The 57,215-nt window shown below is 59.9% G+C and carries 54 protein-coding genes and 1 pseudogene (1 of these 55 running past the window's edge); 32 read left to right on the forward strand and 23 right to left on the reverse strand.

Annotated elements, in window-relative coordinates; all coding sequences use genetic code 11:
- Positions 1 to 290: 290 nt before the first annotated feature.
- Entirely contained in the window at positions 291 to 1,490 is a 1,200-nt protein-coding gene (gene tyrS / locus CQ041_RS23125) for a tyrosine--tRNA ligase (protein ID WP_105524678.1), read from the reverse strand.
- Between the two features lie 209 nt (positions 1,491 to 1,699).
- Here tyrS and CQ041_RS23130 point away from each other — a divergent pair, with 209 nt between their 5' ends.
- The gene (locus CQ041_RS23130; RefSeq protein ID WP_105524680.1) at positions 1,700 to 3,112 is read left to right on the forward strand and encodes a peptidoglycan DD-metalloendopeptidase family protein; all 1,413 of its coding nucleotides are present in this window, start codon (positions 1,700 to 1,702) and stop codon (positions 3,110 to 3,112) included.
- Between the two features lie 3 nt (positions 3,113 to 3,115).
- Positions 3,116 to 4,207 (forward strand): anhydro-N-acetylmuramic acid kinase, encoded by a 1,092-nt coding sequence (locus CQ041_RS23135; protein WP_105524682.1) that lies wholly within the window; start codon positions 3,116 to 3,118, stop codon positions 4,205 to 4,207.
- 77 nt (positions 4,208 to 4,284) lie between these two features.
- On the opposite strand, the gene erpA is transcribed toward CQ041_RS23135, so the two are convergent.
- Positions 4,285 to 4,635, reverse strand: coding sequence for an iron-sulfur cluster insertion protein ErpA (gene erpA, locus CQ041_RS23140; protein ID WP_003176443.1), 351 nt, complete (start codon positions 4,633 to 4,635; stop codon positions 4,285 to 4,287).
- Between the two features lie 165 nt (positions 4,636 to 4,800).
- On the reverse strand, positions 4,801 to 5,835 hold the full coding sequence (argC, locus tag CQ041_RS23145; protein WP_105524684.1) for an N-acetyl-gamma-glutamyl-phosphate reductase: 1,035 nt from the start codon (positions 5,833 to 5,835) through the stop codon (positions 4,801 to 4,803).
- Positions 5,836 to 5,971: 136 nt separating this feature from the next.
- Between argC and hemJ the strand changes: the two genes are divergently transcribed.
- The 12 genes from hemJ (at position 5,972) to coq7 (ending at position 17,255) form a co-directional block, all read left to right on the forward strand.
- Entirely contained in the window at positions 5,972 to 6,400 is a 429-nt protein-coding gene (gene hemJ, locus CQ041_RS23150) for a protoporphyrinogen oxidase HemJ (RefSeq protein ID WP_105524686.1), read from the forward strand.
- A gap of 24 nt (positions 6,401 to 6,424) precedes the next feature.
- Entirely contained in the window at positions 6,425 to 7,387 is a 963-nt protein-coding gene (locus CQ041_RS23155; RefSeq protein WP_105524688.1) for a nitronate monooxygenase family protein, read from the forward strand.
- Positions 7,388 to 7,421: 34 nt separating this feature from the next.
- Positions 7,422 to 8,372, forward strand: coding sequence for a DUF805 domain-containing protein (locus CQ041_RS23160; protein ID WP_105524690.1), 951 nt, complete (start codon positions 7,422 to 7,424; stop codon positions 8,370 to 8,372).
- Positions 8,373 to 8,435: 63 nt separating this feature from the next.
- The gene (locus CQ041_RS23165) at positions 8,436 to 9,224 is read left to right on the forward strand and encodes an SDR family oxidoreductase (protein ID WP_105524692.1); all 789 of its coding nucleotides are present in this window, start codon (positions 8,436 to 8,438) and stop codon (positions 9,222 to 9,224) included.
- A gap of 445 nt (positions 9,225 to 9,669) precedes the next feature.
- A complete protein-coding gene (locus CQ041_RS23170; protein WP_240995292.1) occupies positions 9,670 to 10,599 on the forward strand; it encodes a glycosyltransferase family 2 protein in 930 nt (309 codons plus the stop codon).
- A gap of 74 nt (positions 10,600 to 10,673) precedes the next feature.
- Entirely contained in the window at positions 10,674 to 11,495 is an 822-nt protein-coding gene (locus tag CQ041_RS23175) for an ABC transporter permease (protein WP_105524694.1), read from the forward strand.
- On the forward strand, positions 11,485 to 12,852 hold the full coding sequence (locus CQ041_RS23180) for an ABC transporter ATP-binding protein (protein ID WP_105524696.1): 1,368 nt from the start codon (positions 11,485 to 11,487) through the stop codon (positions 12,850 to 12,852). Before CQ041_RS23175 ends, CQ041_RS23180 begins: the two co-directional genes overlap by 11 nt.
- Before the next feature lie 97 nt (positions 12,853 to 12,949).
- A complete protein-coding gene (locus CQ041_RS23185; RefSeq protein ID WP_105524698.1) occupies positions 12,950 to 13,729 on the forward strand; it encodes a TylF/MycF family methyltransferase in 780 nt (259 codons plus the stop codon).
- Positions 13,730 to 13,806: 77 nt separating this feature from the next.
- A complete protein-coding gene (locus tag CQ041_RS23190) occupies positions 13,807 to 14,661 on the forward strand; it encodes a bifunctional 2-polyprenyl-6-hydroxyphenol methylase/3-demethylubiquinol 3-O-methyltransferase UbiG (RefSeq protein ID WP_105524700.1) in 855 nt (284 codons plus the stop codon).
- 88 nt (positions 14,662 to 14,749) lie between these two features.
- The gene (locus tag CQ041_RS23195; RefSeq protein WP_105524702.1) at positions 14,750 to 16,036 is read left to right on the forward strand and encodes a glycoside hydrolase family 99-like domain-containing protein; all 1,287 of its coding nucleotides are present in this window, start codon (positions 14,750 to 14,752) and stop codon (positions 16,034 to 16,036) included.
- Between the two features lie 114 nt (positions 16,037 to 16,150).
- Positions 16,151 to 16,489: a histidine triad nucleotide-binding protein gene (locus CQ041_RS23200; protein ID WP_105524704.1), complete on the forward strand. Its 339-nt coding sequence runs from the start codon at positions 16,151 to 16,153 to the stop codon at positions 16,487 to 16,489.
- 118 nt (positions 16,490 to 16,607) lie between these two features.
- Positions 16,608 to 17,255: a 2-polyprenyl-3-methyl-6-methoxy-1,4-benzoquinone monooxygenase gene (gene coq7 / locus CQ041_RS23205; RefSeq protein WP_105524706.1), complete on the forward strand. Its 648-nt coding sequence runs from the start codon at positions 16,608 to 16,610 to the stop codon at positions 17,253 to 17,255.
- A gap of 109 nt (positions 17,256 to 17,364) precedes the next feature.
- Here coq7 and CQ041_RS23210 read toward each other — a convergent pair whose 3' ends face one another.
- A complete protein-coding gene (locus CQ041_RS23210; protein WP_005792019.1) occupies positions 17,365 to 17,787 on the reverse strand; it encodes an OsmC family protein in 423 nt (140 codons plus the stop codon).
- Between the two features lie 238 nt (positions 17,788 to 18,025).
- Between CQ041_RS23210 and crp the strand changes: the two genes are divergently transcribed.
- Positions 18,026 to 18,670 (forward strand): cAMP-activated global transcriptional regulator CRP, encoded by a 645-nt coding sequence (crp, locus tag CQ041_RS23215; protein WP_105524708.1) that lies wholly within the window; start codon positions 18,026 to 18,028, stop codon positions 18,668 to 18,670.
- On the opposite strand, the gene CQ041_RS23220 is transcribed toward crp, so the two are convergent.
- The 13 genes from CQ041_RS23220 to CQ041_RS23280 form a co-directional block, all read right to left on the reverse strand.
- Entirely contained in the window at positions 18,667 to 19,362 is a 696-nt protein-coding gene (locus tag CQ041_RS23220) for a lipoate--protein ligase family protein (RefSeq protein ID WP_105524710.1), read from the reverse strand. The two genes, crp and CQ041_RS23220, sit on opposite strands and share 4 nt — an antisense overlap.
- Before the next feature lie 59 nt (positions 19,363 to 19,421).
- Positions 19,422 to 20,258, reverse strand: coding sequence for an indole-3-glycerol phosphate synthase TrpC (gene trpC / locus CQ041_RS23225; protein ID WP_105524712.1), 837 nt, complete (start codon positions 20,256 to 20,258; stop codon positions 19,422 to 19,424).
- A complete protein-coding gene (gene trpD, locus CQ041_RS23230; RefSeq protein ID WP_105524714.1) occupies positions 20,255 to 21,304 on the reverse strand; it encodes an anthranilate phosphoribosyltransferase in 1,050 nt (349 codons plus the stop codon). The genes trpC and trpD overlap by 4 nt, the downstream gene beginning before the upstream one ends.
- Positions 21,305 to 21,313: 9 nt before the next feature.
- Entirely contained in the window at positions 21,314 to 21,907 is a 594-nt protein-coding gene (locus CQ041_RS23235) for an aminodeoxychorismate/anthranilate synthase component II (RefSeq protein WP_105524716.1), read from the reverse strand.
- A 9-nt stretch (positions 21,908 to 21,916) separates the two neighbouring features.
- Entirely contained in the window at positions 21,917 to 23,398 is a 1,482-nt protein-coding gene (trpE, locus tag CQ041_RS23240) for an anthranilate synthase component I (RefSeq protein WP_105524718.1), read from the reverse strand.
- 67 nt (positions 23,399 to 23,465) lie between these two features.
- The gene (locus CQ041_RS23245) at positions 23,466 to 24,284 is read right to left on the reverse strand and encodes a phosphoglycolate phosphatase (RefSeq protein ID WP_105524719.1); all 819 of its coding nucleotides are present in this window, start codon (positions 24,282 to 24,284) and stop codon (positions 23,466 to 23,468) included.
- Complete coding sequence (gene rpe / locus CQ041_RS23250; protein ID WP_105524721.1) at positions 24,281 to 24,955, reverse strand: ribulose-phosphate 3-epimerase; 675 nt, start codon at positions 24,953 to 24,955, stop codon at positions 24,281 to 24,283. The genes CQ041_RS23245 and rpe overlap by 4 nt, the downstream gene beginning before the upstream one ends.
- Positions 24,956 to 25,124: 169 nt before the next feature.
- Positions 25,125 to 25,949, reverse strand: a complete 825-nt coding sequence (locus CQ041_RS23255; RefSeq protein ID WP_105524723.1) for an ABC transporter permease — start codon at positions 25,947 to 25,949, stop codon at positions 25,125 to 25,127.
- 13 nt (positions 25,950 to 25,962) lie between these two features.
- Positions 25,963 to 27,210 carry an ABC transporter permease gene (locus CQ041_RS23260; protein ID WP_105524725.1) on the reverse strand — a complete coding sequence of 416 codons (1,248 nt, stop codon included), beginning with the start codon at positions 27,208 to 27,210 and terminating at the stop codon, positions 25,963 to 25,965.
- 165 nt (positions 27,211 to 27,375) lie between these two features.
- A complete protein-coding gene (locus CQ041_RS23265) occupies positions 27,376 to 28,416 on the reverse strand; it encodes an ABC transporter substrate-binding protein (RefSeq protein ID WP_105524727.1) in 1,041 nt (346 codons plus the stop codon).
- A gap of 43 nt (positions 28,417 to 28,459) precedes the next feature.
- Positions 28,460 to 29,572, reverse strand: coding sequence for an ABC transporter ATP-binding protein (locus CQ041_RS23270; protein WP_105524729.1), 1,113 nt, complete (start codon positions 29,570 to 29,572; stop codon positions 28,460 to 28,462).
- Positions 29,573 to 29,798: 226 nt separating this feature from the next.
- Positions 29,799 to 30,428, reverse strand: coding sequence for a response regulator transcription factor (locus tag CQ041_RS23275; RefSeq protein WP_105524730.1), 630 nt, complete (start codon positions 30,426 to 30,428; stop codon positions 29,799 to 29,801).
- Between the two features lie 18 nt (positions 30,429 to 30,446).
- Positions 30,447 to 32,441 (reverse strand): histidine kinase, encoded by a 1,995-nt coding sequence (locus tag CQ041_RS23280; RefSeq protein WP_105524732.1) that lies wholly within the window; start codon positions 32,439 to 32,441, stop codon positions 30,447 to 30,449.
- A gap of 77 nt (positions 32,442 to 32,518) precedes the next feature.
- On the opposite strand from CQ041_RS23280, the gene CQ041_RS23285 reads away from it, so the two are divergent.
- Complete coding sequence (locus CQ041_RS23285; protein WP_105524734.1) at positions 32,519 to 33,493, forward strand: alpha/beta hydrolase family protein; 975 nt, start codon at positions 32,519 to 32,521, stop codon at positions 33,491 to 33,493.
- A gap of 77 nt (positions 33,494 to 33,570) precedes the next feature.
- Here the strand turns inward: CQ041_RS23285 and CQ041_RS23290 are convergent, their stop codons facing one another.
- Genes CQ041_RS23290 through CQ041_RS23300 form a run of 3 tightly spaced genes read right to left on the reverse strand, consistent with a single transcriptional unit; the run spans position 33,571 to position 36,036 of the window.
- A complete protein-coding gene (locus CQ041_RS23290) occupies positions 33,571 to 34,338 on the reverse strand; it encodes a TerB family tellurite resistance protein (RefSeq protein ID WP_105524736.1) in 768 nt (255 codons plus the stop codon).
- Position 34,339: 1 nt separating this feature from the next.
- The gene (murU, locus tag CQ041_RS23295) at positions 34,340 to 35,014 is read right to left on the reverse strand and encodes an N-acetylmuramate alpha-1-phosphate uridylyltransferase MurU (protein WP_105524738.1); all 675 of its coding nucleotides are present in this window, start codon (positions 35,012 to 35,014) and stop codon (positions 34,340 to 34,342) included.
- Positions 35,011 to 36,036, reverse strand: coding sequence for an aminoglycoside phosphotransferase family protein (locus CQ041_RS23300; protein WP_105524740.1), 1,026 nt, complete (start codon positions 36,034 to 36,036; stop codon positions 35,011 to 35,013). Before CQ041_RS23300 ends, murU begins: the two co-directional genes overlap by 4 nt.
- A gap of 130 nt (positions 36,037 to 36,166) precedes the next feature.
- Here CQ041_RS23300 and CQ041_RS23305 point away from each other — a divergent pair, with 130 nt between their 5' ends.
- The 12 genes and pseudogenes from CQ041_RS23305 to CQ041_RS26645 all read left to right on the forward strand — a co-directional run.
- Complete coding sequence (locus CQ041_RS23305) at positions 36,167 to 38,977, forward strand: LPS-assembly protein LptD (protein WP_105524742.1); 2,811 nt, start codon at positions 36,167 to 36,169, stop codon at positions 38,975 to 38,977.
- Positions 38,952 to 40,292 carry a peptidylprolyl isomerase gene (locus CQ041_RS23310; protein ID WP_105524744.1) on the forward strand — a complete coding sequence of 447 codons (1,341 nt, stop codon included), beginning with the start codon at positions 38,952 to 38,954 and terminating at the stop codon, positions 40,290 to 40,292. The genes CQ041_RS23305 and CQ041_RS23310 overlap by 26 nt, the downstream gene beginning before the upstream one ends.
- Positions 40,289 to 41,278 (forward strand): 4-hydroxythreonine-4-phosphate dehydrogenase PdxA, encoded by a 990-nt coding sequence (pdxA, locus tag CQ041_RS23315; protein ID WP_105524746.1) that lies wholly within the window; start codon positions 40,289 to 40,291, stop codon positions 41,276 to 41,278. Before CQ041_RS23310 ends, pdxA begins: the two co-directional genes overlap by 4 nt.
- The gene (rsmA, locus tag CQ041_RS23320; RefSeq protein ID WP_105524748.1) at positions 41,275 to 42,087 is read left to right on the forward strand and encodes a 16S rRNA (adenine(1518)-N(6)/adenine(1519)-N(6))-dimethyltransferase RsmA; all 813 of its coding nucleotides are present in this window, start codon (positions 41,275 to 41,277) and stop codon (positions 42,085 to 42,087) included. Before pdxA ends, rsmA begins: the two co-directional genes overlap by 4 nt.
- Positions 42,088 to 42,206: 119 nt before the next feature.
- Entirely contained in the window at positions 42,207 to 42,587 is a 381-nt protein-coding gene (gene apaG, locus CQ041_RS23325) for a Co2+/Mg2+ efflux protein ApaG (protein ID WP_105524750.1), read from the forward strand.
- Positions 42,587 to 43,435, forward strand: a complete 849-nt coding sequence (locus CQ041_RS23330; protein WP_105524752.1) for a symmetrical bis(5'-nucleosyl)-tetraphosphatase — start codon at positions 42,587 to 42,589, stop codon at positions 43,433 to 43,435. Before apaG ends, CQ041_RS23330 begins: the two co-directional genes overlap by 1 nt.
- A gap of 8 nt (positions 43,436 to 43,443) precedes the next feature.
- Positions 43,444 to 43,773, forward strand: a complete 330-nt coding sequence (gene glpE / locus CQ041_RS23335) for a thiosulfate sulfurtransferase GlpE (RefSeq protein WP_105524753.1) — start codon at positions 43,444 to 43,446, stop codon at positions 43,771 to 43,773.
- 284 nt (positions 43,774 to 44,057) lie between these two features.
- Positions 44,058 to 45,980 carry a PrkA family serine protein kinase gene (locus CQ041_RS23340; protein ID WP_105524755.1) on the forward strand — a complete coding sequence of 641 codons (1,923 nt, stop codon included), beginning with the start codon at positions 44,058 to 44,060 and terminating at the stop codon, positions 45,978 to 45,980.
- Positions 45,981 to 46,080: 100 nt separating this feature from the next.
- Positions 46,081 to 47,352 (forward strand): YeaH/YhbH family protein, encoded by a 1,272-nt coding sequence (locus tag CQ041_RS23345; protein ID WP_017739509.1) that lies wholly within the window; start codon positions 46,081 to 46,083, stop codon positions 47,350 to 47,352.
- On the forward strand, positions 47,349 to 48,914 hold the full coding sequence (locus tag CQ041_RS23350) for a SpoVR family protein (RefSeq protein WP_105524757.1): 1,566 nt from the start codon (positions 47,349 to 47,351) through the stop codon (positions 48,912 to 48,914). Before CQ041_RS23345 ends, CQ041_RS23350 begins: the two co-directional genes overlap by 4 nt.
- 63 nt (positions 48,915 to 48,977) lie before the next feature.
- Positions 48,978 to 50,207 carry a multifunctional CCA addition/repair protein gene (locus CQ041_RS23355; RefSeq protein ID WP_105524759.1) on the forward strand — a complete coding sequence of 410 codons (1,230 nt, stop codon included), beginning with the start codon at positions 48,978 to 48,980 and terminating at the stop codon, positions 50,205 to 50,207.
- Between the two features lie 8 nt (positions 50,208 to 50,215).
- A pseudogene (locus tag CQ041_RS26645) lies at positions 50,216 to 50,302 on the forward strand (outer membrane lipoprotein carrier protein LolA); the annotation flags it as partial.
- On the opposite strand, the gene folK reads toward CQ041_RS26645, so the two are convergent.
- Entirely contained in the window at positions 50,298 to 50,816 is a 519-nt protein-coding gene (gene folK / locus CQ041_RS23360) for a 2-amino-4-hydroxy-6-hydroxymethyldihydropteridine diphosphokinase (RefSeq protein ID WP_105524761.1), read from the reverse strand. The pseudogene CQ041_RS26645 and the gene folK sit on opposite strands and share 5 nt — an antisense overlap.
- Positions 50,807 to 51,160 carry a dihydroneopterin aldolase gene (gene folB / locus CQ041_RS23365; RefSeq protein ID WP_105524763.1) on the reverse strand — a complete coding sequence of 118 codons (354 nt, stop codon included), beginning with the start codon at positions 51,158 to 51,160 and terminating at the stop codon, positions 50,807 to 50,809. The genes folK and folB overlap by 10 nt, the downstream gene beginning before the upstream one ends.
- 74 nt (positions 51,161 to 51,234) lie before the next feature.
- On the opposite strand from folB, the gene plsY reads away from it, so the two are divergent.
- The gene (gene plsY / locus CQ041_RS23370; RefSeq protein ID WP_105524764.1) at positions 51,235 to 51,804 is read left to right on the forward strand and encodes a glycerol-3-phosphate 1-O-acyltransferase PlsY; all 570 of its coding nucleotides are present in this window, start codon (positions 51,235 to 51,237) and stop codon (positions 51,802 to 51,804) included.
- A gap of 32 nt (positions 51,805 to 51,836) precedes the next feature.
- On the opposite strand, the gene tsaD is transcribed toward plsY, so the two are convergent.
- The gene (tsaD, locus tag CQ041_RS23375) at positions 51,837 to 52,862 is read right to left on the reverse strand and encodes a tRNA (adenosine(37)-N6)-threonylcarbamoyltransferase complex transferase subunit TsaD (RefSeq protein WP_105524765.1); all 1,026 of its coding nucleotides are present in this window, start codon (positions 52,860 to 52,862) and stop codon (positions 51,837 to 51,839) included.
- Positions 52,863 to 53,064: 202 nt separating this feature from the next.
- Here tsaD and rpsU point away from each other — a divergent pair, with 202 nt between their 5' ends.
- The 3 genes from rpsU to rpoD form a co-directional block, all read left to right on the forward strand.
- A complete protein-coding gene (gene rpsU / locus CQ041_RS23380; protein WP_002551877.1) occupies positions 53,065 to 53,280 on the forward strand; it encodes a 30S ribosomal protein S21 in 216 nt (71 codons plus the stop codon).
- Between the two features lie 425 nt (positions 53,281 to 53,705).
- Positions 53,706 to 55,679, forward strand: coding sequence for a DNA primase (gene dnaG / locus CQ041_RS23385; protein WP_105524766.1), 1,974 nt, complete (start codon positions 53,706 to 53,708; stop codon positions 55,677 to 55,679).
- Positions 55,680 to 55,746: 67 nt separating this feature from the next.
- Positions 55,747 to 57,215, forward strand: partial view of an RNA polymerase sigma factor RpoD gene (gene rpoD / locus CQ041_RS23390; RefSeq protein WP_105524767.1) — the 5' portion only. It continues 379 nt past the right edge of the window; only the first 1,469 of its 1,848 coding nucleotides appear in the window; it begins with the start codon at positions 55,747 to 55,749; the stop codon falls past the right edge of the window.

Raw genomic sequence — 57,215 nt, forward strand, 5'->3', positions numbered from 1 at the left:
CAGCCTCATTTGCTGTCAAGTGATTATTTTCAGAAGTTTTCGAAGAATTCTTCAACAACTTCAACCACTTGCGCTTCCGATCACTCGTTAGCGGGAGGCGAATTCTACAGCGTTACACGCTGCTGTCAACACCTCTTTTTCAACTTCCTGATCACTTCGATGAACTGAAGCAACCTGCTGCCGAAACCTACATAACTCATTGTTTACCAAGGAGTTTTCCGCTTCGACTGCGCCGGAAGTGGGGCGAATTATAGACAGATATAATTCGCCGTCAACACCTGATTTCCGTTTTATTCGGATTTGAGCGTAATACGCGCAAATGCCTTCTTGCCCGCCTGACAAACGTGGGTAGCGCCCAGCTCGTATATAAAGGTGCGATCCACGACCTCACCATCTATACGTACACCACCGGAACCCAACAGATCGCGAGCAACCGCCGAGTTCTTGACCAGGCCGGCCTTATTGAGCACAGCCGCAATGGGCATTGCCTCGGCAGCAGACAGCTCGATTTCAGGCAGATCGTCAGGCAGCTCACCGTCCTTCATACGATTACCGGCCGCGCGGTGAGCATTGGCCGCAGCCTCTTCACCGTGAAAGCGCGCCACAATCTCTTCCGCCAGCAGAATCTTCACATCACGCGGATTCGCGCCCGCTGCCACATCAGCACGCAGCGCATTGATCTCATCCATCGAGCGGAAGCTCAACAGCTCGAAGTAGCGCCACATCAGCGCGTCAGGAATGGAAACCAGCTTGCCGTACATCACACCTGGCGCTTCCTGAATACCAACATAGTTGCCCAACGACTTGGACATCTTCTTGACGCCATCCAGCCCTTCCAGCAACGGCATGGTGAGAATGCACTGAGCTTCCTGCCCATAGGCGCGCTGCAACTCCCGCCCCATCAGCAGGTTGAACTTCTGATCGGTACCTCCGAGCTCCACATCTGCACGCAACGCCACAGAGTCATAGCCCTGAACCAGCGGATAGAGAAACTCATGAATCGCGATTGGCTGATTGGTGGAGTAGCGCTTGTCGAAGTCGTCACGCTCCAGCATCCGCGCCACGGTGTACTGGGACGTCAGGCGAATGAAGTCTGCCGGCCCCATTTGATCCATCCAGGTGGAGTTGAACGCCACCTCGGTCTTGGCCGGGTCGAGAATCTTGAAGACCTGGGTCTTGTAGGTCTCGGCGTTATCGAGCACCTGCTCACGGGTCAACGGCGGGCGCGTGGCGCTCTTGCCGCTCGGGTCACCGATCATGCCGGTGAAGTCACCTATAAGGAAGATGACCTGATGCCCCAGCTCCTGGAACTGACGCAGCTTATTAATAAGCACGGTGTGACCCAGGTGCAGATCCGGCGCGGTCGGATCAAAGCCAGCCTTGATACGCAGGGGCTGGCCACGCTTGAGCTTCTCGATCAGCTCAGCTTCGACCAACAGTTCTTCCGCACCACGTTTTATCAGCGCTAGCTGCTCTTCAACCGACTTCATAACAGACCCGCAAGGCTCAGATTCAAAAGGGAACCAACCATACAAGATCAGGGACTAATTACAAGTTTTGCCCTGCGCACGGACACCGTTCAGCAAGCCCAGCGTTCGCAAGCTTGCACCACAGATGATTTGGTTATATTTTATACAGTTATTTCATCTTCATCATGTCATTCATCTTTTCCATTTCATCTTCAAAGTCAAAATTACCTATGACCACTGAACCGTCTAAAGCGCCGCCGCTTTACCCGAAGACCCACCTGCTCGCCGCAAGTGGTATCGCCGCCCTTCTCAGCCTGGCACTCCTGGTATTCCCTTCCAGTGACGTAGAAGCCAAACGGACATCCCTGAGCCTTGACCTGGAAAGTCCCGTTGAACAACTCACACAAGATCAAGACGCTTCCGACACGCAGCAAGCCACAAATGCTTCAACCGAATCACCGTTCGCCCAAATAGAAAGCACGCCCGAAGATACCCAACAAGCTGCCCAGGCCCAGCCGGCACCCGCCGCCGCAAAGAGCCCGCAACATCGCGAAGTCCTCGTGACGAAAGGAGACACGCTCTCCACGCTGTTCGAGAAGGTAGGCCTCCCCACCGCGACTGTTAACGAAGTGCTGGCCAGCGACAAACAAGCCAAGCAATTCACCCAGTTGAAACGCGGCCAGAAACTTGAATTCGAACTGTCTCCCGACGGCCAGTTGAACACCCTGCACACCAATGTCAGCGACCTTGAAAGCATCAGCCTCACCAAGGGCGCCAAAGGCTTCGCGTTCAATCGCATCACCACCAAGCCAGTGATGCGCTCTGCCTACGTACACGGCGTGATCAATAGCTCCCTGTCGCAATCGGCGGCCCGCGCGGGCTTGTCCCACAGCATGACCATGGACATGGCCAGCGTGTTCGGCTACGACATCGACTTCGCCCAGGACATCCGCCAGGGCGACGAATTCGACGTGATCTATGAACAGAAAGTCGCCAACGGCAAGGTGGTCGGCACCGGCAATATTCTTTCCGCACGGTTCACCAATCGCGGCAAGACCTACACCGCCGTGCGCTACACCAACAAGCAAGGTAACAGCAGCTACTACACCGCCGACGGTAACAGTATGCGCAAGGCCTTCATCCGCACGCCGGTGGACTTCGCACGCATTAGCTCGCGTTTCTCCATGGGTCGCAAGCATCCAATTCTGAACAAAATCCGCGCCCACAAAGGCGTCGACTACGCCGCCCCCCGCGGCACCCCGATCAAGGCCGCCGGTGACGGCAAGGTGCTGCTGGCCGGGCGTCGTGGTGGCTACGGGAATACCGTGATCATCCAGCACGGCAACACGTACCGCACGCTCTATGGCCACATGCAAGGCTTTGCCAAGGGCGTGAAGACCGGCGGCAACGTCAAGCAGGGCCAGGTCATCGGTTACATCGGCACCACTGGTCTGTCTACCGGCCCGCACTTGCACTATGAGTTCCAGGTCAATGGCGTGCACGTCGACCCGCTGGGCCAGAAACTGCCGATGGCCGACCCGATCGCCAAGGCCGAACGCGCGCGCTTCATGCAACAGAGCCAGCCACTGATGGCCCGCATGGATCAGGAACGTTCTACCCTGCTTGCCTCGGCGAAACGCTAAACCATGCCGCTCTATATAGGCGTGATGTCCGGGACCAGCCTTGATGGCCTGGACATTGCCCTGATCGAACAAGACACGGCGATCAGACTGATCGCCACGCACTACACCCCCATGCCTGATGCTTTACGCACTGAGCTACTGGGCTTGTGCGCCAGCGGTCCGGATGAGATCGCTCGCTCGGCGATCGCCCAACAGAACTGGGTAACCCTCGCCGCCCAGGGCATTCACACCTTGCTGGACCAGCATAACCTCAAGCCTCAGGACATCCGGGCGATTGGCAGTCATGGCCAGACCATCCGCCATGAACCCGCGCGTGGCTTCACCGTGCAAATCGGCAACCCGGCGCTGCTCACCGAACTCACCGGCATCAGCGTTGTGAGCGACTTTCGCAGTCGCGACGTCGCTGCCGGCGGTCAGGGCGCGCCGCTGGTACCGGCATTCCACGAAGCACTGTTTGGTGAAAGCACCGGCAATCGAGCGGTATTGAACGTAGGAGGGTTCAGCAACCTGAGCCTGATCGAGACAGGCAAGCCTGTATCCGGTTTCGACTGCGGACCCGGCAATGTGCTGCTGGACGCCTGGATCCACCTGCAACGGGGTGAGCACTTTGATCGCGATGGTCAGTGGGCAGCCAGCGGCAGGGTCGAGCCTCAGTTGCTCAATACCCTGCTCAGCGATTCGTTCTTCTCGACCAAAGGCCCGAAAAGCACCGGTCGTGAAGTCTTCAACCTGGCTTGGCTGCAACAGCATCTTGCCCCAATGCCGACCTATCGACCTCAGGATATCCAGGCGACACTCCTGGAATTGACCGCCCTGACCATCGTCGAGTCGCTGCAAACCGCTCAGCCCCAGACCGAAACCCTGCTGGTCTGCGGTGGCGGTGCCCACAACGGCGCACTGATGAGCCGACTGGCCAGCTTGCTTGCACCCACTCAGGTGAGCAGCACCGCTACTCACGGCGTGGACCCGGACTGGGTCGAAGCCATGGCTTTTGCATGGCTGGCCCATTGCTGCCTTGAAGGCATTGCCGCCAACCGGCCCAGCGTTACCGGCGCACGCGGGCTTCGAGTACTCGGCGCAATCTACCCCGCCTGACCCGCCATCAAATCAGCTGACAGCAAAACGCCGCTTGGCCTGTCACAGCCAAGCGGCGTTTTCGTCTGCGCGCTCGATCAGATCGAGAACGAAGACCCGCAACCACACGTCGTCGTGGCATTCGGGTTCTTGATCACGAAACGCGAGCCTTCCAGACCTTCCTGGTAGTCCACCTCGGCGCCTGCCAGGTATTGGAAACTCATTGGGTCGACGACCAGGCTCACGCCCTCGCGTTCGACGATGGTGTCGTCATCCGCCACATCTTCATCGAAGGTAAAACCGTACTGAAACCCTGAACAACCGCCGCCCGTAACAAATACGCGCAGCTTCAAGCGATCATTACCCTCTTCATCGACCAGGCTCTTCACCTTGTGCGCAGCACCGTGGGTGAATTGCAAAGCCGTGGGGGTGAAGGATTCAACGCTCATGCTGATAATCTCCCGGCGTAGCGCCGCCCTATGCGTAATGCCGGGCATTATCCGCTTCTCCTAGAAAAGCGGTCAACTATTGTTACGGTATATCAATCTGCCCAGCCGCCATCAAAAACACAAAAGGCCCGATCGACGGGCCTTTTGCACATCAGCCGCGCAGGCTCAAGGCAGCATGCCCGCGTGGGACAGGCCCAACTTCTCATCCAGGCCGAACAGGATGTTCATGTTCTGCACCGCCTGGCCCGACGCACCCTTGACCAGGTTGTCGATCACCGATAGCACCACGACCAGGTCGCCATCCTGGGGACGATGTACGGCAATCCGGCACACATTGGCACCGCGCACGCTGCGAGTTTCCGGGTGGCTGCCAGCAGGCATCACGTCGACGAACGGCTCATTGGCGTAACGCTTTTCAAACAACGCTTGCAGGTCTATCGAGCGGTCAACCACGGTTGCGTACAACGTGGAGTGAATACCGCGGATCATCGGCGTCAGGTGCGGCACGAACGTCAGGCCCACATCCTTGCCTGCCGCGCGACGCAGCCCCTGGCGGATTTCCGGCAAGTGACGGTGCCCTTTAACCGCATAGGCCTTCATGCTTTCCGACGTCTCGGAGTACAGCGAACCTACCGCCGCACCACGACCAGCGCCACTGACACCCGATTTGCAGTCAGCGATCAAACGCGACGCATCCGCCAGCCCGGCCTCGAGCAGCGGCAGGAAACCCAGCTGCGTTGCGGTCGGATAGCAACCCGGCACCGCAATCAGGCGCGCTTGCTTGATCTGCTCACGATTGACTTCCGGCAGGCCATAGACCGCCTCCTCCAGCAACTCTGGGGCACCGTGCGGCTGGCCGTACCACTTGGCCCACTCATCGGCGTCCTGCAGACGGAAGTCTGCCGACAGGTCGATGACCTTGGTACCGGCTGCCAGCAATTCGCCGGCCAGCGCATGGGCAACACCATGAGGCGTGGCAAAAAACACTACGTCGCAAGCGCCCAGGGTCTTGATGTCCGGAACACTGAATGCCAGGCCGTCATAGTGGCCTCGCAGGTTCGGGTACATATCGGCCACGGCCAGCCCGGCCTCGGATCGGGAAGTGATGACCACCACCTCAGCTTGCGGATGCTGAGCCAACAGACGCAGCAATTCGACACCGGTGTAACCCGTGCCGCCGACGATACCGACCTTGACCATAAACCTGCCCTCAACGAACCCACTGGAAAGCCGTCGATAATAGGGGCCGTATCGTCCTGCGACAACCGTCAACGTGACGTACGGGCTAATGAGCCACTACTATCTTCAGTTACCGTGAACCTGGGAATAACTAGAAATGCTCTATCTATGGATCAAAGCCTTCCACATCGTCAGCATCGTCTGCTGGTTTGCCGGGCTGTTCTACCTGCCGCGCCTGTTCGTCTACCACGCCCAAAGCGAGGACACCGTCAGCAAAGAGCGTTTCAGCGTCATGGAGCGCAAGCTGTACCGCGGCATCATGGGGCCAGCAATGATCGCCACCTTGTTATTCGGTGGCTGGCTGATTTACCTCAACCCTGCCATCTTTCAATCGGGCGCCTGGATCCACGCCAAACTGACGCTGGTCGTGTTGCTCATCGGCTACCACCATATGTGCGGCGCCCAGGTGAAACGCTTTGCCCGTGGCGAAAACACCCGCAGCCATGTCTTTTATCGCTGGTTCAATGAAGTCCCGGTGCTGTTATTGCTGGCTATCGTAATTTTGGTCGTGGTCAAACCGTTCTAACTTCAATCACTCGGGGTACCTGAAATGTCGCTGCCCGCTTTGCTTGAACAACGTCTGCGCCTGCCCGTGGTGGTGGCGCCGATGTTCCTGATTTCCAACCCGCAACTGGTCCTGGCGTGCTGCCGCAATGGTGTCGTCGGGAGCTTCCCGGCACTGAACCAGCGTGAGAGCAGTGGCTTCAAGGCCTGGCTGGAAGAAATCGAAGCGGGCCTGGCGCAACTGGAAAACCCCGCGCCGTATGCCGTCAACTTGATCGTGCATAACAGCAATCCCCGGCTGGAGGCTGACCTCGCGATCTGCGTCGAGCACAAAGTGCCCATCGTCATCACCAGCCTGGGGGCGGTAAAAGAATTGGTCGATGCGGTGCACAGCTATGGCGGGCTGGTCTTCCATGACGTCACTACTCGGCGCCATGCGGAAAAAGCCGCCGAGGCCGGTGTGGATGGCCTGATTGCGGTGGCAGCAGGGGCCGGCGGCCATACGGGGACTTGGAGCCCGTTCGCGCTCATCGCCGAGATTCGACAGTTCTTCGATAAAACCCTGCTGCTGGCCGGTTGCCTGAACCATGGTCACGAAATTCTCGCCGCCCAGTTGCTGGGGGCAGACCTTGCCTATTTCGGCACGCGCTTTATCGGCACCACCGAAAGCCACGCGCCACAAGCCTATAAACAGATGCTGCTCACATCGCGGGCCGCCGACATCGTGCACACTCCTGCAGTATCCGGCGTGCCCGCCAGCTTCATGCGCCAGAGCCTGGAAAACGCCGGGGTCGATCTCAGTGCCCTGCAGGTCAAGGGCGAAGCAGGCGCCGGCTCCAAGCTCAAGCCTTTGGGCGACGAAGCCAAGGCCTGGAAAACCGTGTGGTCCGCCGGCCAAGGCGTAGGCGAAATTGACGATTTGCCCAGCGTTGATGAACTCGTCGCTCGCCTGGATGACGAATACCGCAAGGCGCATGTGCAGGCAACCCGGTTGCGCTGGCCGCGCTGAGCCAACCTTTAAATGACGTGACAAGGATGCCCGCATGAGCGACAACCGTTTCAAGATTGTATTTGATGGGGCCCTGCTCCCAGGTGTTGAAAGCACCACGGCAAAACTGAACCTGGCCGAACTGTTCAAGAGTGACGTCAACGCCATCGAGAGTCTCTTCACCGGCCGCCCGGTTGCGCTCAAACGTGACCTGTCACACCCGGATGCCGAAACCTACCTCGCGGCACTCAAGAACGCCGGTGTCGATGCTCGTATCGAAGCCGAACAACCCTTGGCATTCAACCTCGCCGAAACCCACGAAACCGATTCCGGTGCGTCCGATTCATCACACCCTGCCGCCTCCCCTTACGCTCCGCCGCGGGCTGCCGTTGGCGATGAGCTGCCGGAGTTTGCTCCCCTCAAGGTACTGACCATCCACGGGCGTATCGGCCGCCTGCGCTTCCTGGCCTGGACGCTGGTGCTGAGCCTGGCACTCTTTGCCGTGATCGGCGCGGTGTTCCCCATCACCCTGGCCATTTCCGTCGGATCGCCAACGGTCGCACTCGTCATCGGCTCGCTGGTGGGCATTGCGGTTTTCGTCGCGTTCCTGTGGGTCAGTATCCTGATTACGGTGCAACGCCTGCATGACCTCGGCTGGTCCGGATGGTTGTGGTTCCTGAACCTGGTGCCCATCATAGGCAGCATCTTCCCGCTGCTGCTGATAGTGCTACCGGGCAACGCGGGCGCCAACCAGTACGGCGCGCCACCGCCGCGCAACTCCACCGCGGTCAAGGTCCTCGCGTTCTTGTGGCTGGCATTCATTCCAGTGGTCATCGCCTCCGGGGTCATCCTAAACATGACCGGCTACCTGGACCAGTTGGAAGACAGCGTGGACAGCGGCTACGAAACCAGCGCCATGAGCGCAGACGAGGCCGCCACCGTCGAGGAAGACGATGCGCAAAGTGCTGACGACGCAGCCGAACCTGTAGACTCTCCAGAACAGTGAAGAAACGCCCGCCGCCTGTGATGCCGTTATCACAGGCTTCGCGGCGTTGCGATGGAGAAACGCATGACCCGTTACGCTCTGATCACCGGCGCCTCCAGCGGCATCGGCCTGGCCTTGGCCGAAGCCTTGGCCCGTCGAGGCCGCAGCTTGATTCTGGTGGCCCGCCAGCGTGATCAGTTGGAAAGCATTGCACTCGAATTGACCCAGCGCTTTGGCGTCGAAGTGCTGTTCCGCGCCTGCGACCTGGGCGAGCCGTTGCGCTTGTCCGGGTTCCTGCTGGAGCTTGAAGAAGGCGAGCGGCAAATTGATCTGCTGGTCAATTGCGCCGGCATCGGCACCAGCGGGCCGTTCCTGGCCCAGGATTGGATGACTGAACAAGACCTCATCGAAGTCAACATCCTGGCCCTGACGCGCATGTGCCACGCACTCGGCAACACCATGGCCTTGCAAGGCGGCGGGCAGATTCTCAACGTCGCGTCGATCGCCGCCTTTCAGCCCGGCCCGTGGATGAGCAGTTACTACGCCAGCAAGGCCTATGTGCTGCACTTCTCGGAAGGTTTGCGTGAAGAGCTGAAAACCTGCGGCATCAAGGTCTCGGTCCTCTGCCCTGGCCCGACACGCACGGCATTCTTCGGCACCGCCCAGATGGATACCGCCAAGCTCGAGCGCAGCGACAAGCTGATGAGCCCGGAAGAAGTGGCGCTCTACACCGTCCGCGCCCTGGAAAAGAACAAAGCCATCATTGTTCCTGGCCGACGCAACCGCTGGATCACTTTCAGTCCACGCCTGAGCCCGCGCTGGCTGACGCGCAAGATTGCGGGCGCCATCAACAAGGCTTACCTCTTGCGCTGAAGTTTGCTCCCCTGCGCCCTGCCCCGCTCGACTAACACCAGCAGTTTCCAGAGCGGGGAACTGCGCCTGAAAAAAACGAATGACCTATGACTGTAGGAAGTTTACATATAACAATATCAGCCGCACCGCCACAACCGTTATAGCGTCTTAACCACTAACTAGCACTGCCTATATCCGAAGGAATTAGACTACTGGCAATATGCCAACAAACAGTTTTTTACATTCTTTAATCAAAACCACTTCCCTCCCAATAAAACCCACGCATCAAATCATCTGCGCACACTAGGAAACATGGCAATCATCTGCTACGTTTCAATAACACGGGGGCACGTATCAGCTCTGATACCTTCAGCACATCTCGTAGTATGCGTTCTGAGACACTCCACTGAATGGATGAATTTGGCTGCCTCCTACCAAAGCGCTCAATTCAGGGGAGGTGTTCACTATGCCCGCCTTATCGTCTGTTGCAATACTCATGTGCACCTACAACGGCGAGTCTTTTTTAACGGAACAACTGGAGTCATTCAAACAACAAACTCACACACGCTGGAAGCTGGTGGTCTCGGACGACGGCTCTGCCGACAGTACCCTGAAGATCCTGCAAGACTTTCATCGACGCTGGGGCAGTGAGTGTATCAGGATCATTCCGGGGCCCAAGCAGGGCTATGTTAAGAACTTTCTTTCTTTGACGCGCAGGTCAGACATTGAAGCGGATATTTATGCATGGTCCGATCAAGATGACATATGGGGCAACGATAAACTAAAAACCGCGATCGCCTGGCTGGACACCATTGCCCCTGGCATTCCAGCGTTGTACTGCGGCCGCACCCAACTCATCTCCGAGAGGGGTGCACCGATCGGTTACTCTCCCTGCTTTTCGCGCTCCCCTCATTTCACCAACGCATTGGTACAGAATATCGGGGGTGGCAACACCATGGTCTTCAATCAGGCAGCACGGCGCTTGATTCAAGAGACCCACTCGTCTTTGATCATCCCCTCCCACGACTGGTGGGCCTACCTCCTGATATCCGGTGCAGGCGGTACCGTGTATTACGACTCAGCACCACAACTCTTATACCGCCAACATGGCGATAATCTGGTGGGAAGCAATTCCAGCTGGCGGGCCCGTCTGCATCGTATTCGAATGTTATTCCGTGGGCGCTTCTATGAATGGAACACGCAGAACATTCTCGCGCTGGAGAGCATGCGCGAGCACTTGAGTAGCGAAAATCAAAATACGTTGACGTTCTTCATGCGTTTTCGAACTCAAGCCTTACCCTTCAGGCTAATCAATCTATTCCGCTCTCATTTGTATCGACAAACCCTGCTCGGCAATCTGGGCCTGATCGCCGCAGCTGCATTGAAGAAACTATAGCCGATGAATACTTCGAGCACGCGCAACAACTTCAAGCCTGACAGGCGCCCACTGCATGATGAGGTGCCGGGCTGATGCAACGTCACTCAATTGCCCCCACCGAGCTTATCGACAGTTTTTGGCGTAATCGAAAACTTATAACCGCACTTATCAAACGAGAAGTGGTAGGACGCTACCGCGGCTCAATGATGGGGCTGGCCTGGTCGTTCTTTAATCCGATACTCATGCTGATCATCTACACCCTGGTATTCTCCGGCGTGTTCAAAGCACGCTGGGGATCGAACGGCCAGGAAGAGGGTGTCGATTTCGCGATCATTCTGTTTGTCGGACTGATGGTCCACGGGCTATTTGCCGAGTGCATTAACCGCGCGCCGGGACTCATCCTGTCCAACGCAAACTATGTAAAAAAAGTGGTCTTCCCCCTGGAGATCCTGGCTTGGGTCGCCTTTGGCTCCGCACTGTTCCATATGGCGGTCAGCTTCAGTGTCTTATTGATCGCCAAACTCATCATTCACCAACATATTCCCCTCACGGCCGTCTACTTCCCGTTGGTTATCTTCCCGCTGTTCCTGGGCACCCTGGGACTGACTTGGGCCATTGCAGCAGTGGGCGTCTACGTCAGAGACATGGCTCAAGTCACGCAACTGTTCACCACCGTCATGCTGTTTGTATCCGCCGTGTTCTTTCCTATCTCGGCGCTGCCGGAACGTTACCAATTCTGGCTGCATCTCAATCCCCTTGCGGTAGTGATTCAAGAGGCCAGAAACGTACTGCTGATCGGCCACCCCCCCGACTTCACAGCCCTGACGCTGCTGTTCATCATCGGCGCCGCCATGGCCTGGGCGGGGTTCGCTTGCTTTCAAACCACACGCAAGGGGTTTGCCGATGTGCTCTGAAATCATCATAAAGGTCGACCATCTCAGCAAGCGTTATGAGATGTATGCACACCCGCAGGACCGACTGAAGCAGATGCTTTTTCCAAGGCTCCAACGGACCCTGGGGCTGCCGGTGAAAAGCTACTTTTGCGAATTCTGGGCGCTCAACAACATCAGCTTCGAGGTAAAGAAAGGCGAGACCATCGGGATAGTGGGATTGAACGGTTCGGGGAAATCCACGCTGCTCAAGCTGATTTGCGGAACACTCTCAGCGACCCGGGGCTCGATTCAAACACACGGGAAAATCGTCGCGTTGCTCGAACTGGGAACAGGCTTCAATCCGGAATTTACCGGCAAGGAAAACATCTACCTCAACGGTTCGATTCTTGGCCTGACCAAAGCAGAAATAGACAGCAAATACGCCTCTATCATCGCGTTTGCCGACATCGGTGACTTTATCAATCAGCCGGTGCAGCGCTACTCGTCAGGCATGTATGTGCGCCTCGCGTTTGCCGTCATCGCCAATGTCAATGCAGACATCCTCGTGATCGACGAAGCCCTTGCCGTGGGCGACGTACTGTTTGCGCAAAAATGCATGCGTTTCCTTCACGACTTCAAAAAGTCAGGGACCGTTTTTTTCGTCAGCCATGACGCCGGCGCGGTCATCAACTTGTGCGATCGTGCGCTGTGGTTGGAAAAAGGCCAGTTAAAGGCCATTGGCTCGGCAAAAGACATCTGTGAACAGTTCTTGGCAAAACGGTACCACTCAACGCTGGTCGATAAACGCCCATCGGACAAACCCATCGAGTTCACGCCCCCGTCCGCCTCAAGACACGATATGCGCAGTGCCTTCATCAACCACTCAAACCTGCGCAATGACCTCCAGGTCTTCAACTTTTCCGCTGAAACAACAACCTTCGGCAACGACGGCGCAATCATTACCCATGCAGGTATTCAAGACCTGCAGGGCCGTCAGTTGTCTTGGGTCGTCGGGGGAGAAAGGGTCCAAATCGTCATTGAGGCGACGGTTCTACAGCCAAGCCAGAGCCTGATCATCGGCTTTAACCTGAAGGACAGACTCGGCCAGGTACTGATTGGTCAAAATACCTACGTGGAAACATGCCTGGCTCCCATTTCCGCCATCTCTGGGGACCGAGTGCGCGGCGTATTCACCTTCCGTTTCCCTGTATTGAAAGTTGGACATTACACAGTCGACGTCGCCATCGCAGAGGGTTCGCCCAGCGAAGCAACGCAGTTGCAGTGGATAAATGACGCCTTCGTTATCGAGTCAACAAGCTCGAGCATCAGCAGTGGGCTTATTGGCATACCTTTCGATGCCATTGAACTGGTTAATACAAGTGAGCAGCCGAACGAATGAATAGGCGCACAGCATCCTCAACCAAGGTAGCAATCCTATGAATGAGCAGCGACCAGAAACACGACTTTCACTTTTACGCTCCCCCTGCAAACTATTCATGAAGCGCACTGACGATACCTACCTGACCACAGAGCGTAATCGACTTATCAATAAACACTTGGAATTAATACAAGACTGCATCTGTGGACTAATACATGAGGACGCTCCGCTCAAGGTCTTGGGCAACGCCCCGTTCGATCTTCAAACCCGGGAATATGGTTGGGACTGGCCCTCCATGGCCCACACCATGATAGGAAAAAAGCGCCTGGCCAACGTGCGGGCCCTGACCGAAAGTGTCCTGGGCAACAAGGTCCCGGGAGACTTGATCGAAACCGGTGTCTGGCGCGGCGGCGCCTGCATCATGATGCGCGCAGTACTCGATGCCTACGGCGTCACTGACCGCCGTGTGTGGGTGGCCGACTCATTCGAGGGGCTGCCGCCGCCCAACCAGGAAAAGTACCCGGCCGACACAGGCGACACGTTCCACACGTATGACGAACTCAGCGTGTCCATGGAACACGTCATGGGTAACTTCAGCAAATATGGCTTGCTTGACGAGCAAGTTGTTTTTCTCAAGGGCTGGTTCAAGGACACCCTCCCAACTGCACCTATCCAACAATTGGCGTTGCTGCGCCTGGACGGCGATATGTACGAGTCAACAATGGACGCCTTGGAGGCTTTATATGACAAGGTTTCGCCGGGCGGCTTCGTCATCATCGATGACTATCACGTCGTCCCGGCCTGCAAGCAAGCGGTGAACGACTTCCTGACATCCCGCGCCTTAAACCCCGAGTTAAAGGAAATTGACGGTGTCGGCATTTATTGGCAAGTCCCGTAATTGATGCCTGCGATAAACATGACCTGAACTCGCCGGTATTTTTCAATGGCGCAGTTATCGACCCAGGGGATCGTTATATGAATCAGCGTCACACCTATGAATATGATGTAGACAGCCGTTCCGCCACGGCGCCTGCTAACGTGGTGCGGATGGTGGGTGCCAGGAAACGCGTATTGGAAGTGGGCTGCGGACCGGGCTCAATCACCAAAATTCTCGTCACCGAAAACCAGTGCACCGTCACAGGGCTTGAACGGGACGGTGATGCAATAAAAAAAGCATTGCCCTTCTGCGAGCGCCTGTTTCAAGCCGACCTCAACACTGAGGATTGGCCGACACTGCTGGACGGCGAGGAACCGTTTGATGTGGTCGTCGCCGCCGATGTACTTGAGCACCTCTACGACCCCTGGACCACATTGAAGCGAATGGTCCCGTTGACTGGCAACGACGGTTATCTGGTGATCTCCCTCCCCCATGCAGGGCATGCCGCGGTCATTGCTTGTTTGATCAACGGCAACTTCGAATACCGCGACTGGGGCTTGCTCGACCGCACGCATATACGCTTTTTTTGCCTGAAAAACATCGAAGACTTGTTTGCCCAGGCCGACCTGAAAATCCTGGAGGTCGCCTATGTCATCAAACAACCTGAAGAAACAGAGTTCGCCGCGCAGTGGCTTGAACTGCCATCCGCCACCCAGCAATGCCTGCGACTGAGCCCCCACGCAACCACCTATCAAGTAGTGGTTAAAGCCGTGCCGATGGACAGGCCAGGCGCCCCCTTGAGATTAAAGGCTGACGCTGACGCCACACATAAGCTTCAGATTATTCATCCCCTCTTCGCATCGTCTGCAAAGCGTCTCGTCGGCTCATACCTGTCCCCACAGTTCAAACAGACCTTGCGCACTTCACTAGGAAAACTAGGCATAAAAATATGACACGCACCTGAACAACCACCCCGAGCGTTTAGATTCGCTATTGAGTTTTTGGCGACCATCCAACGGCTGCTGACAGGACTGAAAACACATGGCTCAAGCGACCCCTAACAATAATCCGAGACTCATTGCCTTTTACCTTTCCCAGTTTCATCCCACGCCCGAAAATGACCGATGGTGGGGCAAGGGTTTCACTGAGTGGACCAACGTCACCAAGGCAACGCCACAATTCGAAGGCCATTTGCAGCCACACTTGCCCACCGACTTTGGCTTCTACGACCTGCGCGTCAGGGCCACACGGCATGATCAGATTACGACGGCAAAGCAATATGGCATTGATGGCTTCTGTTACCACTATTACTGGTTTTCCGGACAACGAATATTAAATGCCCCTCTGGACGACATGCTGTCGGACCCCGACAGTGACATGCCATTCTGCTTATGCTGGGCGAATGAAAACTGGACGCGCCGCTGGGATGCCGCCGAGCATGAAGTCCTGATCGCACAACAATACCTGCCTGATGACGATATCAACTTCATAAAATCCCTCGTGCCGTTCTTTAACGATGCACGTTATATCCGCGTCGATGGGAAGCCTTTGCTGATTGTGTATCGCCCTCAACACCTGCCCGACGCCTGCCAAACATTGAATAACTGGCGACACTATTGTCGCGCTGCCGGCATGGGTGAGATCCACCTCTGCGCAGCGCTGACCCACGGCAACCAAAACTACAAGGCTTACGGGTTTGATAGCGGCGTCGAATTCCCGCCACATAACCTCGGCCCTTCGAACATCAACGACCACATCAGTTTTCACAGTGCGTTCAAAGGGAATGTTTTCCAGTACGCCACCGTTGCCCAGCACTACCTTGATCGCACTGACGGACCGGACAGCGGCGATGTGTTCAAAACAGTCTTTCCCTCCTGGGACAATACCGCTCGAACCAAAGAGCGAGCCCTGATCGTTATCAACGGCACACCCGACAACTATGAATTCTGGCTGGCATCCGTCATCGACAGGGCCCAACAGAAACAGGGCGACCAACTGGTTTTCATCAACGCCTGGAATGAATGGGCGGAAGGTTGCCACCTTGAACCGGATCGCACCTTCGCAAACGGTTTCCTCCAGGCGACCCTGGATGCAAAAAATGGCGAACGCCGTTACTCGCATTTCCCCGCGACGGGCCTGCCAAGCACTAAAGCACGCGTGTTCCGAGACGAAGCCGCGGCGCTTTTCAGGTATCACCGCAGCGTTGCATTTTCTGCACTCAAGGAAGCGATCAAGCGCCGGCGGCGCCTGCACAAAGCCCTGTTCCCGTTCGTCATATTCCTGCGATGTCTTCGCGCAAGGCTTTCCAGGTATTCAGAGAAGACCTGAACCTCGGCACTTCGTGGCGCATGCCAGGAGAAACCAGGCAGTCCCGGTACCGCTTGGCGCACCCGGACTGCCTGCGTACACTCCCCCTGCCCCTCTACCAATGGAGAAACAGCTGTGGATACTCTGTTCACCAAGATCATCAACAGGGAAATACCCGCCAACATCATCTACGAAGATGACCAGGTCCTGGCCTTTCACGACATTGCCCCGCAGGCGCCGGTGCATTTCCTGGTGATCCCGAAGAAACCCATCCGCACCTTGAATGACCTCACCGAGGACGACAAGGCACTGGCCGGTCATATCCTGTTCACTGCCCAGCGGCTGGCCGTGGAGCAAGGGTGTGAAAAAGGTTTTCGCGTGGTCATGAACTGCAACGAAGAAGGCGGGCAGACCGTTTATCACATTCATATGCATGTGCTGGGTCAGCGCCAGATGAACTGGCCACCGGGCTGAAGTGCAGCCGGCGTTTGCGGGTGCAAGGTCGCTGCCTCCAGGGGCAAATTGACTCAGCGCAAACGCTTCGCCTTGTCTTGCGGTAAACTGACCGCCGAGATTCTTCCCGGAGGTCAGCATGACTACCCAACGTCACTACTCGCCGATTGACCGTCTGTTGCTGCAAGCCGACATGGCGATGCGTACGCTGTTGCCGTTCAGCGGCCAACCGTACCGCCCATCCCCCGCCATCGTGCAGCCCGACGCACCGATGAGCGAGACCGAGACTCGCCACGTCGCCGGCCTGATGCGCATCAACCATACCGGTGAAGTCTGTGCCCAGGCGCTCTACCAGGGCCAGGCGCTGACTGCCAAGCTGCCGCAAGTGCGCGCAGCCATGGAACACGCTGCCGAGGAAGAGATCGACCACCTGGCCTGGTGCGAGCAACGTATCCGCCAACTGGGTAGCCACCCCAGCGTGTTGAATCCGTTGTTCTACGGTTTGTCGTTCGGGATCGGCGCCGCTGCAGGCTTGATCAGTGACAAGGTCAGCCTGGGCTTTGTCGCGGCGACCGAACACCAAGTGTGCAAGCACCTGGATGAGCACCTTGAGCAACTGCCAGCCGAAGACCAAAAGTCGCGGGCGATTCTTGAACAGATGCGCATTGACGAGGAACACCACGCAGAAAGCGCGCTGGATGCCGGCGGCTTCCGTTTTCCGGCGCCGGTGCGGTTTGGCATGAGCGTGTTGGCCAAGGTCATGACCAAAAGCACCTACCGCGTGTAGGATCGAGCCTGCTCGCGAAGGTCGTCAACGATGACGCGTACCCAGTGGATAAACGCGTTGCCTGGACGTTTTTCGCGAGCAAGCCCGCCCTGCAGGGGTAGTGCAGCGATCAGCCCAGCTCGATGATTTCGTAATCATGAGTGATGGCCACACCGGCCGCGCCGAGCATGATTGACGCCGAGCAGTACTTCTCAGCCGACAGCTCGATGGCCCGCTTGACCTGAGCTTCCTTCAGCGCCCGCCCCTTTACCACGAAATGCATGTGGATCTTGGTGAACACCTTGGGATCTTCCGTGGCTCGCTCGGCTTCCAGGAAGGCTTCGCAGCTTTCCACGGCCTGGCGGGATTTCTTCAGGATGCTGACCACGTCGAAATTGCTGCAACCGCCGACACCCAGCAGCAGCATTTCCATCGGGCGTACGCCCAGGTTACGGCCACCGGCTTCCGGCGGGCCGTCCATGACCACCACGTGGCCACTGCCCGACTCACCGAGGAACATGGCTTCGCCCGCCCATTGGATGCGTGCCTTCATCGCCCAGACTCCACTGTAAAAAAAGGGTCGCCAGCTTAGCACAGGGTCCGAGCACCACAGCGCTCCCATCCAAGCCGATCAATGAAGGCGTTAGCCGACACATTGGCGAATCGAGTCAGAATGTGTCTGGTAAGCTGGCGCCAAATCAGTGGCGTATTGCTACCATTCATACAACGTGTATCAATGCCGATACCGACATAACTCCGACCTCTTCGCGCTGTCTCTTCGGGATACACCCATGGCTGCCCTTAGTCCCACCCCCAAGATCAAGAATCTCGACAAACTGCTGGCGCACTGCCAGCGTCGCCGTTACCCGGCCAAACACAACATCATCTGTGCCGGTGAGCGTTCTGAAACCCTGTACTTCATTATCAAAGGCTCGGTCACCATCCTGATCGAGGATGAAGACGGCCGTGAAATGATCATCGCCTACCTCAATACCGGGGATTTCTTTGGGGAGCTGGGCTTGTTCGAACAACCGGGCAAGGAACAGGAACGCAGCGCCTGGGTACGCGCCAAGGTCGAGTGCGAAGTCGCCGAGATCAGTTACGCCAAGTTTCGCGAGTTGTCCCAGCAGGATCCTGACATCCTTTACGCCCTCAGCGGCCAGATTGCCCAGCGCCTGCGCGACACCACGCGCAAAGTCGGCGACCTGGCGTTTTTCGATGTCACCGGTCGAGTTGCGCGTTGCCTGCTGGACCTGTGCAAGCAACCTGACGCCATGACCCACCCCGACGGCATGCAGATCAAGGTCACCCGCCAGGAGATCGGGCGGATTGTCGGTTGTTCAAGGGAAATGGTCGGGCGCGTGCTCAAGGACCTCGAGGAGCGCAACCTCGTGCACGTCAAAGGCAAGACGATGGTGGTATTCGGTACCCGCTAAACCGGCAGGAACGCGGCCAGCATCTGACGGTACAGGGTATCCAGGCGACTGATGGCGTCCGGCGCCGGGAATGCTTCGTGCAGCGCGATATGGCTGTCGGCGCGGACCCGCTGGTCCAGGCCGCACGCCTCATTGAAGCGGTTGACCGCCGCGATCAGTTCTTCGCGATTGTTTTCCAGTAATAGCGCACCGTGCACCAACCCCACCGGGCGGCCAGCACTTTGTCGCCAGCGCTGGGCGGTGCCGACCATCTTGCGGCCGTTGAGGTTGACGTTGTAGCGACCGTCGCAAAACGCGCCGTCGACCTCACCGACGGACGCATCACCACCCAACTCGATCAGCAAATCGCAGATGGGTTGGCATAAACGCAAGTAGCCGGTTTCGATACGATTCTGGTCGCCTTCACTGCGCGGCGGGGCGTAGACCAAGGCGATATTGACCGTGGCATTCGACTGCGGCACGGGCTCTCCGCCGGTTTCACGCAGCAATACTGGCCAACCAGCGTCGGCCGAGACTTGGCTGGCTGTCTCAAATGCCGGCAAGCGGCTCAAGCGACGAGGCATGACCAAGGCTTGGTCGCCGGGTTGCCAGAACAGCAACCCAAAGTCCCGCTCACCCGCGCAAACAGCCGCCAGCAGGTCTTGCTCGGCGGCGAGGCCGGCTTCAACAGTCATCGACATGGGCTTGATCATCGAACACCGACCTATCTGGATAAATACAGAACCAAATGTGGGAGCTGGCGCGTTTCAAATCAATCCAGGGTCGAACCACTCACTGCCACACCACGCTCCGGGAAGAACAGGCGCTGCAATTCGGCCCCCGGGTTCTCGGCGCGCATGAAGGTCTCACCCACCAGGAACGAGTAAACCCCGCTGATCTCCATCAGCTCCACATCAGCACGGTTGACGATGCCACTCTCGGTAATCACCAAGCGGTCGCGCGGGATGCGCGGCAGCAGGTCGAGGGTGTTTTCCAGGCTGACTTCGAAGGTGTGCAGGTTACGGTTGTTGACGCCTACCAACGGGGTGTCGAGGGTTTTCAGGGCGCGTTCCAGCTCATCGCCGTCGTGCACTTCCACCAACACATCCAGGCCAACGCTTTTGGCCACGGCCGCCAGCTCGGCCATCTTCACGTCATCCAGGGCGGAGACGATCAACAGCACACAGTCGGCGCCCAGGGCACGGGCTTCGACGATCTGGTACGGGTCAACCATGAAGTCCTTGCGGATCACTGGCAACTTGCACGCGGCGCGGGCCTGCTGCAAGAACAGGTCGGAGCCCTGGAAGTAGTCGATATCGGTCAGCACCGACAGGCAGGTCGCCCCGCCCTTCTCATAGCTCTTGGCAATGTCTTCAGGAATGAAGACTTCACGAATCACGCCCTTGCTAGGCGAAGCTTTCTTGATTTCAGCAATGACGGCGGGTTGCTTTTCCTTGGCTTGCTTGATCAGCGCATTGGCAAAGCCACGCGGTGCATCGGCGGCTTTCGCCTGGGCTTCCAGCTCGGCCAGGCTGACGCGTGCACGACGCTCAGCGACTTCTTCGGCCTTGCGGGCGAGGATTTTTTCCAGAACGGTCGGCACACTCATCCTTCATTCTCCATCTTGAATACTGCGGTGAATGCTCCCAGCTCTTCGAGCTTTTCGCGAGCCAGACCGGTGTGCAGCGCATCGTGGGCCAATGCCACACCTTCCTTCAGACTATAGGCGTGGTCGGCTGCGTAAAGTGCCGCGCCAGCATTCAGAACAATCATTTCTGCCGCTTTTTGGCCGTTCTCGGTCTTGCGCCGCCCGAGGGCATCGCGAATCAACTCAAGGGATGCCGCCGGGCTTTCCACCGCCAGGCCGTGCAGGCTCTGGCTCTTCATCCCGAGGTCTTCCGGCTCGACCCAGTATTCAGTGATCTGGTCATTCTTCAGCTCCGCCACAAAGGTCGGCGCCGCCAGGCTGAATTCGTCCAGGCCATCCTTGGAGTGCACCACCAGCACGTGTCTGCTGCCCAACCGTTGTAACACTTCGGCCAAAGGCCGGCACAGCGCCTGGCTGAACACGCCGACCACCTGGTGCTTCACACCGGCCGGATTCGTAAGCGGGCCGAGCATGTTGAACAGGGTACGCAGGCCGAGGTCCTTGCGCGGGCCAGCGGCGTGCTTCATCGCGCTGTGGTGGGTCTGGGCAAACATGAAGCCGATGCCGACGTTGTCGATGCAGCGCGCCACTTGTACCGGCGTCAGGTTCAGGTAAATGCCGGCTGCCTCCAGCAGGTCGGCGCTGCCGCTCTTGCCGGATACCGCACGGTTACCGTGCTTGGCCACGGTGCAACCCGCCGCCGCGACCACAAAGGACGACGCCGTCGATACGTTGAAGATGTTCGCGCCGTCACCACCGGTGCCGACCACATCCACGACGCCGTCGAGGGTCTTGAGCTCGACCTTGTCCGCCAGCTCGCGCATCACCGAGACGGCGCCGACGATTTCGTCGATGCTCTCGCTCTTCATGCGCATCGCCATCATGAAGGCGCCGATCTGCGCGTCGGTGCATTGACCGGTCATGATCTCGCGCATCACATCGCTCATTTCAGCGGTGGTCAGGTCCAGGTGGCCGACGATACGGCTCAGGGCAGTCTTGATATCCATGGAAAGTCCTTAGCGCGTGCCGCCGGTCTGCTTGAGAAAGTTGGCGAACAGCTCGTAGCCCTGCTCGGTGAGAATCGATTCAGGGTGGAATTGCACCCCTTCGATGTTCAATGTCTTGTGGCGCAGGCCCATGATTTCGTCGACCGAGCCGTCTTCCAGCTGGGTCCAGGCGGTCAATTCCAGGCAGTCGGGCAGTGTTTCGCGCTTGACCACCAGCGAGTGGTAACGGGTCACGGTGACCGGGTTGTTGAGGGCCTGGAAGACACCCAAGTCCTTATGGAACACCGGGCTGGTCTTGCCGTGCATTACCTGGCGCGCGCGCACCACGTCACCGCCAAAGGCCTGGCCGATGGACTGGTGGCCCAGGCACACGCCCAGGATCGGCAGCTTGCCGGCGAAATATTTGATCGCTTCGAGGGAAATACCCGCCTCGGTCGGCGTGCACGGCCCCGGTGAAACCACGATGCGCTCAGGGTTCAGCGCGGCGATTTCGGCCACGGTCAGTTCGTCGTTGCGCACCACCTTGACCTCGGCACCGAGTTCACCCAGGTACTGCACAACGTTGTAGGTAAAAGAATCGTAGTTATCAATCATCAGCAACATGGGGAAACCTCAGGAATTGGGGGTCTGTTCAGCCAGCGCAACGGCGCGGAACATCGCGCGGCGCTTGTTCAGGGTTTCTTCCCATTCGAGGGCCGGCACCGAGTCGGCGACGATCCCGCCACCGGCCTGCACGTGCAGCTCCCCGTCCTTGATCACGGCGGTGCGGATCGCGATCGCCGTGTCCATGTTGCCGTTCCAGGCGAAATACCCCACGGCGCCGCCGTAGACACCGCGCTTGACCGGTTCCAGCTCGTCGATGATTTCCATCGCCCGGATCTTCGGCGCACCCGACAACGTACCCGCAGGCAAAATCGCCCGCAGCGCGTCCATCGCGGTCAGGCCAGCCTTCAGCTCACCCGTGACGTTGGAGACGATGTGCATCACGTTGGAATAACGCTCGATGACCATTTTCTCGGTGAGCTTCACCGAGCCGATTTCCGAGACTCGCCCGGTGTCGTTACGGCCCAGGTCGATGAGCATGAGGTGCTCGGCGATTTCCTTGTCGTCGCTGAGCAGGTCCTGTTCCAGCGCCACGTCCTCTTCTTCGGTCGCGCCACGTGGGCGGGTACCGGCGATCGGGCGCACGGTGATCAGGTTGTCTTCGACACGCACCAGCACTTCCGGCGAACTGCCCACTACGTGGAAGTCGCCGAAGTTGAAGAAGTACATGTAGGGCGTCGGGTTGAAGCAGCGCAGCGCACGATACAGATCGATCGGCGCGGCCTTGAAGTCGATGGACATGCGTTGCGACGGCACCACCTGCATGCAGTCGCCAGCGAGGATGTACTCCTTGATGGTATCGACGGCGCGCTCGTAATCATCCTGGGTAAAGCTGGAACGGAAGATCGGGTCGGCGGCGGGCGGACGGCTGAGGTCCAGGCCACGACGCGGAGTGATCGGCTGGCGCAGCTTTTCCAACAGCGCCTGGAGGCTGGCCTGGCCCTGCTCGAACGCCTCCGGCTGGGACGGATCGGCAAGGACAATCGCGTGCATCTTGCCGGCGAGGTTGTCGAACACCACGACCGCGTCGGAGACCATCAACAGAATGTCCGGCACTCCCAGCGGGTCCGGGTTCGGGCACTTGCCCAAGCGCTTTTCCACATAACGCACGCAGTCGTAACCAAAGTAACCCACCAAACCACCGTTGAAACGCGGCAGGCCCGGGATGGTCGGCACGTTGTAGCGCGCCTTGAAGGTCTCGACAAAGGCCAGTGGGTCGTCTACGTCGTGGCTTTCGATCTCGACGCCATCATGGGTGATGCTCACATGGTGGTCGTAGACACGCATCACTGTGCGGCACGGCAGGCCAATGATCGAATAGCGGCCCCATTTTTCGCCGCCCTGGACCGACTCCAGCAGGTAGGAGTTAGGCTCGTCGGCCAGTTTCAGGTAGATCGACAGCGGTGTGTCGAAGTCGGCCAGGGTTTCGCAGGCCAGGGGGATACGGTTATAGCCGGCAGCGGCCAAACGCAGGAATTCTTCGCGGATCATGTGTGCCTCGTGGCGTGAGGGTCTAACAGTCAGGTATGCAAACGTGCCGCAGCGCGGCCAGGATCAGTCAGGCGCGCCAACGCCAGCGGGCCAGGGCCTTGATGACTTTCATCCAGAGTTTGCGAGTGACCACCACGATGGAATTTCCAGAAGGGGACGGATCGGTGTCGGGCAACGTTATCTCAGCGCCGGTTCCCAAGCAACCGGGGATTAGCAGTCGCAGGTCATCTATGACCATCGACGGCGACTCTTCGGCAATCGGCCGGCCATGGTTGTAGCCGTAGCTGAGGGCCACGCACTGCACGCCGGCGGCCTTGGCAGCCTGCACGTCACTGCGCGAATCACCGACAAACAGCGACTGCGAGGCCGGGATATTGGCCATTTTCATCACGAAAAACAGCGCCGCCGGGTCGGGTTTCTTCTGCGGCAGGGTATCGCCGCCGATGATCCAGCGAAAATACCGGCCGATTTTCATCTGGTCCAACAGCGGCGCGACGAAGCGCTCCGGTTTGTTGGTGATCAGGGCCATTTCCACGCCCTGCTTGCTCAGCCATTTGAGGGTGTCGCGCACGCCGGGATAGACCACGGTCAGTTCGTGGCCGCCTTCATAGGCGGCATTGAACAACTCCAGGGCGTGCTCGGCTTCTACGTCGTCCACCCCTTCGGCGTCGATGTGATTGGCCAACGCCCGGCGCACCAGCATCTGCGCGCCGTTGCCCACCCAGTCGCGCACCGACTCGAGCCCCGCAGGCGCGCGCCCCAGCTTGAGCAGCATCTCGTCCACTGCCGCCGCCAGGTCAGGCACCGAGTCGATCAAGGTACCGTCCAGATCGAACATCACCAGCCGTGGCAGTTTGCCGGAGAACAGCTGCTCAAAGCCGCTCATGGACGTGCCAGCGCCAGCTCGGAACGCATCTTTTCGATGACTTCCTGGTAGTCCGGGGCGTTGAAGATCGCCGAGCCGGCCACAAAGGTGTCGGCGCCGGCGGCGGCGATTTCGCGGATGTTATTGACGTTGACCCCACCGTCGATTTCCAGGCGGATCTCACGGCCCGACGCGTCGATCAGCGCGCGGGCTTCACGCAGCTTGTCGAGGGTGCCGGGGATGAACTTCTGCCCGCCAAAACCTGGGTTGACGCTCATCAGCAGCACCATGTCGACCTTGTCCATCACGTACTTGAGCACGTCCAGCGGGGTCGCCGGGTTGAACACCAGGCCGGCCTTGCAGCCGCCTTCGCGGATCAATTGCAGGGTGCGGTCAACGTGCAGGGTGGCTTCCGGGTGGAAGGTGATGTAGGTGGCGCCGGCGTCGATGAAGTCGCCGATGATGCGGTCCACCGGGCTGACCATCAGGTGCGCGTCGATTGGCGCGGTGATGCCGTACTTGCGCAATGCGGCGCACACCATCGGGCCGATGGTCAGGTTGGGCACGTAGTGGTTGTCCATGACATCGAAGTGCACGAAGTCGGCACCGGCGGCCAACACCTTGTCCACTTCTTCGCCCAGGCGGGCAAAGTCGGCGGAGAGAATCGATGGAGCAATGACGAAGGGCTGCATGACGCACCTTTTTTGAGCTAAATCACGATGGCGCGCATTGTATACCGCATGCTTTGCCCAGCGCACCGTGACCTGGCTCAATGGCTAGGCAGACGCTCTTTGAAACAACACGAAACCACTGTGGGAGGAGGCAAGCCCCCCCTCCCACAGGTTGACCCCTGGATTGGCTTCAGACGTGGGCGGTACGCAGCTTTTCGCTACGGCCGCGCAACCATTCCAGGGTCAGCAACAGCAGCACCGAGAAGGCAATCAGCAACGTCGCGGCGGCGGCGATGGTGGGGCTGAGGTTTTCGCGGATGCCGCTGAACATCTGGCGCGGCAACGTTGCTTGTTCGGGGCCGGCGAGGAACAGCGTCACCACCACTTCATCGAATGAAGTGGCAAAGGCAAACAGCGCGCCGGAGATCACACCCGGTGCGATCAGCGGCAAGGTCACCCGGCGGAAGGCGGTGAGTGGCGAAGCCCCCAGGCTTGCCGCCGCCCGCACCAGGTTGTGGTTGAAGCCCTGCAAGGTCGCCGACACGGTGATGATCACGAACGGCACGCCAAGCACCGCATGCACCACGATCAACGAGAAGAAGCTGTTGCCCAGGCCCAGCGGCGCAAAGAACAGGTAACTGGCCACGCCGATGATCACCACCGGCACCACCATGGGCGAAATCACCAGCGCCATGACCAGCGCCTTGCCGCGGAAATGACCGCGTGTCAGGCCAATCGCCGCCAGGGTGCCAAACACCATCGCCAGCACCGTGGCCGCCGGGGCGACGATAATGCTGTTCTTCAACGCCCGCATCCATTCGGCCGAGGCGAAGAAGTCCTGGTACCACTGCAGCGAGAAGCCTTGCAGTGGATAGACGAGGAAGCTGCCGCTGTTGAATGACAGCGGGATGATCACCAGCACCGGCAAAATCAGGAACAGCAGGATCAAGCCGCAGAGGATCCGCAAGCTGTAGAACCACACCCGCTCAACGGGCGACATATAAGGGCTCAGCATCGCAACGGTCTCCTTAGCTCAGGCGCAGGCGGCTGGCGCCTACCAGCCGGTTGTAGATCAGGTACAGCACCACCGTGGCCAGCAGCAACAAGCCGCCGAGTGCCGTGGCCATGCCCCAGTTGATGCTGGTGTTGGTGTAGAACGCCACGAAGTAGCTGACCATCTGGTCGTTGGGGCTGCCCAGCAAGGCCGGGGTGATGTAGTAACCAATCGCCAGGATGAACACCAACAGGCACCCGGCGCCCACGCCAGCGTAGGTCTGCGGGAAGTACACGCGCCAGAAACTGGTGAACGGGTGGCAACCCAGGGAAATCGCCGCGCGCATGTAGGTGGGCGAGATGCCCTTCATCACGCTGTAGATCGGCAGAATCATGAACGGCAGCAGGATGTGCACCATGGAGATGTACACCCCGGTGCGGTTGAATACCAGTTCCAGCGGCTTGTCGATCAAGCCCATGCCCAGCAGTGCGCTGTTGATCAACCCGCCCGATTGCAGCAATACGATCCATGCCGCCACCCGTACCAGGATCGAGGTCCAGAACGGCAACAACACCAGGATCATCAGCAGGTTGCTCTTGCGTGCCGGTAAATTGGCCAGCAGGTACGCCAGGGGATAGGCCAGCAGCAGGCAGATCGCCGTGATCACCAGTCCCATCCAGAAGGTGCGCGCGAAGATGTCCAGGTAGATCGCCTGGTCCGGCGTGGCCGGAGCCACTTCACCGAGGTCATCGATACGGTGATCGACGGCCGCCAGCAGGTAGAACGGCGTCAGGCTGCTGGTATTGCGCCGGATCGCCTGCCAGTACGCAGGGTCGCCCCAGCGTTCGTCGAGGTTTTCCAACGCTTCTTTATAAGAGGCGGGCGTTTCGCTGAAGGGCAGCGCCCGCGCGGTCTTGGTCAGCAGGCTGCGATAACCGGCCAGTTCCATGTTCAAGCGTTTGGACAGATCACCCAGGGTCTGGTTTTTGCGCGCTTCACCCAGGTCCTCGCTGAGCGCCTGGTACACCGGTTCGCCCGGCAGGCCGCGCCCATCCCAAGCCGTCACCGCCACCACGGTGCGCGGCAAACCGCCCACCACTTCCGGGTTGCCGACGCTCTTGAACAGCAGCGCAACGATAGGCACCAGGAACACCAGCAGTAAAAACAGTACCAGCGGCGCAATCAAGGCCTGGGCCTTCCAGCGATTGACCCGCTCGGCACGCGCCAGGCGCTGCTTGAGGGTGGGGCTGTTGACCTCGTTCGAGGGAACGGCGATGGCCATGGCAAACTCCGAAAATCTACGGTTGGGACCTTGGTGAACACGGTCCCTGTGGGAGCTGGCTTGCCTGCGATGGCATCGCCTCGGTGCATCAGTTGCACCGAGGTGTCTGCATCGCAGGCAAGCCAGCTCCTGCATGAGCCGGTTTCGCCCGAGGGTTATGCGCTGTTACTTGGCAGCCCACGAGTTGAAGCGTTGCTCCAACTGCTCGCCGTTATCCGCCCAGAAGCTCACGTCGATCTGCACCTGGTTGGCGATGTTTTCCGGTGTGGTCGGCATGTCCTTGAGGATGTCCTTGGCCAGCAACGGGACGGCTTGGGTGTTGGCCGGGCCGTAGGCGATGTTTTCCGAGTAGATCTTCTGCTGCTGCGGTTGCACCGAGAAGGCGATGAATTTTTTCGCCGCTTCGGCTCGCTCTTTCGCCAGACCTTTGGGGATGGCCCACGCGTCGAAGTCGTAGATACCGCCGTTCCACACCACTTTCAGGTTGCTTTCTTTCTGCACGGCGGCGATGCGGCCGTTGTACGCCGAACTCATCACCACGTCACCCGAGGCCAGGTACTGTGGTGGTTGTGCGCCGGCTTCCCACCACTGGATCGATGGCTTGAGCTCGTCGAGTTTCTTGAACGCACGGTCCTGGCCATCTTTGCCGGCCAATACTTTGTACACGTCCTTCGGCGCGACGCCGTCGGCCATCAAGGCGAATTCCAGGGTGTACTTGGCGCCTTTACGCAGGCCGCGCTTGCCCGGGAATTTCTTGGTGTCCCAGAAATCCACCCAACTGGTCGGTGCGCTGGTGAGCTTGTCGGCGTTGTAGGCCAGTACCGTGGACCACACGAAGAAACCCACGCCGCACGGCTGGATCGCACCCTTTACGTAATTGGCGGTGTCGCCGAACAGTTTCGGGTCGAGTTCCTCGAACATGTCTTCGTCGCAGCCACGGGACAGTTCCGGGGATTCCACTTCCACCAGGTCCCAGGACACGCTCTTGGTATCGACCATGGCCTTGACCTTGGCCATTTCACCGTTGTACTCGCCGGCGACGATCTTGCCGTGGCCCGCGCTTTCCCACGGTGCGTAGAACGCCTTGACCTGGGCCGCCTTGTTCGCGCCACCGAAGGACACGACCGTCAGGTCCGGGCCCGCCATGGCCTGGGTCGCGCCTATCAAACCGAGGGCCAGCGCTGAATACTTCAAGGATTTCAACATTGTTGTTCTCTCCACGTGCAGGGTTGGTGAAGCCATGGGGCGATCAATTCGCCTCTAGAAGTGGGTCGAGTGCGCGAACGTGCTCGACTTGCCAGCCAATCGGTACCACGTCGCCGACCGCCAGGGCTGGGTCCAGCTCGGCAATCGGTTGTTTCACAAAAAAATCGGCCTTGCCGCAGACTTCCAGGCGCACACGCACGTGGTCGCCCAAGTAGATGAATTCCGCCACCCGCCCGGAGAAGCGGTTGACACAGCTTTCGCTGGAACCATTGAGACTGACGCGCTCCGGACGCACCGACAGAGTCACCGGGCCGCCGACCTGGCCGACGTTGACCGCCAGCGCTTCGACTTTTTCACCGCGCGCCAGCTCGACCACGCACCGTTCGCCGGTGTGGCTGTGCAGGCGACCGTTGAGGCGATTGTTTTCGCCGATGAAGTTGGCGACGAAGGTGTTCTTCGGCTCTTCGTACAGGGTGCGCGGCGCGGCGATCTGCTGGATCTCGCCCTGGTGGAACACCGCCACCCGGTCAGACATGGTCAGCGCCTCGCCCTGGTCGTGAGTCACGTACACCACGGTGACGCCGAGGCGTTGGTGCAGGTGCTTGATCTCCATCTGCATGTGTTCGCGCAATTGCTTGTCGAGGGCGCCGAGCGGTTCGTCCATCAGCACCAGCTGCGGTTCGAACACCAACGCACGGGCCAGCGCCACACGCTGTTGCTGGCCGCCGGAGAGTTGCGCCGGGTAGCGCTGGGCGAAGGCGTCGAGCTGGACCATGCTCAGCACACGCTTGACCCGCTCGCTGATGTCGGTCTTGCTCAAGCCACGCACCGACAGGGGGAACGCCAGGTTCTCGGCGACAGTCATGTGCGGGAACAGCGCGTAGTTCTGGAACACCATGCCGATGTCGCGCTTGTGCGGCGGCACGTTGTTGATGGAACGCCCGGCCAGCTGGATTTCGCCGGCGGTCGGCGTTTCAAAGCCGGCAAGCATCATCAGGCTGGTGGTCTTGCCCGACCCGGAAGGCCCGAGCAAGGTGAGGAACTCGCCCTTGCGAATCTCCAGGTTGAGGTCTTTGACGATCAGGTTCTCGCCGTCGTAGCTCTTCTGCACGCCACGAAAGCTGACCAGGACCTCATTTGAATCCACCTCGCTCATACCCGCACCTTTGTGTTTTGGACTGCTGTGGCACAAGCGTAGTCCAGGCCGGACACCCCGGAAATCGGGGGCTGAGAGAGAATTGCATCAGCCGGATGGAAGGCTGGGGGTAGGGATCGCCCTACACGGATGGCGCGCACGGGACGGTGCAGCCGCAAGGGGTGAGCTGCACGCGGCAGGAATGGGCTTGGTCGTGTTTTTACAGGTGTCGTTATTAGACAGGTGCTTAGAGCAACTTGTGCTCCATGGCGTACTTCACCAGCTCCGCCAACGAGGTGATATTGAGCTTTTGCATCAGCCGCGCCTTGTGGGTGCTGATGGTCTTGCTGCTCAGCGCCAGTTGCTGGGCGATATCGTTGACGTTCGCGCCCTGGGCCAGGCGCTCGAACACCGAGAACTCACGCTCCGACAGCAGCGAATGCAGCGGTCGCGCATCGGTGAGGCCCACTTCAAAGACCATGCGGTCTGCCAGGTCCGGATCAATGTAGCGCCCGCCCGCCGCGACCTTGCGAATCGCCGTGAGCAACAGTGCCGGGTCGCTGTCCTTGGTGGCATAACCGGCAGCGCCTACCTTCAAGGCGCGGGCGGCCATTTGCGCTTCGTCGTGCATCGACAACACCAGGATCGCCGGCGGACTGCTCAGCGCACGAATCCGCGCGATCGCTTCCAGACCGTTGACGCCGGGCATGGAGATATCCAGCAGCACCACCTCGCAGGGCACGTGGCGCAACGTCTCCAGTAACTGCTCGCCATTGCTCGCCTCGCCGACCACCAGCAGGTCCTTGGCCAGTCCGATCAATTGCTTGATGCCTTCACGAACGATGGTGTGGTCTTCGGCTACCAGTACACGGATCACAGGGATTTCCTCTTGGTGTTAAGCATCCAACGGCACCGTCACACTCAGGGTCGTGCCCTCCCCCAACTCGCTGTGCAGGCGCAGTTGCCCGCCCATGATCAGCACCCGCTCGCGCATGCCCACCAGGCCGAACGAGACAGCGCGGCCTTCTGGCTGGACGAAGCCGACGCCGTCGTCGCTGATGGTCAGGCGCAGATCCGCGCCTTCCAAGGTCAGGGTCAGTTCGACAGTATGCGCCTGGGCGTGGCGCATCACATTGGTCAACGCTTCCTGCAGGATACGGAACAGGCCAATGGCCTTGGCGTCGCTCAAGGCCGGCAGGTTGTCCGGAACCTGCACCAGGCAGGGAATCTGCGTGCGCGCTTCGAAACGTCGTGCCTGCCATTCAATGGCCGAGGCGATGCCGGCGTCCAGAATCGGCGGGCGCAGCGCAGTGGCCACATCGCGCACCAGTTGGAACAGTTGGGCGATCAGGCGCTTCATGCTGTTCAAGCGTTCGTGCAGGCCGGGATCCAACTGTGCGTAGGCCAGTTCGCACATGGAAGTTTCCAGCTTGAGCACGGTGAGCATCTGCCCGAGTTCGTCGTGCACTTCCCGGGCAATGCGGGCCTTTTCTTCTTCGCGCACGGTCTCCAGGTGCGCGGACAATTCACGCAACTGCGCTTCACTTTGCAGCAGCGCAGCCAGGGTGCGACGCAACTCGGTGACATCATTGAGGTAGACCACCAGGTACTCGGCCTCGGCAAAGCGCAGGAAACTCAAGGACACGTTGGCCGGCAAGATGCTGCCGTCGGCGCGCCGGCAATCGGTGGCGAAATTCTGCGGGCCGTCGTCACTGGCGCGCGCACGTTTCCACAGGTTGAGCCAACGGTCCATGTCCAGCGTCGGGTCCAGGTCCACCAACGGCCGCTCGATCAGCGCTCCAGGCGCGTAGCCGAGCATGCTTTCGGCGGCACGGTTGGCGTAGCGCACATGGCTGTCCCAATTGACCCAAAGAATGCCGACGGTGCTCTGGTCGATGGAAAACTGCGTCAACCGCAGTGCTTCTGCACCGGCCGCGCGGGCCGCGCTTTCTTCACGGGCGGCCAGCAGGCCATGCTCGAGCACCCGCTGCTGGCGCCGCTGGAACAGCACCACGGCCAGGCTGGCGAGCAGCATCAGGCCCAGCAGCAGGCTGATGTTCTGCCACAGGCCAGGGGACTCGGTCAGGCGTGGGTACTTGGGTTGCAGCCAGCGCGTGTGCAACTGGTCCAGGTCTTTGGCAGGGATGGCCCGCAGGGCACTTTCCATGATGCCGCTCAGCTCCGGCCAATCCCGGCGTGTGGCCACTCGCAACAACTGCGGCAGGCCGATATCCCCCACCACCGCCAGCCCGGCGAACTCCGGCTCGCTGGACAACCGGCTCAGTTGGGCTTCGTCCACCACCGCATAACGCGCTTGTTGGCTCACCAGCAACTGCAGCGCCTGACGCTCCATCGGCACGCCTTGCAGGTTCAGGCCCGGATACGTACTGCGCAGGTAGTCGGCCACCGCGCTGGGCATGCGCACGGCGACGCGGGATTGCTCGTCGAGTTTCTCCAGCTCCACGGCGCCACCGCCTTCACGGATACCGACAATATGTTGCGGCACACGCATGTAGGGGTCGGTGAACATCCACAGCCGCAGCCCCGCCGGGGTTTGCTGCAGACCTGGGGCGATGTCCACCTCGCCCTCACGCAGCGCCGCCTCCAATTGCTCCTGAGAGGGGAAATTGCGCCAGCTCGGTTCGATGTTCAACGCTTTGGCCAACCACTGCATCAATTCCACATTGGCCCCGGACAAGCGCTGCAAGCGCCGGTCGTATTGCGCGTAAGGCGCCTGCAACACCACGCCCACCCGCAGTTCCGGGTGACGTGCCAGCCAGTCGCGTTGCGATGCATTGAGCTGCGCCTGCGGGGCAGCGGGCGCAGCGGTGGCATTCGCGATCAAGGCGAAGCACAGACAGCCGATAACCAGCAGACAGCGAAAACCCATGATCCACGTCCCACATCACTGACAAATACTGACCAACCCATTAGGCTGCTGGAATCACTTCTGGCCGGAAATCAACGATGCCCTTTTATCACCGTTCGGCACTCTCAGCATTGTGCCTGTCCCTGCTGTTGACCAGTGCCTTTTCTGTACGGGCCGCCGATGAACCTGCGCCGGCCGCTGAAAAACCTGTCGAACGCCAGCCTTTGCTGGAACGCAGCCAGGCAGAGGCCAGCGCCCTGGAGCGCAAGATCCCGCAGCAGGAACAGCAACAATTGCAGGCCGGTAGCGACTCTTTTCTTGCCCTGTGGAAACCGGCCAACAGCGCCGAACCCGAGGGCGTGGTGATCATCGTACCGGGCGCCGGCGAAAATGCTGACTGGCCGCAAGCCATCGGCCCGTTGCGGCGCAAGCTGCCGGACGCCAACTGGGGCAGCCTCAGCCTGTCGCTGCCGGATGTGAGCGTAGACACCCTGCCGCCGCGCGTGATGGAAGCCCCCCAGGCCACCGTCGACACCAGCAGCAAAGAGGCGAGCACCGCTGACAAACCTATCGAGCAGGCCGCCAGCGCCGAGGCTGAGGGCACCGATCCTTCGGTGGTACCCGGGGTGGATGAACAGGACAAGACCGACGCTTCGCGCATCTTCGACCGTATCGACGCCGCCGTAGCCTTCGCCCAGACCCAGGGCGCACGCAGCGTGGTGCTGCTCGGCCATGGCACCGGTGCCTGGTGGGCGACGCGTTACCTGACCGAGAAGCAACCGTCCCAAGTGCAGAAGCTGGTCATGGTCGCGGCGCAGACGCCAGCCGGACGCCACCCCGACGTGCAACAGTTGGCGCCTGGCCTGAAGCTGCCCACGGCCGACGTCTTCTACCAGGACAACGCCCAGGCACGCAAAAACGCCTTGGACCGCGCCCAGGCGGCCAAGCGGTTGAAGAATGAGGGTTACAAGCAGGTGTCGCTCAAAACCGTGCCTGGCAACAGCAATGCCGAGCAGGAGCAGCTGTATCGACGCATTCGCGGCTGGCTGAGCCCACAAGCAAGCGCCGACTGAGCGGTGGGCCAGTCAGCGCATAGATACTGATGCCCGCTCCCTCACGGGAGCGGGTTATCAACGTGAAGAAGTGAACGCTAACGAAAGTCCCGGCGCTCGCGAATCAAGGCATAGGCGTTGTGCAGCTCGCGGGTTCGCTCGGTGGCCTCGCGCACTTGCGCCGGGGTCGCGCCACTGCCGGCGATCTTGTCCGGGTGGTGGCGGCTGAGCAAGCGACGATAAGCGCGCTTGATCACCGAGGGTTCGGTGGTGGCCGTCACGCCAAGCAAGCGCATGGCGTCTTGATAGGAAGCCGCTCGGTTGACCAGCGGCTTGCGTTCCGGGGTGAAATCCGCGGCCAGCGCTTTCAGTTGTTGCGGTGTCCAGCCCAGCCACTTGCCCCACTGGTCGATCAGGTCGCGCTCGGCATCATCGGCCTTGCCGTCCGCCCAAACCATCCGCCAGCACGCACGCAGCACACCCTCCGCAGCATGCGGCTGTGCCTTGAGCACACGCAGATAACCGCGCACCCGGTCGGAACCGGATTTGCCGCGATTGAACGCCGCAATCGCCCGACGCTGGGCCGAGGCGGTCATGTCCAGTGCGCGCATCTCGTGGCGCGCCTGCTGGATATGCCCATCTGCCACCCGGCCATTGCTCTTGGCCAGGCGACCCAGCAACACAAACAACAGTTCGTCATTGCGCAACGCCGGACGCCCACCCAGGCGCTCGCGCAACTGCGCCCAACTGTGCAGTTGCAGGCGACGATCCAGCGCCTGGCCCAACAGCGCGCCCAACAAAGCCCCCGGAATGCTGGCAATGGCAAAGCCCGCCCCGGCGCCGATCAGCGTCCCTGGCCACCACATGTTACTGACCCGCTGCCAGCAAGGTTTCGACTTGCGCCAGACGCTCCAGCGTGCCGACATCGATCCAGCGTCCCGTCATGTGTTCCCCCGTTACCTGACCCTTGGCCATGGCCGCCCGCAGCAGCGGCGCCAACTTGAAGGCACCGGCGCTGCAACCCGCGAACAATTGCGGGTCGAGCACTGAGATGCCACTGAAGGTCAGGTTATCGGCACCGGCCGCGGCATCATGAAGCAAACCCTGGTCGAGGTGGAAATCACCGCCCGAAGGGTGATGCGCCGGGTTGTCGACCATCACCAGATGGGCCAGCCCTTGCAGCGGCTGCTTGAGCTGGGTGAAGTCATAGTCGGTCCAGATATCGCCATTGACCACCAGGAACGGCTCATCCCCCAACAGCGGCAAGGCCTGGAAGATCCCGCCGCCGGTTTCCAGCGGCTCGCCCTCCGGGGAGTAGCGAATACGCAAGCCGAACTGGGCGCCATCCCCCAGGTAGCGTTCGATCTGCTGGCCGAGCCAGGCATGGTTGATCACGATATCGGTGAACCCGGCCTTGGCCAGCGCCTCCAGGTGATACTCGATCAAGCGCTTGCCGCCGGCCTGCACCAGCGGCTTGGGCGTGTGCAGGGTGAGCGGACGCATCCGCTCGCCCTTGCCGGCGGCCAGGATCATGGCCTTCATACATTCGCCTCGGCGGGCTGGCGCAAGGTAGCCAGCAATTCACCCAGCTCGGCCAGTTCCGGACGCTCGGCCAGCACGGCTTCTATATAGGCGAAGAAACGCGGCACGTCGGCCAGGTAGCGCGGCTTGCCATCGCGGTGGCAGATGCGCGCAAAGATGCCGATGACCTTGAGGTGGCGCTGCACGCCCATCAGGTCGCTGGCCTGCAGGAAATCGTCAAACTGCGCCTGCACAGGAATGCCAGCTTGCGTGGCCCGCGCCCAATAACCGCGCTGCCATTCCCGCACGCGAGCCTGCGGCCAGCTGAGGAACGCGTCCTTGAACAGGCAGGTGATGTCGTAGGTCACCGGGCCGTAGACCGCGTCCTGGAAGTCCAGCACGCCAGGGTTCGGCGCACTGATCATCAGGTTGCGCGGCATGTAGTCGCGGTGCACCAGCACTTTGGGCTGCGCGAGGGCACTGTTGATCAGCAGGTCACTGGCACGTTGCCAGAGCGCTTGTTGCTGTGCATCCAGCTCGACACCCAGGTGCCGACGCACGTACCACTCGGGAAACAATTCCAGCTCGCGGCGCAGCAAGGCGACGTCATAGCTGGGCAGCGGCGCCTCCATCGGCAACTGCTGGAAAGCCAGCAACGCATCGATGGCGTCGGCGAACAATTGATCGGCGTTGTGTTCGTCAATCACGTCGAGATAGGTTTTTCTGCCCAGGTCATTGAGCAAAAGAAAGCCTCGCGGCAGGTCTTCTGCATAAATTTGCGGAACATTTATCCCGGATTTCGCCAGCAAATGAGCGATATCGACGAAAGGTTTGCAGTTTTCCTGGGGCGGCGGCGCGTCCATCACGACGAAAGTGCGACCCCCTCCTTCCCAACGGAAGTAGCGCCTGAAACTCGCGTCGCTGCTGGCCGCGGTCAATGTGGCCGGGGGTACGGCACCCCAGCCTTGAGCGTTGAAAAGGATCGGCAACTGCTCATCCAGCCAGACTTCCAGCTGTTGTAAACGTAGATCTTGCTCGGGCATTACAAGGGTCTCCGACGGCGCTAGCCGTCAAGCGGGGCATGCTTTATTATCACGCATCTTTTTCAGACCATCGAGAGGCGTGCGGCCCAAACCGCGGGCAGATGGCACGCAGGAAGCCCGGACTAATAAGATGGCATTGAAATCCCCCGCGTTTCGTAGAAAATTTCCGTTGCTGGTAACCGGCAGTCTGCTGGCCATGCAACCCTTCGCCACCTCATTCGTGGTCGCCGCGGAACAGTATGACTGCTCAGTCTCTGCTTCGGGTGCCTGGGATTGCGCGCCGAAAACCGCCGCTACCCCGTTGCCACCACGCCCGGTGCATGATGGCGCTGCCGTCAGCTCCACCGAAAGCACGGCGCAAGCCGATGCTGGCGGCAAAGCCGAGGCCGGCCCGCAGACGCCACTGGTCACCGAATCCAAGGGCCGTGGCCTGCGTTCGCGCAGCGCCGACTACAGCCACCTGGACTGGGTGCCTCGCGACAAGCTGACCGCCGCCCAACTGGCCGAGACCGGCCCGTATTGCGGTGGTGCGTACATCGAGCCGATTCGTCCTGGCATGAACGACAAGACGAACAAAAGCGATGCACCGACCTTCATCGGCGCCAAGGCCTCTCGCTACGAGCAGGAGCAACAGGTCGCGACGCTGGCCGGTGACGTCGTCATGCGCCAGGGCAGCATGCAGCTCGAGGCCGAAGAGGCCAGCCTGTACCAGGCCGAAAGCCGCGGCGAGCTGAACGGCAACGTGCGCATGCGTGACAACGGTGCACTGATCGTCGGCGACCACGCCCAGGTTCAGCTGGACACCGGTGCGGCGCAGATCGACAACGCCGAATACGTGCTGCACAAGTCGCGCATCCGCGGTAACGCGCTGTACGCCAAGCGTGCCGAAAACGCGATCATCCGTCTCAAGGACGGTACGTACACCACCTGCGAGCCGGACAGCAACGCCTGGCAGCTCAAGGGCAACAACATCACGTTGAACCCGGCCACCGGTTTCGGTACCGCCACCAACGCGACGTTGCGGATCAAGAACATTCCGATCCTGTACACCCCCTACATCTATTTCCCGATCGACGACCGTCGTCAATCCGGCTTCCTGCCACCGAGCTTCAGCTCCGGCGGCGAGTCCGGTTTCACCCTGGTCACGCCGTACTACTTCAACCTGGCACCGAACTACGATGCCACGTTGTACCCGCAATACATGACCAAGCGCGGCCTGATGATGGAAGGCGAATTCCGCTACCTCACCAAGTCCAGCGAAGGTCAGGTAGGCGGCGCGTACCTGAACGACGACAGTGACGAGCGCAAGCGTCAGTCCGACTACGAAAAAACCCGCTACATGCTCAACTGGCAGCACCGCGGCGGGCTGGATTCGCGCGTACTCACCGAGGTCGACTACACCACGATCAGCGACCCTTACTTCTTCCAGGACCTCAAGTCCAACCAGGAAGGCGTAGAGAGCCGCGACTACGTGAACCAGCAAGGCGCCGTGACGTATCGCGGTGACACCTTCCAGGCACGCCTGAACCTTCAGGCCTACCAGCTGGCGACGATTTCCCAGGTCACCCCGTACAACCGACTGCCGCAGATCACCTTCAACGGCACACTGCCGTACCATCCAGGTGGTTTTGACTTCAGTTACGAAACCGAGGCCGTGCGCTTCGAACGTGACTTGGAGAACGGCACCTTCACCAATGAAGACGGCCAGATCGAGCCTCGCCTGGACACCTACGTCCGTGGCCTGACCCGCGCCAACGGCACCCGTCTGAACCTGGCACCGAAGGTCGAGTACCCGATGAACTGGACCTACGGCTTCGTGACGCCGTCGCTCAAGTACGTCTACACCAAGTACGACCTGGACCTGGACAGCATCGGCAAGAACCAGATCATTGCTGACCAGGCTGCCGCAACCGCTGCCAACCCTTACGCGGGCGGCACGTTCAAGAGCTCCCAGGACCGTGCGGTTCCGGTCGCCAGCATCGACAGCGGCCTGTACTTCGACCGCAACACCAACTGGTTCGGCAAAGACTATCGCCAGACCCTTGAACCGCGTGCGTTCTACCTTTACGTACCGAACAAGGACCAGGCTGATATCCCGGTATTCGACACCAGCGAATACTCGTTCAGCTACGCCTCGCTGTTCCGCGACAACCGCTTCAGCGGCGCGGACCGTATCGGCGACGAGAACAAGCTGTCCCTGGGCTTGACCAGCCGCTGGATCGAAGAGAACGGTTTCGAGCGTCAGCGCGTCTCCGTCGGCCAGGCGCTGTACTTCAAGGATCGTGAAGTTCAACTGCCGGGCATCCTGGCCGCCGACCGTGCCGATGCACGTTCCGACGTGTCACCGGCCGCCCTGGACTACGAGTTCCGCTTCAACCGCGACTGGCGTGCCACCGCAGATTACAACTGGGACACCGAGGAGCACGCCCCTCGTTCCGGTAGCGCGATGTTGCACTACCAGCCGGAAGACAACCCGAACAAGATCATCAACGTTGGTTACCGCTATCGTAACGACCAGGTGGTCTACAACCAGCTGACCGGTAAATGGCAGTTCGGTGGTGACTACGGCAAGCCAGGCGACGCGAACTACGTGAAGGATTACTACAAAATCCAACAACACGATTTCTCGATGATGTGGCCGATCATTCCACAGTGGAACCTGATCACCCGCTGGCAGTACGACTATGCACGCAACCGTACCCTGGAAGCCTTCGGTGGTTTCGAGTACGACAACTGCTGCTGGAAACTGCGCGTCATCAACCGTTACTGGGTTTCCAACGACGAATACAGCCAGATCGCCCCGCTTAACGAAAAGGGTGACCACGGGCTCTTCCTGCAGATCGTCCTCAAAGGACTCGGCGGCCTGACCGGCGCCAAGGTAGAGAGCTTCCTCGACAAAGGCATTGAAGGTTATCGTGAACGTGAAGACCAAGCTTTCTGATTGTCTGCGCCCGCTCGTGCTGGGCGCGCTGTTCCTGGGTACCGCATCGGCACACGCTGCGGTTCAAGAACTGGATAAGGTAGTGGCCATCGTCGATAACGACGTGATCATGCAGAGCCAACTGGACCAACGCGTCAAGGAAGTCCAGCAAACCATCGCCAAGCGTGGCGGTGGCGTGCCACCTACCAGCGTCCTGGACCAACAGGTGCTGGAGCGCCTGATCGTCGAAAACCTGCAACTGCAGATCGGCGACCGTTCCGGCATCCGTATTTCGGACGAAGAACTGAACCAGGCCGTGGGCACCATTGCCCAGCGCAACAACATGAGCGTCGACCAGTTCCGCGCCGCCCTGGCCCACGATGGGTTGTCCTACGAGGACGCCCGTGACCAGATCCGCCGCGAAATGATCATCAGCCGTGTGCGTCAGCGCCGTGTGGCCGAGCGTGTTCAGGTCTCGGAACAGGAAGTGAAGAACTTCCTGGCATCGGACCTTGGCAAGATGCAGCTTTCCGAAGAACTGCACCTGGCCAACATCCTGATCCCGACGCCGGACAGCGCCAACTCCGAGCAGCTCAACGCAGCGGCGGCCAAGACCCAGGCAATCTATGATCGCCTAAAGGCCGGTGCTGACTTCGCCCAGATGGCCATTGCCCAATCCGGCAGCGACAACGCGCTCGAAGGCGGTGACATGGGCTGGCGTAAAGCCGCTCAACTGCCACCTCCGTTCGATCGCGAACTGAGCGCCATGGAAGTCGGCGGCATCACCCAGCCAGCACGTACCCCCGGTGGTTTCATCATCCTGAAATTGCTCGAGCGCCGTGGCGGCGAGACCTCGCTGAAAGACGAAGTGCATGTTCGTCACATCCTGGTCAAACCGAGCGAAATCCGTACTGAAGCCCAAACCAAGGAACTGGCCCAGAAGATCTACGACCGCATTGAAGGCGGTGAAGACTTCGCGACCCTGGCCAAGAGCTTTTCGGAAGATCCGGGTTCTGCCCTCAACGGCGGCGACCTGAACTGGATCGACCCAAAAGCCCTGGTGCCGGAGTTCCAGCAGGTCATGGCCGACACCCCGCAAGGCGTGCTGTCCAAGCCGTTCAAGACCCAATATGGCTGGCACGTACTGGAAGTCCTTGGCCGTCGCGCCACCGACAACACCAACCAGGCCCGCGAGCAACAGGCCCTGAACGTACTGCGTAACCGCAAATACGACGAAGAGCTGCAAACCTGGTTGCGTCAGATCCGTGACGAAGCCTACGTAGAGAACAAGCTGCCAGGCGCCGAGCAAACAGGCACCGACCAGGCAGTTCAGTGAAACCCCAGCGTTTCGCGGTGACACCCGGCGAGCCAGCCGGCATTGGTCCAGACCTGTGCCTGCTGCTCGCCTCGCTCCCCCAGCCACACCCTCTGATCGCCATTACCAGCCGCGACCTGCTCCTCGAGCGGGCCGCGCAACTGGGCGTGGCTGTCAATTTGCTGGACGTAGCGCCAGGCAACTGGCCCGACCTGCCGGCCCCTGCCGGCAGCCTGTACGTGTGGGACACTCCGCTGGCCGCCAAGGTAGTCGCCGGGCAACTGGACAAGGCCAACGCCGCGTTCGTGCTGAACACCCTGACCCGTGCCGGGCAAGGCTGCATCGACGGCGACTTTGCCGGCATGATCACAGCGCCGGTGCACAAGGGCGTGATCAACGAATCCGGCATCGCCTTTTCCGGGCATACCGAATTCCTCGCCGAGCTGACCCGTACCGAACAAGTCGTGATGATGCTGGCCACGCGCGGCCTACGGGTTGCCCTGGTGACCACGCACCTGCCGCTGCGCGACATTGCGGATGCCATCACCGTTGAGCGCGTTGAGCGCGTAACGCGCATTCTGCATGCCGACCTGCGAGACAAATTCGGCATTGCCCAACCGCGTATCCTGGTCTGCGGGCTCAACCCCCACGCCGGTGAAGGCGGGCACCTGGGCCATGAAGAAATCGACATCATCGAACCAACCCTGGAGCGTCTGCGCCTAGAAGGCATGGACCTGCGTGGCCCGTTGCCTGCAGACACTCTGTTTACCCCCAAATATCTGGAGCACTGCGACGCAGTGCTGGCGATGTACCACGACCAGGGGCTGCCGGTGCTTAAATACAAAGGCTTCGGCGCCGCAGTCAACGTGACACTGGGCTTGCCGATCATCCGCACTTCCGTCGACCATGGCACTGCCCTGGACCTGGCGGGCAGCGGCAAGATCGATACCGGCAGCCTGCACGTGGCCCTGGAAACCGCCTATCAGATGGCCGAGACCCGTATATGACCGAGCATTACCAACACCGGGCGCGCAAGCGTTTCGGGCAGAACTTCCTGCACGACGCCGGCGTGATCGACCGCATCCTGCGCTCCATCCACGCCAAGCCTGAAGACCGCCTGCTGGAAATCGGCCCGGGCCAGGGCGCACTGACCCAAGGCCTGCTGGCCAGTGGCGGTCAGCTGGACGTGGTTGAGCTGGACAAGGACCTGATCCCGATCCTCAACCAGCAGTTCGCCGGCAAGTCGAACTTCAACCTGCACCAGGGCGACGCGCTGAAGTTCGACTTCAACAGCCTCAACGCAGCGCCCAACAGCCTGCGGGTGGTGGGCAACCTGCCATACAACATTTCCACGCCGCTGATTTTCCACCTGCTGAACAACGCCGGGATCATCCGCGACATGCACTTCATGCTGCAGAAGGAAGTGGTGGAGCGTCTGGCTGCGGGCCCGGGGGGGGGTGATTGGGGCCGTCTGTCGATCATGGTTCAGTACCACTGCCGCGTAGAACACCTGTTCAACGTCGGCCCGGGTGCGTTCAACCCGCCGCCGAAGGTCGATTCGGCCATCGTGCGCCTGGTGCCCCACGCCGTACTGCCGCACCCGGCCAAAGATCACAAGTTGCTGGAGCGCGTCGTGCGCGAAGCCTTCAATCAGCGCCGCAAGACCTTGCGCAACACCCTCAAGGCCCTGCTGAGCACTGCTGAAATCGAAGCCGCCGGCGTCGATGGCAGCCTGCGCCCCGAGCAACTGGACCTGGCCGCCTTCGTGCGCCTGGCCGATCAGCTCGCCATCCAGCCCGCCCCTGCCGCGGAATAACCTGCGGGAGCGTGCTTGCTCCTACAGAGGCCAGACACATGTCTGGCCTAGTGCCCTGCTCTTGGCCTAGACTGACCCGCATCTGCTGTCCTCCGCTTTTGCTTTTTAAGGCCTCTCGCATGTCCGATCCCCGCTATCAGATCGACGTCAGCGTCGTCACCCGCTTCCTGGCGGACCAATCCCAACCTGAACAGAACCGTTTCGCCTTCGCCTACACCATCACGGTGAAGAACAACGGGCTGGTGCCGGCCAAACTGTTGTCCCGCCACTGGGTGATCACCGACGGTGACGGCCAGGTCGAGGAAGTGCGTGGCGCAGGCGTGGTCGGCCAGCAACCCCTGATCGACAGCGGTGCCAGCCACACCTACAGCAGTGGCACCGTGATGACCTCCAAGGTCGGCACCATGCAAGGCTCGTATCAGATGAAGGCCACCGACGGCCATGCGTTCGACGCCATCATCGCCCCCTTCCGTCTCGCCGTGCCGGGAGCCCTGCACTGATGGCGACGTATGCCGTCGGCGACTTGCAAGGCTGCCTGGAACCCCTCAAGTGCCTTCTCGAACGCGTGGCCTTCGACCCGGCAACGGATCGTCTCTGGCTGGTGGGAGACCTCGTCAACCGCGGCCCGGCCTCGCTGGCAACATTGCGCTACTTATATAGCCTGCGCGAATCCCTGGTGTGCGTATTGGGCAACCATGACCTGCACCTGCTGGCGGCCGGCAATAACATCGAGCGTCTGAAAAAGGGTGATACGCTGAGGGAAATCCTCGAGGCCCCGGACCGCTCGCAATTGCTCGACTGGGTACGTCGGCAAAAGCTCATGCATTACGACGAAGCCCGCGACATCGCCCTGGTCCACGCCGGTATCCCGCCTCAGTGGTCGCTGAAGAAAGCCCTCAAGTGTGCTGCCGAAGTTGAAACCGCCCTGGCCGACGACAAACTCTACACCGCGTACCTCGACGGCATGTACGGCAACGAACCGGCCAAGTGGGACAATGACCTGACTGGCGTCACGCGCCTGCGGGTGATCACCAACTACTTCACGCGCATGCGTTTCTGCACCGCCGAAGGCAAGCTGGACCTCAAGAGCAAGGAAGGCGTCGACACCGCACTGCCAGGCTACAAGCCGTGGTTCGCGCACAAGGATCGCAAGACCCGCGACACCCAGATCATCTTCGGCCACTGGGCAGCGCTCGAGGGCAAGTGCTCTGAGCCCGGCGTCCACGCCCTCGACACCGGTTGCGTATGGGGCGGTGCCATGACCCTGATGAACATCGACACCGGCGAGCGCCATAGCTGCCAGTGCGAATCCCCCCTTTCCGTCACCTTGCCGGCCGCCAAGCCCTAGGAGCCCCCATGAGCGAATTCAAACGCATTCCCCCCGAACAAGCCCAGGCGCTGCGCGAGCAAGGCGCAGTGGTGGTCGACATCCGCGACCAGCCAACGTATGCAGCGGCCCATATCAGTGGCGCCCAGCACCTGGACAACCACAATATCGCCGATTTCATCCGTGCCGCCGACCTCGATGCGCCCGTCATCGTCGCCTGCTACCACGGCAACTCCAGCCAGAGTGCGGCTGCCTACCTGATCAGCCAGGGCTTCTCGGACGTCTACAGTCTGGACGGCGGCTTCGAACTCTGGCGTGCGAGCTACCCTTCGGAAATTTCCTCAGGCGATTCGCAATAATTTTTTTCACTCCCCGCTATCCCGCGTGACGCTTGGGCTCGCGCCGTTTCTGACGAACGGCGCAGCCAAACTAATTGCGCATCCCGCCTTGACCTCCCGGATTCCGAACTATCCTTAAGCGCAGGCCATCCGAATCAGGGGAGAGCCGGTACACCGGCGTGCGGGTCATCGGTAGCGTTTAGGGTGTTCTGGGGGGAAAACGGCCATTGGCGATCGTCAATGACTGCCAGCATCGACTGATTGATCCGGCGTCGGCTCCACGTATCGAGCGAGGTGACGACGTCATGAGTATTTTTAGCCACTTCCAACAACGCTTCGAGTCCACACAGCAGGAAGAACTCACGCTGCAAGAGTATCTCGAGCTGTGCAAACAGGACCGCAGTACCTATGCGTCTGCCGCCGAACGCCTGCTATTGGCAATTGGTGAGCCGGAGCTGGTAGACACCTCGAACAACTCGCGCCTGTCGCGAATATTTTCCAACAAGGTGATTCGCCGCTATCCGGCCTTTGAAGACTTCCATGGAATGGAAGAATGCATCGACCAGATCGTCTCCTACTTCCGCCATGCCGCCCAAGGCCTGGAAGAGAAGAAACAGATCCTCTACCTGCTCGGCCCCGTCGGGGGTGGTAAATCGTCCCTGGCCGAAAAACTCAAACAGCTGATCGAGAAGGTGCCCTTCTACGCGATCAAGGGATCACCTGTCTTCGAGTCGCCTCTGGGCCTGTTCAACGCCACCGAAGATGGCGCGATCCTCGAAGAAGACTTCGGCATCCCACGCCGCTACCTCAACACCATCATGTCGCCCTGGGCCACCAAGCGCCTGGCCGAGTTCGGTGGTGATATCAGCCAGTTCCGCGTGGTCAAGCTCTACCCGTCCATCCTCAACCAGATTGGCGTGGCCAAGACCGAACCGGGGGATGAGAACAACCAGGATATCTCGGCGCTCGTGGGCAAGGTCGATATCCGCAAACTGGAAGAATTCCCGCAGAACGACGCCGACGCCTACAGCTACTCGGGCGCGCTTTGCCGGGCCAACCAGGGCCTGATGGAATTCGTGGAGATGTTCAAGGCACCGATCAAGGTGCTGCACCCACTGCTCACCGCGACCCAGGAAGGCAACTACAACAGCACCGAGGGCCTGGGCGCGATTCCGTTCACCGGGATCCTGCTGGCTCACTCCAACGAATCGGAATGGCACACTTTCCGCAACAACAAGAACAACGAAGCCTTCATCGACCGGATCTACATAGTCAAGGTGCCGTACTGCCTGCGGGTCAGCGATGAAATCAAGATCTACGACAAGCTGCTGTTCAACAGCTCCCTGGCCAAGGCCCATTGCGCGCCTGACACCTTGAAAATGCTGGCGCAGTTCACCGTGCTTTCGCGCCTCAAGGAGCCGGAGAACTCGAACATCTATTCGAAGATGCGCGTGTACGACGGTGAAAACCTCAAAGACACCGATCCGAAGGCCAAGTCGATCCAGGAATACCGCGACACGGCGGGCGTTGATGAGGGCATGAACGGTCTGTCGACGCGGTTCGCGTTCAAGATCCTGTCCAAGGTCTTCAACTTCGACCCTCACGAGATCGCCGCCAACCCGGTGCACTTGCTGTATGTGCTGGAACAGCAGATCGAACAGGAACAATTCCAGGCCGAGACCCGCGAGCGCTACCTGCGCTTCCTCAAGGAATACCTGGCGCCGCGCTACATCGAGTTCATTGGCAAGGAAATCCAGACCGCGTACCTGGAGTCCTACAGCGAATACGGCCAGAACATCTTCGACCGCTACGTGCTTTACGCCGACTTCTGGATCCAGGATCAGGAATACCGCGACCCGGAAACCGGCGAGATCCTCAACCGCGTGGCCCTCAACGAGGAACTGGAGAAAATCGAGAAACCCGCCGGCATCAGCAATCCGAAGGATTTCCGTAACGAAATCGTCAACTTCGTGCTGCGTGCGCGTGCCAACAACAATGGCAAGAACCCCACTTGGCTCAGCTACGAGAAGCTGCGGGTGGTCATCGAGAAGAAAATGTTCTCCAACACCGAGGATCTGCTGCCGGTCATCAGCTTCAACGCCAAGGCCAGCAAGGAGGATCAGCAAAAACACAACGACTTCGTCACACGAATGGTCGAGCGTGGCTACACCGACAAACAGGTACGGCTTCTGTCGGAATGGTACCTACGGGTCCGGAAATCGCAGTAAGAGCGCAGCTGCAAGCATCTAGCGACAAGCTGCAAGTAACAGCCTTCCCGCTCTTGCTTGCAGCTTGATGCTTACGACTTGAAGCTCCCCGGAGGGGCCCATGAGCTATGTGATCGACCGACGCCTCAATGGCAAGAACAAGAGCACGGTAAACCGCCAGCGTTTCCTGCGGCGTTACCGTGACCACATTAAAAAGGCGGTGGAAGAAGCCGTCAGCCGCCGTTCCATCACCGATATGGAGCATGGCGAACAGATCAGTATTCCCGGACGCGACATCGACGAGCCGGTGCTGCATCACGGTCGGGGCGGCAAGCAGACCGTCGTTCACCCTGGCAACAAGGAATTCACCACCGGCGAACATATCCAGCGCCCTCAAGGGGGTGGCGGCGGCAAAGGCCCGGGCAAGGCCGGCAACTCCGGCGAGGGCATGGACGAGTTCGTGTTCCAGATCACCCAGGAGGAATTCCTCGAATTCATGTTCGAAGACCTGGAACTGCCCAACCTGGTCAAACGCAACCTCACTGGCACCGACACCTTCAAGACGGTACGCGCGGGCATCAGCAACGAGGGCAATCCGTCCCGCATCAACATCATTCGTACCCTGCGCTCAGCGCACGCACGGCGTATTGCACTGTCCGGCAGCAGTCGTGCCAAACTCAAGGAGGCGAAGGAAGAGTTGGCGCGGCTGAAGCGCGAAGAACCAGACAACTTCGGCGACATTCAGGACATCGAAGCGGAAATCGAGAAGCTCAGCGCGCGCATTCACCGTGTGCCCTTCCTCGATACGTTCGACTTGAAATACAACCTGCTGGTCAAACAGCCCAACCCCAGCTCCAAGGCAGTGATGTTCTGCCTGATGGACGTTTCCGGCTCCATGACCCAGGCCACCAAGGACATTGCCAAGCGTTTCTTCATCCTGTTGTACCTGTTCCTGAAGCGCAACTACGACAAGATCGACGTTGTTTTCATCCGCCATCACACCAGCGCCCGGGAAGTCGACGAAGAAGAGTTCTTCTACTCACGGGAAACCGGCGGCACCATCGTCTCCAGCGCCTTGAAGCTGATGCAGGAAATCATGGCCGAGCGCTACCCGGCCAATGAATGGAATATCTACGCCGCCCAGGCTTCGGACGGCGACAACTGGAACGACGATTCGCCTATCTGCCGTGACATCCTGATCAACCAGATCATGCCGTTCGTGCAGTACTACACGTACGTCGAGATCACCCCCCGTGAGCACCAGGCCCTGTGGTTCGAATACGAGCGCATCGGCGAAGCCTTTGCCGACACGTTCGCCCAACAGCAATTGGTCTCGGCCGGCGATATCTACCCGGTCTTCCGTGAACTCTTCCAGCGCAGGTTAGTGACATGACCGCCAAAAAAGAGCAAAGACGCCAACCGATTTCCACGGGGTCCGAGTGGACCTTCGAACTGATCCAGGCCTATGACCGGGAAATCAGCCGCATTGCGGCGGGTTATGCCCTGGACACCTACCCCAACCAGATCGAAGTGATCACGGCCGAACAGATGATGGATGCCTATGCGTCAGTGGGCATGCCCCTGGGCTATCACCACTGGTCCTACGGCAAGCACTTCCTCAGTACCGAGAAATCCTACAGCCGTGGCCAGATGGGCCTGGCCTATGAGATCGTGATCAATTCAGACCCATGCATCGCGTACCTGATGGAAGAAAACACCATCTGCATGCAGGCACTGGTCGTGGCTCACGCGTGCTATGGCCATAACAGCTTTTTCAAGGGCAATTACCTGTTCCGTACCTGGACCGATGCCAGTTCGATCATTGATTACCTGGTGTTCGCCAAGCAGTACATCATGCAGTGCGAGGAGCGCCATGGCATCGATGCAGTGGAAGACCTGCTCGACTCCTGCCACGCCCTGATGAACTACGGTGTGGACCGCTACAAGCGCCCCTACCCGATCTCTGCCGAGGAAGAACGCCTGCGCCAAAAGGAGCGTGAGGAGCACCTGCAGAAACAGATCAACGACCTGTGGCGCACCATTCCGAAAAAAGCCGGCAAGAACAGCGACAAGGACAATGCGCGCTTCCCCGCCGAACCTCAGGAAAACATCCTGTATTTTCTGGAAAAGCACGCACCGTTATTGGAGCCGTGGCAACGGGAAATCGTGCGTATCGTGCGCAAGATCGCTCAGTATTTTTATCCACAGCGCCAGACCCAGGTGATGAACGAAGGCTGGGCAACGTTCTGGCATTACACGCTGATGAACGACCTCTACGACGAGGGCCTGGTCACCGACGGCTTCATGATGGAGTTCCTCACTTCCCACACCAGCGTGGTTTTCCAGCCCGGCTTCGACAGCCCCTACTACAACGGCATCAACCCTTACGCGCTGGGCTTTGCCATGTACCGAGACATCCGGCGGATGTGCGAACACCCCACCGAAGAAGATCGCCGCTGGTTCCCGGAGATTGCCGGCAGCGACTGGCTGTCGACGATCAAGTTCGCCATGAGCAGCTTCAAGGATGAGAGTTTCATCCTGCAGTACCTGTCACCCCAGGTGATCCGTGACCTCAAGCTGTTCAGCATCCTCGACGACGACCTCAAGGACGACCTTGTGGTCCCGGCAATCCATGATGAGCCGGGCTATCGCACCATCCGCGAAACCCTGGCGGCCCAGTACAACCTCGGCAACCGCGAACCCAACGTGCAGATCTACAGCATCGACGTGCGGGGCGACCGCTCGCTGACGTTGCGTCACCAGCAGCACGACCGCAAACCGCTGGGCGAATCCACTGAAGAAGTGCTCAAGCACCTGCACCGGCTGTGGGGCTTCGACATACACCTGGAAACCTTGCAGGGCGATCAAGTGATGAAAACCCATCACGTTCCCCCGCGCAGCGATCACAACGACAACGACTACGGCCGCCTGGACCTGGCCGTCGTTCACCTCTGAAACAGCAAAGCCTCCATTGGTCAGGCGCAGGCGGTATCCTGTGCCGCTAATGGAGGCTTTTTCATGAAAATCTATACAGTCGGCGGCGCGGTACGGGACCGCCTCCTGGGCATCCCGGTCACCGATATCGACCGCGTTGTCGTGGGCGCAACGGCCGAAGAGATGCTCGCCAAGGGCTACAAGCCGGTGGGCGCTGACTTTCCAGTATTCCTCGACCCCAAAAACGGCGATGAATACGCGCTCGCCCGGACTGAACGCAAAAGTGGCCGGGGTTACGGCGGTTTTGTGTTCCATGCCAGTCCGGACGTCACGCTGGAAGAAGACCTGATCCGCCGCGACCTCACCATCAATGCCATGGCGGAAGACGACGACGGCAACCTGACCGACCCCTACCACGGCCAACGCGATCTCGAGGCGCGCATTTTGCGCCACGTTTCGCCCGCGTTCGCCGAAGATCCTCTACGGGTCCTGCGTGTTGCCCGCTTTGCCGCACGTTACGCCTCGCTGGGCTTTCGCGTGGCGCCTGAAACGTTGGAGCTGATGCGCCAACTCAGCGAATCGGGAGAGCTGGAAGCGTTGACGCCGGAGCGCAGCTGGAAGGAAATCTCCCGTGCACTGATGGAAGACCAGCCCCAGGTGTTCATCCAGGTGCTGCGTGACTGCGGCGCCCTGAAGACCCTGATGCCGGAAGTGGACGCTCTATTCGGCGTGCCACAGCCCGAGGCCCATCACCCCGAAATCGACACGGGCGTACACACCCTGAGCGTGCTGGAACAAAGCGCTGTGCATAAACAGCCGCTGACTGTGCGCTGGGCTTGCCTGCTGCATGACCTGGGCAAGGGCCTGACGCCTGTGGATAAGTTGCCGCAGCATATTGCCCACGAATTCAAAGGGCTGAAGCTGATAAAGGCGGTCAACGAACGCTTCAAAGTGCCGAAGGATTGCCAGGAATTGGCCCTGCTGGTGGGCCAGTATCACACGCACGGCCATCGCGCTCTGGAGCTGAAAGCCTCGACGCTGCTGGACTTGCTGCAGAGTTTTGACGTGTATCGCCGGCCGCAGCGGTTTGAAGAGTTTGTGGTCGCCTGTGAAATGGATGCGCGGGGCCGCAAGGGTTTTGAGCAGCGAAGTTATCCACAGGCGGACTATTTGCGCGGCGCAGCGAAGGCGGCACGCGAAGTGGCCGTTGCACCGTTACTGGAGAAGGGTTTCAAAGGCCCGGAACTGGGCGAGGCACTCAAGCGCGAACGGCTCAAGGCGCTAAAAGCCTACAAGGAACACAACCCCCTGTAGGAGCGGGCTTGCCCGCGAAGATCGTCAACGATAACGCGGGCAGCCTGACGATACGCGGCGCCCTCAGATTTTTCGCGAGCAAGCTCGCTCCTACAGGGCGGCGTTCGGGGTGAGTTGCTGGCCCTGCCACTCAAACGCGACGGGCGCCAGCACCTGGTCGATCTGCGCATCGCACCACAGTTCAGCCAAGGTCTTGCCCGCTTCCGGGTGCACGCGCTGCGGAGCCATCAGCGACAGCGGCCACAGCACGAAAGCATTCTTCAGGATCTCTGCGCGCGGCAGGATAAGGCCGTCGAAGTTACCGACCAAGTCGCCATACAGCAGCACGTCGATGTCCAACGGCAAGCCCTTGCGATCGGGTGCATAACGACCATTGTCGGCCTCGATGAATTTCAGCCGGCGATCCAGTTCCATCAACGGCAGGTCGGTGCAACCCGACACCACCAGGTTGAAGAATGGCCCGCTCTTGATCCCCACCGGCTGGCTTTCAAACACCGCCGAGCAGCGCATGTCGGTCAAAAACACCGCCAACGCGTCAAGGCCGGCGCACAGGTGGGTGTGGCGCTCGATATTGCTGCCAAGGCCAAGGTAAACCTGAGTTAGCGACATCCGCGCTCGATCTCCACGCCCACGCCTTTGGCAGCTGGCAAGGCGCCCGGCTTGGTCAACTTGAGGTGCAGCCAGGGAATCTGGAACTCGCTCATCAGGACTTCGGCCAGGCGCTCGGCGAAGGTCTCGACCAGTTGGTACTGGGATTGCTCGGCAAACGCCTGGATGCGTGCGGACACACTGGCGTAATCCAGCGCCAGGGTCAGGTCGTCACCGGCCGCTGCCGGGCGGTTGTCCCAGGCAAAGCTCAGGTCCAGGCGCAGGCATTGGCGGATTCCGCGTTCCCAGTCGTAGGCTCCGATCACGGTGTCCACTTCCAGGCCTTCGATAAACACTCTGTCCAAGCACTCTTCTCCGCAGCACGACAAGGGCGCGATGCCCCGTTAGAATCAGGGCGTCCTCGCCCGGAATAGTTAGCATGTTTTGGTCACTGGCGATTTTCGCCTACCTGCTCGGCTCGCTGTCCTTCGCCATTTTGCTCAGCCGCCTGACGGGAAATCCCGACCCGCGAATGAGTGGCTCAGGCAATGCCGGCGCCACCAATATGCTGCGCCTGGCCGGCAAGAAACTCGCCGTGCTGACGCTGCTGGGCGATCTGTGCAAGGGCCTGTTGCCCGTACTCATCGCCAGCCTCGCCGGCCTTACCCTGCAACAGCAGGCCTGGGTTGGCGTGTGTGCCGTCCTCGGCCATCTGTTTCCCCTGTACTTCCGCTTTCGCGGTGGCAAAGGTGTCGCTACGGCGGCCGGCATGCTGCTGGGGATTTACCCACCGGCAGCGCTGCTGGCCGTTATCGCCTGGCTGCTGACCTTCTACCTGACCCGCACCAGCTCACTCGCCGCGTTGATCGCAACGCCACTGACCCTGCCGTTGCTGGCCTGGCAGGAACCGGCGGCGCTGTTGCCGATGAGCGTGCTGACTCTGCTGATCGTCTGGCGCCACCGGGGCAATTTACGCGACCTGTTTGCCGGGCGCGAACGGCATTTTTAAATCCGTTCGATGAGCCTGGCTCACGTCAGCCCTCACAACGGCGACAACTGCTCCATAGGCCAGCGCGCCTGCACGCTGATCGCCAGGCTTTCGTGCTGGCCGGCTTGCAGGCGCTGGCAGCCGGCGTAGGCGATCATCGCGCCATTGTCGGTGCAGAACTCGGGGCGCGCGTAGAACACATCGCCCTTCATGTCGCCGAGCATTTTTTCCAGTGAAACGCGCAACGCCTTGTTGGCGCTGACACCGCCAGCGATCACCAGGCGCTTCATGCCCGCCTGTTTAAGGGCGCGCTTGCACTTGATGGTCAAAGTCTCCACCACGGCCTGCTGGAACGCCAGCGCGATGTCGCAACGGGCTTGCTCACTGTCGTCCCCGGCGCTGACGCTCTGCTGCCAGGTATTGAGCGCCGAGGTCTTCAGGCCGCTGAAGCTGAACATCAGCCCCGGGCGATCGCACATCGGGCGAGGGAACGTGTAGCGCCCGGCCGTGCCTTTTTCGGCCAGGCGAGCGATTTCCGGGCCGCCTGGATAATTGAGGCCCATCATCTTCGCGGTTTTGTCGAAGGCTTCGCCGGCGGCGTCGTCGAGCGACTCACCCAACAGGGTGTATTGGCCGATGCCATCGACCTGAACCAGCTGCGTATGGCCGCCGGAAACCAACAAAGCGACGAACGGAAACTCAGGGGGTGTTTTTTCCAGCATGGGCGCCAATAAATGGCCTTCCATGTGGTGCACACCCAAGGCCGGAATGCCCCAGGCAAACGCCAGTGCCTGGGCGCAAGAGGCCCCAACCAGAAGGGCTCCCACCAATCCGGGGCCGGCGGTGTAGGCAATGGCGTCGATCTCGGTGGCCACGCAGCCGGCCTCGTCCAGCACCTGGCGAATCAACGGCAGCATGCGCTTGACGTGATCGCGGCTGGCAAGCTCCGGCACCACGCCGCCGTAGGCACGATGCAGGTCGATCTGACTGAACAGTGCATCGGCCAAAAGCCCGCGTTCACTGTCGTAAAGTGCGACACCGGTTTCGTCGCAGGAGGTTTCAAGTCCCAGTACTAGCATGGGTTTGCGCCTTGTAGAGGCTGAATTCGAAGGCGCGCATAATAGTCGCCACTCCACCTCCCGACTAGCGGTTTTCGATCAGAGGCTTTGCATTCCGGGCAATGAGGGGTTAACATCCGCAACCCTTAAAAACCGACGACCTCAGCCGCGAATTGTTTGCGACGAGAACGTTGATCCCGGTAATGAAAGAAGGTAGCTCTGGATGCCAGCCGTCAAAGTTAAAGAGAACGAACCCTTCGACGTAGCTCTGCGTCGTTTCAAGCGCTCCTGCGAAAAAGCCGGTGTACTGGCTGAAGTTCGTAGCCGCGAATTTTACGAGAAGCCAACTTCTGAGCGTAAGCGCAAAGCAGCAGCCGCTGTTAAGCGTCACGCCAAGAAAGTTCAGCGCGAACAGCGCCGCGCCGTTCGTCTGTACTAATACACAGACGTTCGTAGCAAGCTTCTGCCAAGCCCGGCCCTCAGCCGGGCTATTGGCATTTGCGGATATCGCTTGATGCTTCACTGTTGACGCCGCACACGCGACCGATACAACTGCTTCACACGTCAGAACTGGCTTTTCTGCCAGCGTGCACGTCTCTCCTGACGAGCCTAACAAGGCTACTGACGAGCACACTCATTCTATAAACAGGCGACCAAACCGGTCGACTGCGCCCATCGAGCTCCAAGGCCCGCCGTTGGCCTGTATCGGACGCCCGGGCACCCTTTCTATGCCAAAGACTGAATAGAAATTAACGTCAGTGAATGTTCGGCAGATACACTTCCATGCAGCCCATCGAGCCACTCACCAGGTGCGCTTGAGCATTTCACGGGCCCTCATTTACACGCAGTGATGACGAGAACGCCATGGCCGGGCTGATTCCCCAGAGCTTTATTGACGACCTGCTGAACCGCACCGACATCGTCGATGTTGTCAGCTCGCGCGTGCAAATGAAGAAGGCCGGCAAGAACTACACCGCCTGCTGCCCGTTCCACAAGGAAAAGACCCCGTCGTTCAGCGTCAGCCCCGACAAGCAGTTCTACTACTGCTTCGGCTGCGGCGCGGGCGGCAATGCCCTCGGCTTCATCATGGACCACGACAACCTGGACTTCCCCCAGGCCGTCGAGGAACTGGCCAAAGCCGCCGGCATGGAAATCCCCCGCGAAGAAAGTGGCCGCCCGCACAAACCGCGCCAGCCCACCGATTCGCCGCTGTACCCGCTGCTGACGGCCGCTGCCGACTTCTATCGCCAGGCACTTAAAAGCCATCCGCAGCGCAAGGCCGCTGTCGACTACCTCAAAGGCCGCGGCCTCACCGGCGAAATCGCCCGCGACTTCGGCCTGGGTTTCGCGCCGCCCGGTTGGGACAACCTGTACAAGCACCTGAGCAGCGACACCTTGCAGCAAAAGGCCATGATCGACGCCGGCCTGCTGGTGGAGAACGCCGAGACCGGCAAGCGTTATGACCGCTTCCGCGACCGCGTGATGTTTCCGATCCGCGACAGCCGTGGCCGCATCATCGCCTTCGGTGGGCGCGTACTGGGCGACGACAAGCCCAAGTACTTGAACTCCCCGGAAACGCCGGTATTCCACAAGGGCCAGGAACTCTACGGGCTATTCGAGGCGCGCAAGAACAACCGCAACCTCGACGAGATCATTGTGGTTGAAGGCTATATGGACGTGATCGCCCTGGCCCAGCAAGGCTTGCGCAATGCCGTGGCCACGCTCGGCACCGCGACCAGTGAAGAACACCTGAAGCGCCTGTTCCGCGTCGTGCCCAGCGTGCTGTTCTGTTTCGACGGCGACCAGGCTGGCCGCAACGCCGCCTGGCGCGCACTCGAAGCCACGCTGTCGAGCCTGCAGGATGGTCGCCGTGCGCGATTTCTGTTCCTGCCCGAAGGCGAAGACCCGGACACCCTGGTGCGCTCCGAAGGCACCGACGCCTTCCGCGCCCGCATCAATCAACACGCTCAGCCGCTGGCGGACTACTTCTTCCAGCAACTGACCGAAGAGGCTGACCCGCGCTCCCTCGAAGGCAAGGCCCACATGGCCACGCTCGCGGCGCCGCTGATCGACAAAGTACCCGGGGCCAACCTGCGCACCCTGATGCGCCAGCGCCTGCTGGAGATCACCGGATTAAGCGGCGAAGCCGTCAGCCAGCTGGTACACAGCGCCCCACAGGATGCACCGCCCCCAGCCTACGATCCGGGCATGGATTACGACGCCATGCCGGACTATTCCGACTTCCACCAACCGCATGACGCCTATGCGCCCCAGCAGGAGTGGACGCCGAAAAAACCCGGCGCCGGCGGCAAGAAGTGGGACAAGAAACCGTGGAACAAGAATGGCAAGCGCGGCGATCGCGACGAAGCCTACGCTCCGCGAACCCCGGTCGCCGTCGAAGCGCCCACATTGATTGCCCTGCGCACACTGATTCATCACCCGCAATTGGCGGGCAAGGTGGAGAGCGCCGATCATTTTGCCAATGCGAGCAACACCTATGCTCAGGTGCTGATTGCCCTGATCGAGGCCGTGCAGAAAAATCCTAAGCTAAACTCAATCCAGCTGATGGCGCGCTGGCACGGCACAGAACAAGGCCGACTGCTCAAAGCGCTGGCGGAAAAGGAGTGGCTAATTGACGGCGACAACCTTGAACAACAGTTTTTAGACACCATTACTAGGTTATCCGCGGGCCAGCACACGCAGACCCTCGATGAACTGATCAAGAGAGCAAGGCAGCCGGGATTGACGGCTGAAGAGCAAATTCAGATAGCAAAACAGATGCGCGACCTCTTAAAACAGAACGTTTGCGCATCAAACCCGACCTCAGCTGGCGTGTGAGGTCATAGCTCGGGTATAATCCTCGGCTTGTTTTTTGCCCGCCAAGACCTTCAGTGGATAGGGTGTTATGTCCGGAAAAGCGCAACAGCAGTCTCGTATCAAAGAGTTGATCACCCTTGGTCGTGAGCAGAAGTATCTGACTTACGCAGAGGTCAACGATCACCTGCCTGAGGATATTTCAGATCCAGAGCAGGTGGAAGACATCATCCGCATGATTAATGACATGGGGATCCCCGTACACGAGAGTGCTCCGGATGCGGACGCCCTTATGTTGGCCGACGCCGATACCGACGAGGCAGCCGCTGAAGAAGCCGCTGCAGCGCTGGCCGCGGTGGAGACCGACATCGGTCGCACGACTGACCCTGTGCGCATGTATATGCGTGAAATGGGTACCGTCGAGTTGCTGACACGCGAAGGCGAAATCGAAATCGCCAAGCGTATCGAAGAGGGCATCCGTGAAGTGATGGGCGCAATCGCGCACTTCCCTGGCACGGTTGACCACATTCTCTCCGAGTACACTCGCGTCACCACCGAAGGTGGCCGCCTGTCCGACGTCTTGAGCGGTTATATCGACCCGGACGACGGCATTGCGCCGCCTGCTGCCGAAGTGCCACCGCCTGTCGATGCCAAGGCCGCGAAAGCGGACGACGATTCCGACGACGACGATGCCGAAAGCAGTGACGACGAAGAAGAAGCCGAAAGCGGTCCAGACCCGATCATCGCCGCCCAGCGTTTCGGTGCGGTTTCCGATCAAATGGAAATCACCCGCAAGGCCCTGAAGAAGCACGGTCGCGCCAACAAGCAGGCAATCGCCGAGCTGCTGGCCCTGGCTGAGCTGTTCATGCCGATCAAGCTGGTCCCGAAGCAATTCGAAGGCCTGGTTGAACGCGTTCGTAGCGCCCTTGAGCGTCTGCGTGCACAAGAGCGTGCGATCATGCAGCTCTGTGTCCGTGATGCGCGCATGCCGCGTACCGACTTCCTGCGCCAGTTCCCGGGCAACGAAGTTGACGAAAGCTGGACTGACGCCCTAGCCAAGGGCAAGGCGAAATACGCCGAAGCCATTGGCCGCTTGCAACCGGACATCATCCGTTGCCAGCAGAAGCTGCAAGCATTGGAGACCGAAACCGGTCTGACGATTGCCGAGATCAAGGACATCAACCGTCGCATGTCGATCGGTGAGGCCAAGGCCCGCCGCGCGAAGAAAGAGATGGTTGAAGCAAACTTGCGTCTGGTGATCTCCATCGCCAAGAAGTACACCAACCGTGGCCTGCAATTCCTCGACCTGATCCAGGAAGGCAACATCGGCTTGATGAAGGCTGTGGACAAGTTCGAATACCGTCGCGGCTACAAGTTCTCGACTTATGCCACCTGGTGGATCCGTCAGGCGATCACTCGCTCGATCGCCGACCAGGCCCGCACCATCCGTATTCCGGTGCACATGATCGAGACCATCAACAAGCTCAACCGTATTTCCCGGCAGATGTTGCAGGAAATGGGTCGCGAACCGACCCCGGAAGAGCTGGGCGAACGCATGGA

Origin of the sequence: Pseudomonas sp. MYb60 (assembly GCF_002979555.1) — a bacterium.
In the GTDB taxonomy this organism is placed as follows: domain Bacteria; phylum Pseudomonadota; class Gammaproteobacteria; order Pseudomonadales; family Pseudomonadaceae; genus Aquipseudomonas.

Excerpts from the sequence above, each read along its gene's own strand:
- CQ041_RS23130 (WP_105524680.1), top strand. The coding sequence starts at position 1,700 with ATGACCACTGAACCGTCTAAAGCGCCGCCGCTTTACCCGAAGACCCAC.
- folK (WP_105524761.1), bottom strand. The coding sequence starts at position 50,816 with ATGTCGCTAACTCAGGTTTACCTTGGCCTTGGCAGCAATATCGAGCGC.
- CQ041_RS23255 (WP_105524723.1), bottom strand. The coding sequence starts at position 25,949 with ATGCTGAGCCCTTATATGTCGCCCGTTGAGCGGGTGTGGTTCTACAGC.
- CQ041_RS23305 (WP_105524742.1), top strand. The coding sequence starts at position 36,167 with ATGGCATTGAAATCCCCCGCGTTTCGTAGAAAATTTCCGTTGCTGGTA.
- CQ041_RS23290 (WP_105524736.1), bottom strand. The coding sequence starts at position 34,338 with ATGTGGTGGCCAGGGACGCTGATCGGCGCCGGGGCGGGCTTTGCCATT.
- CQ041_RS23355 (WP_105524759.1), top strand. The coding sequence starts at position 48,978 with ATGAAAATCTATACAGTCGGCGGCGCGGTACGGGACCGCCTCCTGGGC.
- CQ041_RS23245 (WP_105524719.1), bottom strand. The coding sequence starts at position 24,284 with ATGAGCGGCTTTGAGCAGCTGTTCTCCGGCAAACTGCCACGGCTGGTG.
- apaG (WP_105524750.1), top strand. The coding sequence starts at position 42,207 with ATGTCCGATCCCCGCTATCAGATCGACGTCAGCGTCGTCACCCGCTTC.
- dnaG (WP_105524766.1), top strand. The coding sequence starts at position 53,706 with ATGGCCGGGCTGATTCCCCAGAGCTTTATTGACGACCTGCTGAACCGC.
- CQ041_RS23165 (WP_105524692.1), top strand. The coding sequence starts at position 8,436 with ATGACCCGTTACGCTCTGATCACCGGCGCCTCCAGCGGCATCGGCCTG.
- glpE (WP_105524753.1), top strand. The coding sequence starts at position 43,444 with ATGAGCGAATTCAAACGCATTCCCCCCGAACAAGCCCAGGCGCTGCGC.
- CQ041_RS23260 (WP_105524725.1), bottom strand. The coding sequence starts at position 27,210 with ATGGCCATCGCCGTTCCCTCGAACGAGGTCAACAGCCCCACCCTCAAG.
- CQ041_RS23135 (WP_105524682.1), top strand. The coding sequence starts at position 3,116 with ATGCCGCTCTATATAGGCGTGATGTCCGGGACCAGCCTTGATGGCCTG.
- CQ041_RS23170 (WP_240995292.1), top strand. The coding sequence starts at position 9,670 with ATGCCCGCCTTATCGTCTGTTGCAATACTCATGTGCACCTACAACGGC.
- tsaD (WP_105524765.1), bottom strand. The coding sequence starts at position 52,862 with ATGCTAGTACTGGGACTTGAAACCTCCTGCGACGAAACCGGTGTCGCA.
- rpe (WP_105524721.1), bottom strand. The coding sequence starts at position 24,955 with ATGCAGCCCTTCGTCATTGCTCCATCGATTCTCTCCGCCGACTTTGCC.
- CQ041_RS23345 (WP_017739509.1), top strand. The coding sequence starts at position 46,081 with ATGAGCTATGTGATCGACCGACGCCTCAATGGCAAGAACAAGAGCACG.
- plsY (WP_105524764.1), top strand. The coding sequence starts at position 51,235 with ATGTTTTGGTCACTGGCGATTTTCGCCTACCTGCTCGGCTCGCTGTCC.
- CQ041_RS23190 (WP_105524700.1), top strand. The coding sequence starts at position 13,807 with ATGAATCAGCGTCACACCTATGAATATGATGTAGACAGCCGTTCCGCC.
- CQ041_RS23160 (WP_105524690.1), top strand. The coding sequence starts at position 7,422 with ATGAGCGACAACCGTTTCAAGATTGTATTTGATGGGGCCCTGCTCCCA.
- crp (WP_105524708.1), top strand. The coding sequence starts at position 18,026 with ATGGCTGCCCTTAGTCCCACCCCCAAGATCAAGAATCTCGACAAACTG.
- CQ041_RS23175 (WP_105524694.1), top strand. The coding sequence starts at position 10,674 with ATGCAACGTCACTCAATTGCCCCCACCGAGCTTATCGACAGTTTTTGG.
- CQ041_RS23195 (WP_105524702.1), top strand. The coding sequence starts at position 14,750 with ATGGCTCAAGCGACCCCTAACAATAATCCGAGACTCATTGCCTTTTAC.
- CQ041_RS23210 (WP_005792019.1), bottom strand. The coding sequence starts at position 17,787 with ATGAAGGCACGCATCCAATGGGCGGGCGAAGCCATGTTCCTCGGTGAG.
- CQ041_RS23300 (WP_105524740.1), bottom strand. The coding sequence starts at position 36,036 with ATGCCCGAGCAAGATCTACGTTTACAACAGCTGGAAGTCTGGCTGGAT.
- CQ041_RS23235 (WP_105524716.1), bottom strand. The coding sequence starts at position 21,907 with ATGTTGCTGATGATTGATAACTACGATTCTTTTACCTACAACGTTGTG.
- CQ041_RS23350 (WP_105524757.1), top strand. The coding sequence starts at position 47,349 with ATGACCGCCAAAAAAGAGCAAAGACGCCAACCGATTTCCACGGGGTCC.
- CQ041_RS23220 (WP_105524710.1), bottom strand. The coding sequence starts at position 19,362 with ATGATCAAGCCCATGTCGATGACTGTTGAAGCCGGCCTCGCCGCCGAG.
- rpsU (WP_002551877.1), top strand. The coding sequence starts at position 53,065 with ATGCCAGCCGTCAAAGTTAAAGAGAACGAACCCTTCGACGTAGCTCTG.
- rsmA (WP_105524748.1), top strand. The coding sequence starts at position 41,275 with ATGACCGAGCATTACCAACACCGGGCGCGCAAGCGTTTCGGGCAGAAC.
- erpA (WP_003176443.1), bottom strand. The coding sequence starts at position 4,635 with ATGAGCGTTGAATCCTTCACCCCCACGGCTTTGCAATTCACCCACGGT.
- CQ041_RS23180 (WP_105524696.1), top strand. The coding sequence starts at position 11,485 with ATGTGCTCTGAAATCATCATAAAGGTCGACCATCTCAGCAAGCGTTAT.
- coq7 (WP_105524706.1), top strand. The coding sequence starts at position 16,608 with ATGACTACCCAACGTCACTACTCGCCGATTGACCGTCTGTTGCTGCAA.
- CQ041_RS23280 (WP_105524732.1), bottom strand. The coding sequence starts at position 32,441 with ATGGGTTTTCGCTGTCTGCTGGTTATCGGCTGTCTGTGCTTCGCCTTG.
- argC (WP_105524684.1), bottom strand. The coding sequence starts at position 5,835 with ATGGTCAAGGTCGGTATCGTCGGCGGCACGGGTTACACCGGTGTCGAA.
- trpC (WP_105524712.1), bottom strand. The coding sequence starts at position 20,258 with ATGAGTGTGCCGACCGTTCTGGAAAAAATCCTCGCCCGCAAGGCCGAA.
- CQ041_RS23330 (WP_105524752.1), top strand. The coding sequence starts at position 42,587 with ATGGCGACGTATGCCGTCGGCGACTTGCAAGGCTGCCTGGAACCCCTC.
- CQ041_RS23155 (WP_105524688.1), top strand. The coding sequence starts at position 6,425 with ATGTCGCTGCCCGCTTTGCTTGAACAACGTCTGCGCCTGCCCGTGGTG.
- CQ041_RS23270 (WP_105524729.1), bottom strand. The coding sequence starts at position 29,572 with ATGAGCGAGGTGGATTCAAATGAGGTCCTGGTCAGCTTTCGTGGCGTG.
- trpE (WP_105524718.1), bottom strand. The coding sequence starts at position 23,398 with ATGATCCGCGAAGAATTCCTGCGTTTGGCCGCTGCCGGCTATAACCGT.
- CQ041_RS23265 (WP_105524727.1), bottom strand. The coding sequence starts at position 28,416 with ATGTTGAAATCCTTGAAGTATTCAGCGCTGGCCCTCGGTTTGATAGGC.
- CQ041_RS23185 (WP_105524698.1), top strand. The coding sequence starts at position 12,950 with ATGAAGCGCACTGACGATACCTACCTGACCACAGAGCGTAATCGACTT.
- hemJ (WP_105524686.1), top strand. The coding sequence starts at position 5,972 with ATGCTCTATCTATGGATCAAAGCCTTCCACATCGTCAGCATCGTCTGC.
- trpD (WP_105524714.1), bottom strand. The coding sequence starts at position 21,304 with ATGGATATCAAGACTGCCCTGAGCCGTATCGTCGGCCACCTGGACCTG.
- CQ041_RS23340 (WP_105524755.1), top strand. The coding sequence starts at position 44,058 with ATGAGTATTTTTAGCCACTTCCAACAACGCTTCGAGTCCACACAGCAG.
- CQ041_RS23285 (WP_105524734.1), top strand. The coding sequence starts at position 32,519 with ATGCCCTTTTATCACCGTTCGGCACTCTCAGCATTGTGCCTGTCCCTG.
- murU (WP_105524738.1), bottom strand. The coding sequence starts at position 35,014 with ATGAAGGCCATGATCCTGGCCGCCGGCAAGGGCGAGCGGATGCGTCCG.
- tyrS (WP_105524678.1), bottom strand. The coding sequence starts at position 1,490 with ATGAAGTCGGTTGAAGAGCAGCTAGCGCTGATAAAACGTGGTGCGGAA.